This window comes from Psychrobacter sp. PSi21 (assembly GCF_054960615.1).
In genome coordinates this window covers 1-57,671 of sequence record NZ_JBHNYR010000006.1, presented here as the reverse complement: position 1 = coordinate 57,671, position 57,671 = coordinate 1, and the positions used below count along the sequence as shown (strand labels likewise).

At 44.7% G+C, this 57,671-nt stretch carries 46 protein-coding genes (1 of these 46 running past the window's edge); 26 read left to right on the top strand and 20 right to left on the bottom strand.

Going from position 1 to position 57,671, the window contains the following annotated elements:
- The 7 genes from ACFI32_RS05675 to ACFI32_RS05645 form a co-directional block, all read right to left on the bottom strand.
- Positions 1–499, bottom strand: the 5' portion of a protein-coding gene (locus ACFI32_RS05675) for a hypothetical protein (protein WP_462625539.1). The gene continues 221 nt to the left of window position 1, outside the view; the window shows 499 of its 720 coding nt (coding positions 1–499); the start codon lies at positions 497–499; its stop codon lies beyond the left edge, outside the window.
- 2 nt (positions 500–501) lie between these two features.
- Positions 502–1,626 (bottom strand): hypothetical protein, encoded by a 1,125-nt coding sequence (locus tag ACFI32_RS05670; RefSeq protein ID WP_462625538.1) that lies wholly within the window; start codon positions 1,624–1,626, stop codon positions 502–504.
- Positions 1,619–3,922 carry an ATP-binding protein gene (locus tag ACFI32_RS05665; RefSeq protein ID WP_462625537.1) on the bottom strand — a complete coding sequence of 768 codons (2,304 nt, stop codon included), beginning with the start codon at positions 3,920–3,922 and terminating at the stop codon, positions 1,619–1,621. Before ACFI32_RS05665 ends, ACFI32_RS05670 begins: the two co-directional genes overlap by 8 nt.
- Positions 3,923–4,457: 535 nt before the next feature.
- Positions 4,458–6,188: a DNA (cytosine-5-)-methyltransferase gene (gene dcm / locus ACFI32_RS05660; protein WP_462625535.1), complete on the bottom strand. Its 1,731-nt coding sequence runs from the start codon at positions 6,186–6,188 to the stop codon at positions 4,458–4,460.
- Positions 6,189–6,295: 107 nt separating this feature from the next.
- Positions 6,296–6,781 (bottom strand): type I restriction endonuclease subunit R, EcoR124 family, encoded by a 486-nt coding sequence (locus ACFI32_RS05655; protein WP_462625638.1) that lies wholly within the window; start codon positions 6,779–6,781, stop codon positions 6,296–6,298.
- 61 nt (positions 6,782–6,842) lie between these two features.
- On the bottom strand, positions 6,843–7,865 hold the full coding sequence (locus ACFI32_RS05650; protein ID WP_462625534.1) for a Tn7-like element transposition protein TnsE: 1,023 nt from the start codon (positions 7,863–7,865) through the stop codon (positions 6,843–6,845).
- A gap of 505 nt (positions 7,866–8,370) precedes the next feature.
- Entirely contained in the window at positions 8,371–9,123 is a 753-nt protein-coding gene (locus ACFI32_RS05645; protein WP_462625533.1) for an IS5 family transposase, read from the bottom strand.
- 153 nt (positions 9,124–9,276) lie between these two features.
- Between ACFI32_RS05645 and ACFI32_RS05640 the strand changes: the two genes are divergently transcribed.
- The 12 genes from ACFI32_RS05640 (at position 9,277) to ACFI32_RS05585 (ending at position 25,587) form a co-directional block, all read left to right on the top strand.
- Positions 9,277–12,009, top strand: a complete 2,733-nt coding sequence (locus ACFI32_RS05640) for a DNA methyltransferase (RefSeq protein ID WP_462625532.1) — start codon at positions 9,277–9,279, stop codon at positions 12,007–12,009.
- Positions 12,002–13,933, top strand: a complete 1,932-nt coding sequence (locus tag ACFI32_RS05635; protein ID WP_462625531.1) for a DEAD/DEAH box helicase — start codon at positions 12,002–12,004, stop codon at positions 13,931–13,933. The genes ACFI32_RS05640 and ACFI32_RS05635 overlap by 8 nt, the downstream gene beginning before the upstream one ends.
- Positions 13,930–15,174 carry a GIY-YIG nuclease family protein gene (locus ACFI32_RS05630; protein ID WP_462625530.1) on the top strand — a complete coding sequence of 415 codons (1,245 nt, stop codon included), beginning with the start codon at positions 13,930–13,932 and terminating at the stop codon, positions 15,172–15,174. The genes ACFI32_RS05635 and ACFI32_RS05630 overlap by 4 nt, the downstream gene beginning before the upstream one ends.
- A gap of 777 nt (positions 15,175–15,951) precedes the next feature.
- A complete protein-coding gene (locus tag ACFI32_RS05625) occupies positions 15,952–16,269 on the top strand; it encodes an H-NS histone family protein (protein ID WP_462625529.1) in 318 nt (105 codons plus the stop codon).
- 171 nt (positions 16,270–16,440) lie between these two features.
- Positions 16,441–17,247: a type II secretion system protein N gene (gene gspN / locus ACFI32_RS05620; protein ID WP_462625528.1), complete on the top strand. Its 807-nt coding sequence runs from the start codon at positions 16,441–16,443 to the stop codon at positions 17,245–17,247.
- Positions 17,244–18,167 carry a PDZ domain-containing protein gene (locus ACFI32_RS05615; protein ID WP_462625527.1) on the top strand — a complete coding sequence of 308 codons (924 nt, stop codon included), beginning with the start codon at positions 17,244–17,246 and terminating at the stop codon, positions 18,165–18,167. Before gspN ends, ACFI32_RS05615 begins: the two co-directional genes overlap by 4 nt.
- A gap of 114 nt (positions 18,168–18,281) precedes the next feature.
- A complete protein-coding gene (gene gspD / locus ACFI32_RS05610) occupies positions 18,282–20,528 on the top strand; it encodes a type II secretion system secretin GspD (RefSeq protein ID WP_462625637.1) in 2,247 nt (748 codons plus the stop codon).
- A gap of 51 nt (positions 20,529–20,579) precedes the next feature.
- Entirely contained in the window at positions 20,580–20,789 is a 210-nt protein-coding gene (locus ACFI32_RS05605; RefSeq protein WP_462625526.1) for a hypothetical protein, read from the top strand.
- A 109-nt stretch (positions 20,790–20,898) separates the two neighbouring features.
- Positions 20,899–21,897 carry a hypothetical protein gene (locus ACFI32_RS05600; protein ID WP_462625525.1) on the top strand — a complete coding sequence of 333 codons (999 nt, stop codon included), beginning with the start codon at positions 20,899–20,901 and terminating at the stop codon, positions 21,895–21,897.
- Between the two features lie 90 nt (positions 21,898–21,987).
- A complete protein-coding gene (locus ACFI32_RS05595; RefSeq protein WP_462625636.1) occupies positions 21,988–22,917 on the top strand; it encodes a TatD family hydrolase in 930 nt (309 codons plus the stop codon).
- A gap of 78 nt (positions 22,918–22,995) precedes the next feature.
- Positions 22,996–23,844 carry a tRNA threonylcarbamoyladenosine dehydratase gene (locus ACFI32_RS05590; RefSeq protein ID WP_462625524.1) on the top strand — a complete coding sequence of 283 codons (849 nt, stop codon included), beginning with the start codon at positions 22,996–22,998 and terminating at the stop codon, positions 23,842–23,844.
- 15 nt (positions 23,845–23,859) lie between these two features.
- The gene (locus ACFI32_RS05585) at positions 23,860–25,587 is read left to right on the top strand and encodes a GAF domain-containing hybrid sensor histidine kinase/response regulator (RefSeq protein ID WP_462625523.1); all 1,728 of its coding nucleotides are present in this window, start codon (positions 23,860–23,862) and stop codon (positions 25,585–25,587) included.
- A 151-nt stretch (positions 25,588–25,738) separates the two neighbouring features.
- Here the strand turns inward: ACFI32_RS05585 and efp are convergent, their stop codons facing one another.
- Positions 25,739–26,311: an elongation factor P gene (gene efp, locus ACFI32_RS05580; protein WP_462625522.1), complete on the bottom strand. Its 573-nt coding sequence runs from the start codon at positions 26,309–26,311 to the stop codon at positions 25,739–25,741.
- Between the two features lie 147 nt (positions 26,312–26,458).
- On the opposite strand from efp, the gene epmB reads away from it, so the two are divergent.
- The 9 genes from epmB to ACFI32_RS05535 all read left to right on the top strand — a co-directional run bounded on the left by epmB (position 26,459) and on the right by ACFI32_RS05535 (position 37,994).
- Positions 26,459–27,466, top strand: coding sequence for an EF-P beta-lysylation protein EpmB (gene epmB / locus ACFI32_RS05575; RefSeq protein WP_462625521.1), 1,008 nt, complete (start codon positions 26,459–26,461; stop codon positions 27,464–27,466).
- 241 nt (positions 27,467–27,707) lie between these two features.
- On the top strand, positions 27,708–29,573 hold the full coding sequence (locus tag ACFI32_RS05570; protein ID WP_462625520.1) for a hypothetical protein: 1,866 nt from the start codon (positions 27,708–27,710) through the stop codon (positions 29,571–29,573).
- Between the two features lie 290 nt (positions 29,574–29,863).
- Positions 29,864–31,957: an EAL domain-containing protein gene (locus ACFI32_RS05565; RefSeq protein ID WP_462625519.1), complete on the top strand. Its 2,094-nt coding sequence runs from the start codon at positions 29,864–29,866 to the stop codon at positions 31,955–31,957.
- A 61-nt stretch (positions 31,958–32,018) separates the two neighbouring features.
- Entirely contained in the window at positions 32,019–32,486 is a 468-nt protein-coding gene (locus ACFI32_RS05560) for a c-type cytochrome (RefSeq protein ID WP_462625518.1), read from the top strand.
- 86 nt (positions 32,487–32,572) lie between these two features.
- Positions 32,573–33,574, top strand: coding sequence for an AAA family ATPase (locus ACFI32_RS05555; RefSeq protein ID WP_462625635.1), 1,002 nt, complete (start codon positions 32,573–32,575; stop codon positions 33,572–33,574).
- Positions 33,575–33,621: 47 nt separating this feature from the next.
- Positions 33,622–34,683, top strand: a complete 1,062-nt coding sequence (locus tag ACFI32_RS05550) for a DUF58 domain-containing protein (RefSeq protein WP_462625517.1) — start codon at positions 33,622–33,624, stop codon at positions 34,681–34,683.
- Positions 34,680–36,896, top strand: a complete 2,217-nt coding sequence (locus ACFI32_RS05545; RefSeq protein ID WP_462625516.1) for a transglutaminase TgpA family protein — start codon at positions 34,680–34,682, stop codon at positions 36,894–36,896. The genes ACFI32_RS05550 and ACFI32_RS05545 overlap by 4 nt, the downstream gene beginning before the upstream one ends.
- 126 nt (positions 36,897–37,022) lie before the next feature.
- Positions 37,023–37,409 (top strand): tautomerase family protein, encoded by a 387-nt coding sequence (locus ACFI32_RS05540; RefSeq protein ID WP_462625515.1) that lies wholly within the window; start codon positions 37,023–37,025, stop codon positions 37,407–37,409.
- 3 nt (positions 37,410–37,412) lie between these two features.
- Entirely contained in the window at positions 37,413–37,994 is a 582-nt protein-coding gene (locus tag ACFI32_RS05535; protein WP_462625514.1) for a GNAT family N-acetyltransferase, read from the top strand.
- Here the strand turns inward: ACFI32_RS05535 and ACFI32_RS05530 are convergent.
- From ACFI32_RS05530 to ACFI32_RS05505, 6 genes are all read right to left on the bottom strand, one after another.
- A complete protein-coding gene (locus tag ACFI32_RS05530; protein ID WP_462625513.1) occupies positions 37,991–38,677 on the bottom strand; it encodes a class I SAM-dependent methyltransferase in 687 nt (228 codons plus the stop codon). The genes ACFI32_RS05535 and ACFI32_RS05530 overlap by 4 nt on opposite strands.
- A gap of 356 nt (positions 38,678–39,033) precedes the next feature.
- Entirely contained in the window at positions 39,034–39,648 is a 615-nt protein-coding gene (locus tag ACFI32_RS05525; protein WP_462625512.1) for a hypothetical protein, read from the bottom strand.
- 147 nt (positions 39,649–39,795) lie between these two features.
- Entirely contained in the window at positions 39,796–40,443 is a 648-nt protein-coding gene (locus ACFI32_RS05520) for a hypothetical protein (RefSeq protein ID WP_462625511.1), read from the bottom strand.
- A 264-nt stretch (positions 40,444–40,707) separates the two neighbouring features.
- Positions 40,708–41,463 carry a PhnD/SsuA/transferrin family substrate-binding protein gene (locus tag ACFI32_RS05515; RefSeq protein WP_462625510.1) on the bottom strand — a complete coding sequence of 252 codons (756 nt, stop codon included), beginning with the start codon at positions 41,461–41,463 and terminating at the stop codon, positions 40,708–40,710.
- A 3-nt stretch (positions 41,464–41,466) separates the two neighbouring features.
- Complete coding sequence (locus tag ACFI32_RS05510; RefSeq protein ID WP_462625509.1) at positions 41,467–41,961, bottom strand: PAS domain-containing protein; 495 nt, start codon at positions 41,959–41,961, stop codon at positions 41,467–41,469.
- 137 nt (positions 41,962–42,098) lie between these two features.
- Positions 42,099–42,461 (bottom strand): roadblock/LC7 domain-containing protein, encoded by a 363-nt coding sequence (locus ACFI32_RS05505; RefSeq protein WP_462625508.1) that lies wholly within the window; start codon positions 42,459–42,461, stop codon positions 42,099–42,101.
- A gap of 670 nt (positions 42,462–43,131) precedes the next feature.
- Here ACFI32_RS05505 and ACFI32_RS05500 point away from each other — a divergent pair.
- Positions 43,132–44,442 (top strand): uroporphyrinogen decarboxylase/cobalamine-independent methonine synthase family protein, encoded by a 1,311-nt coding sequence (locus ACFI32_RS05500; RefSeq protein ID WP_462625507.1) that lies wholly within the window; start codon positions 43,132–43,134, stop codon positions 44,440–44,442.
- Positions 44,443–44,581: 139 nt separating this feature from the next.
- Here the strand turns inward: ACFI32_RS05500 and hutI are convergent, their stop codons facing one another.
- The 5 genes from hutI to hutU all read right to left on the bottom strand — a co-directional run bounded on the left by hutI (position 44,582) and on the right by hutU (position 52,085).
- Entirely contained in the window at positions 44,582–45,913 is a 1,332-nt protein-coding gene (gene hutI, locus ACFI32_RS05495; RefSeq protein WP_462625506.1) for an imidazolonepropionase, read from the bottom strand.
- 12 nt (positions 45,914–45,925) lie between these two features.
- A complete protein-coding gene (gene hutG, locus ACFI32_RS05490; RefSeq protein ID WP_462625505.1) occupies positions 45,926–46,957 on the bottom strand; it encodes a formimidoylglutamase in 1,032 nt (343 codons plus the stop codon).
- Between the two features lie 96 nt (positions 46,958–47,053).
- A complete protein-coding gene (gene hutH, locus ACFI32_RS05485) occupies positions 47,054–48,637 on the bottom strand; it encodes a histidine ammonia-lyase (protein ID WP_462625504.1) in 1,584 nt (527 codons plus the stop codon).
- Positions 48,638–48,825: 188 nt separating this feature from the next.
- Positions 48,826–50,190: a YjiH family protein gene (locus ACFI32_RS05480; RefSeq protein WP_462625503.1), complete on the bottom strand. Its 1,365-nt coding sequence runs from the start codon at positions 50,188–50,190 to the stop codon at positions 48,826–48,828.
- A 191-nt stretch (positions 50,191–50,381) separates the two neighbouring features.
- Positions 50,382–52,085, bottom strand: a complete 1,704-nt coding sequence (gene hutU / locus ACFI32_RS05475; protein ID WP_462625502.1) for a urocanate hydratase — start codon at positions 52,083–52,085, stop codon at positions 50,382–50,384.
- Positions 52,086–52,319: 234 nt separating this feature from the next.
- Here hutU and ACFI32_RS05470 point away from each other — a divergent pair, with 234 nt between their 5' ends.
- The 4 genes from ACFI32_RS05470 to ACFI32_RS05455 all read left to right on the top strand — a co-directional run bounded on the left by ACFI32_RS05470 (position 52,320) and on the right by ACFI32_RS05455 (position 55,715).
- Positions 52,320–53,081 (top strand): UTRA domain-containing protein, encoded by a 762-nt coding sequence (locus ACFI32_RS05470; protein ID WP_462625634.1) that lies wholly within the window; start codon positions 52,320–52,322, stop codon positions 53,079–53,081.
- 307 nt (positions 53,082–53,388) lie between these two features.
- Positions 53,389–54,213 carry a transporter substrate-binding domain-containing protein gene (locus ACFI32_RS05465; RefSeq protein WP_462625501.1) on the top strand — a complete coding sequence of 275 codons (825 nt, stop codon included), beginning with the start codon at positions 53,389–53,391 and terminating at the stop codon, positions 54,211–54,213.
- Positions 54,213–54,935 (top strand): amino acid ABC transporter permease, encoded by a 723-nt coding sequence (locus ACFI32_RS05460; protein WP_462625500.1) that lies wholly within the window; start codon positions 54,213–54,215, stop codon positions 54,933–54,935. Before ACFI32_RS05465 ends, ACFI32_RS05460 begins: the two co-directional genes overlap by 1 nt.
- 36 nt (positions 54,936–54,971) lie before the next feature.
- Positions 54,972–55,715, top strand: a complete 744-nt coding sequence (locus tag ACFI32_RS05455; protein WP_462625499.1) for an amino acid ABC transporter ATP-binding protein — start codon at positions 54,972–54,974, stop codon at positions 55,713–55,715.
- Between the two features lie 134 nt (positions 55,716–55,849).
- On the opposite strand, the gene ACFI32_RS05450 is transcribed toward ACFI32_RS05455, so the two are convergent.
- A complete protein-coding gene (locus ACFI32_RS05450; protein WP_462625498.1) occupies positions 55,850–56,794 on the bottom strand; it encodes a DMT family transporter in 945 nt (314 codons plus the stop codon).
- Between the last annotated feature and the right edge of the window lie 877 nt (positions 56,795–57,671).

Here is a 57,671-nt window from a genome sequence, read left to right as displayed (position 1 = left end):
AGTGTGTAAATCTTGGTATGTCTAACTGTAAGGCATCTCCATAAGTGAATGTATCAATTTCTTGTGGATTTATTAGAAACTGGCAATGATACTTAGGATGTAGCTGATGTTGTTCAGAACTAGGCTTGTCTAAATCAAAGTGAAATCCCTTATAGTTAATGCCATTCTTTCCGACTGACCTAACAGTAATTTTCAAGTTTGAAGATATTGTACTACTATATAAATTATCGTATTCGAAAGTATCATAAACTACTCTAAAATTGATGAGTATTTCAATGTTTCTTATATTTTTCGGTCTACTATGCTTCAGAGCTACATTTTCAGCTGAGATTGTTAGTGGTTGTTGCAACTCGATACTGATTTTATTGGAATCAATGTTTTGGCATTTGAAGCCAGCGAAATTGCAATCTATGAATGATTGAACTGCTGTAAAAAAGCGTTCATAGTCTTGTTTAAAAAATTGTATGTTTTTGATAGATTCATCTGAGATAGTGTCCATGTTTATATACCCAACTCTTCTCTGACACTTTTTATTTTATCTATTTCTAAAGGATGAGGTCGGATTTCATCAGCTCTCTCTCGTTCCAAAAAAGCGAATAAAGATAAGTATTTATAACTTTGCCACGGTAAATAGTCGTGTGAAGTTTTGACTCTAAATCCTTCTAGATGATCTATGGGCTTTTTAGTTGCTTCACAGATTGTGGAGTACTCTGTACTAGAATTAAATTTCAGCCCTTCAAAGGGTTTTAAGTTTAACCCCAATTTTTCATTGAGTATATTTACTCTATTTTCTGCAGATATAAAGCTGAAATTAGTTTGAAAGCTCTCTTTGAGAACTGTTTCAATATCAACTTCCCACCACCTATCCCAGCCTTCTGCAAAAACTCCAGTATATTTAGCATCTAGAAATAGGTCTAATATGGAGGTGATATTATCATCTGATAAATCATCAATGTATAAGCCTAATCTTGCAAATAAAATCCTTTTATTAACTAGTGGGCCAGTGAAATGAAAGAACTGCTTAATAATGAAGTTTATGAAATGATGTTTGTCGCTTTGATCCATTAACTCCACTAACTTCTCTACTACTCTTGTATCTCTTATGTCTGAGAGTTTTTTACCTAGTAATTTATACAATTTAGAGTCGGAGGATACACCATTAAATGAAGTATTATCAATTATCTTGTAGCCATTAGCTAATGATATAAGCTTCTTACTCCGCTTCTCCCAGTTTTCACTACTTTTGTGCATTTTATAGTCGAATAGGTCATGGCTGGACTTATCAGTATTGTAAGTTTCTTTAATTTTTTCTTCAGTGGAGGTTAATATAATAGGATAAATAGAAGTTATTTTCATTGAAGATACTGACCTAAGTTCTTGTGCCAAAGCAGTTGCATTAAAGGCAGTAGGATAATCACCTTGACCATCTAGCCTAAGGTCAAGAATAAGCCCCCCAAAGTCTTCTTTGATTAAATCTATAATTCTGTTTTTCAAATCTCCGAAGTCTCTAAAATTTTTGAGACTTAATTGTTCAGCTTTTATACCTGTAGAGTTGAGCGTTCTAATTGTAGTTGCTTCGGGAGAACCTTCTTCATCATCAATGTACCAGTATTTTAAGTTACTCATCGTCTTCTTGACCTTTTGGCAGTTCTATACGTATAGTTGTAGAAAAGTTGTTCTTTGGCGTAGAAATAAATATTTCTCCATCGTAATCCTCAATAATATCTTTGACTATTTTAAGTCCCAAGCCTGTTCCTGTTAGAGAGTTTATCTCGTCTTCTGAGTCAATTGCAGATGAAGTAGTAAAGAAAGCATCAAAAACATAGTCTTCCTTATCCATAGCTATGCCATCACCATTATCAGAAAACTCTAGATAGACTTTGTTTTCTAACTTTCCACAGGTGATATCAATAGCTCCTAAAGTTGGCCTTTCTCTTCTGATAGCCTTTTTGGAGTTTGAATATAAATTAAATAGGATCGAAGCCCATTCGGAAGGATGCATTGGTATCGTAAATAAGTCATATCCTATAAAATCGGAAGCTATATGTATATTAGATTTGACAGTATCAGCTTCTATTAATTCTTCAAAATTTCGGACCACATCTCGTAATTCAATACATTCAAGCTCTCTGATAGTGTTACGAGTAACAGCGGTATCAAAAAATGAGGTATAAGTTTTAAAAGAACTTAGACTTTCTCGAAGATATTTAATATTTCCTAATGCTATTGAATCATTATTTAAGTGTTGTTGTAAAAGATAGATTTCGTTTTCGAAACTTGGTACAAAGCGTTTAATTTCATGCACAAATTCACCAATAACTAGTCCCAGCCCTGCCAATATTCGTAACATACTATTTTCATTGACGAGTAGTTGATAGTTTTTCTGCTCTATTTCTATAATTCTTTCTAAATTCTCGAAATCAGAGTTACTTTTTTCTTTACCTGATGAATCTTCACTTTGCTTTTTTAGAGATTCCACTGCATCTTTTATTTTAGAAATAGGATCTTGATTTTGATCTTGATCTTGATCTTTTTTATTTGGTATAAAGTCTTTCTGACCAGCTGTCGCCTTTCTTCCTCTAAGATGAGCAATTTTTTGCACAGCATTAATTAAACACTTATACACAAATCTGGTTAATTCTTCGAAAGTATAATTCTCGATTAATCCTTCTCGACTAGCAGTTTCTTCAAAATTACCACTTTTATCGCTAATTTGAACAAAACCAAAGAAGTTATGATTTCTATGTGAAGAAAGAATAGTTTGACGAGTAGTCGACTTATCAAGACCTAACCAATCATCCTTTAGCTCTCCATAGGGAAGTACCCTGAATCCATTACGGTAAAGTCTAATTCCTCCTTTTTCATGAGATAACTCTCTAATAAAATTGAGTTTACTTTTAGGAAGTAACTTTGGGTCATATAAGAAGTAATAAACTTTAAACTCTAAACCTTTAATCAAATTAAAGGGCGTATCATTATTTTCTTTATCTTTACTATCACCAATTAAAAACAAGTCTTCTTTAAAATCGAGCTTGTCACTCTCTAATGTCCAATATCCCTGACCTTCATCATCAACATAACCGTTTATTTCAGCTAAAGCATATTGAAGTATCTCTTCATTATCATCAGCAATAATATTTTCATCTTTACCAGTTTCTCTGTAATATATTGTTTTAAATCCAGGATCTAACTTAGAAGTTCCTTTGGGTTCATTACTCTCATTTTTAGCTAAAGGAAAGGGCTGGAGTAGTTCGGCCGTATATCGATACACCCTTTTAATTGTCGCATCAGACCAAGACTCATGAAGATCATCAATAATTAATGTGGTTCCTGTTCCAGACTCCCATTCCATATCTAATATTTTCAAGTCATGTTGAATAAGGTATAGATTTTGATTAATTACATATTCGCCCCAATCAATCGAGAGTTCTATCGTACCATCACTATCTTTAGATTTAGTGAGAATAGTTAGCTTAGAGCCTAGCCTTTGAGTAGCAAACCGCCCAATTCCTTTTTTACCTGCTTTCTTTCGCTCATATATTTCGGAGACTGGATTGTTTACTTTTTCCGTAGAAGCTAATCTCATAAATCCATTGATTAGCTGTTCACGAGTCATACCAATACCGTTATCAGTAATTTTCAGTGAACCACCTACATCGTAAGAATTCTTAAATATTAGCTCAACTTTTGTTGCATCGGCATCATATGCATTCTTTACCAGTTCAGAAACAGCAGTTTCTCTTTTAGAAACAAGCTCTTTACCAAGGCGGTCAATGATACCTGCATCAACTGAAAAACGAGCTTTAGATGAGTCTAATGACGCAATATCATGACTTAATGATAGAATTGTAGAGACATCGAACTGATCGCTATCTAGCTCTTCAAGAAGACTTTTCTTTAGCATCTCCAGTTTATTTACCATTTTGAATAGACCCTTCCATATATGGAAAATTGTATTTAATTATAAGAAACAATTGTTAAGATATAAACAGTGTAATTGCACGATTACAGTGTAATAATGTGGTATATAGCTTGTCTATTATTATGTATTAGCCTAATGACTCAGGATAAATGCATAATTTAATATATTTTTTAAAGTCAGAAAGTTATAAATTTAGATCTTACTATTGTTTATTGTAAATTATTAATGATGTTAATTTTTTAAAAGTGTGCGTTTGCACTGTTTAATAATTTAAATTAGCAAACAATAGGTCATATTTTACTAATAGTTATTGAGAGTCTATATCCACCTCAATGTTATGAAGAGCGTAATTTGCTAAATTAACCTTGTTAACTTAGCATGATTTTATCCACTATCTGACACTAAATAATTATCTCCATTCGATAGTCCCTAATCATCAAATAACTTCTAAAATCTATATCTAAAACCACAAACACGCGTTTTAAAGATATTATCAGAAAATATTTTGGCAACATCTGATTCAAGTAGATTATTATCATGATTGAACGCATAGGTCACTGCTTGATTCATTATTGAACATCCTAACAATCGCTTTCCCTATAGCCGATGCTAAGTTTACCGGAACCGCATTACCAATTTGCTTATAAACTTGACTATCAGAGCCTTGGAACTTCCAATCGTCAGGGAAAGTTTGAATTCTAGCATATTCACGAGTCGTTAATGGTCTGTCTTCACTTGGGTGGCAACTTTCTAGTATTCTATAGGTGGGGCTGCAAAGCAGGTGTAAGCTTGGTTCATCCCAAGACAGTCTTCTTGCTATTCCTGTTTTACTACCTGTTAGATAAAATCTTCTTCCCATGTACTCTTCTTGCAGATCCATAGGTAGGTCTTGCCAATGACCTCCTTCTGGAACAAATGACATTATTTCTGCTTTTCGTCTCGGATATTTTTGCCCCGATGATTCTGGAACGTCACTATCGTAAAGCTCACCAGCTTTGAGAGCATCCTTTACGGTTAACTTTCGATAATAATATGGTGGTTTTTTAAAGGTGAGTTTATCGTACAGATCGGATCGAACTGCTATAGTGATAAACCGTTTACGCTTTTGAGGAACTTTATAAAACAGGGCTTCGTAAGTTTCGCTTTCGATAATTGTGTAGCCAAGATTTTCTAACATTTTGTTAATAGTGTTCAGCACCTTTCCATTATCGATTTTTGTTAAACCGATAGGGCTTTCTGCTAAAAATACTTTAGGCTGAATTTCTTTAATGGCTCTTTTCGTCTCAAAAAGAGTAGTTCCTTGAAGGATCTCAAATTCCGAGAGATTGCGAGAAAGGTAGAACGGCGGTACACGTAATTCGCCAGTCAATAAATCAACTTTGGCCTTTAAATGGGTAAAATCTACATTTTTAATATCATCTTCGATTACATTCCAATCTGAACGATTAGTGCGAAGGGTATGACAAGCATATTTATCTGCTTCATTTAGCAAAATTGGTTTAAAGCCTGCTTGTTCCAGACCAAGTGCTAAACCGCCAGCGCCTGCAAATAGTTCTACAAGCGTATAATCACGACTTGGTTTAATGGCCATTTCTTCATTCCAGCACATTTTAGATGTGTTGGGGAAATGATGAAAATATTCAATATTTGCTTTCGAACGCGGCTTCTCATGTATATACTCTTCTCCTTTATCTATAATCGACATCTCTTTAATAGTTGGTTTGTTTTGAGAAGGTGTCGTTATATACTTCTCGCTTAATAAATAGCGTATTATACGCTCAATTTCAGTGCTAAACTTAAGGTCTATATATTTCAAATTTTGATCAAGAGTTTTATTTATAGCATCTATAGACTGGCTTAAGAGGTTCCGAGATATTCCTTCTAGAACATTAGTTACATAATCGCTATTTTGAAAAGTCTTTCCTAATTCACTTAAGGCTTTTTCTTCGGCTTTACTTTTCCAGTCACGTAAGACCTCTGCTGGATAGGCATTAATATCTCTATCAATTTTAGTTGAGCAGTTATAACATAACCAAATACCGTTATCTACAGAACTCCTTTCTTTTTTACTCATATTAGCATCATAACGAGGTCCGTTTTCTGCAGCAGCATGAATGTGGGCAGCTTGTCCAATATTATTTACTTTGTCTTTACCTGAAGGTCCCTGAGTAACTAATCTACAGTCTGGGTTAGAACACCTACCTGCTACTCTATCTTTTAACTTTGTTTTTACAGATTGAGAGAAGTTGTCTCTTTTTTTTGACATAAAAATTTCCAGTATAAGTAATTGAGCTATGCTCAACAAATTGTAGACTTAAACCTGGTAAGCTAAGAATTATAATAAAATTCTATTATATCACTCAGATAAGTTGACTATATCTTCCCACCCACACCTTTAAACTTCTCAACAAGAGCTGCAATTTTCTGAAAAACTGTTTGCTTCTGCGTTCGATACTGTGGGTTTAACGGACTGAGCTTAGGTAATGCTTCATTGAGCGCAGTACCATTTTCAGAGGCGTACTCTCGCTTAAGTGACATAACAGCTACGTCTTTGTTTAAATTATGGGTGTTAGCTGCCACATTGCTGAATAATTGGCTTGGTAAAATAAAATAGCCTTTGGTACGAATAGCATCATCTTTTGCTGCTTTGATATTTTCATTATCTTCTGACATTGCAGCATAGTTAACACTCGCGTCGCCACCGGTAATGTAGGCGTCAAAGTTCTCACTTATAAAGCGGTAGAACAATGTTCCAAGTACGTACTGCTTAAAGTCCCATCCATCAACTGAGCCACGTACATCGTTGGCAATGGACCATATTTGGCTGTGAAGCTCAGCACGTTGTTGATTACTCGTTATAATAAAAAACGCTATAAAATAAAAAGGTATAAATAGAAAGAGTTGGTTTAGCTACATGGAATCATGCTCCTAAGATATCAGTTAGTCGTTTTAGCCATCCGTTGAACTCAATACTGGAGTCAGTCAGTTGAAGTAATCTTGACGGATGTTTCATTCTTTTTACTATTCCAAAAGTCTCTAAATATTCATTGGTAGGCCAACTGATTGAATGTTGGACCACTAACTGCAATATATCTTCAAGTTGCTGAGTCCATCGATCAGTATCCTCTAATTTAATTATTAGTGTTGATAGCATTCTATCATTGTCACTCATGTCAACTTCTAAAATAATGAAATCAGCTTTATCTGTTTTTATGTGTACTTCAAGTAAAGATCGCTTATTACCGTCAGTCGTTCTATGCAAACTCGATCGTCCCATAGCTGGTGAAAAGTACAATTCTTCATGGCATTCAATATTATGTTGCTCTGATAGTTTTTTAATTAGTAGCTTAAATGCTTCAAATCGCTGCATATAAAGCTCTAATACCTCACTTTCATCATCAAGTCCTGAGAAATCAGCTTGGCACGCAGTATCGTCAATTGTGGCTTCATCTGCACTAAGATCAAGCTCTACGAGACCTTCATACTCTTCAGATTCTAGCCCGTTTGAACTTGGAACTCTTTTTTTAACGACCTTTCGAGTTTCTATTGCGTTTGCAAAACTAAAAGATGTGGTTGGAATATCTAACGTTTTTAATTTAGTATCAATATCGGTATCTTGCTGATCATCAATAGTATTGCTATCTGCTGAACTAGCTGATTTAGCTCCACTACTTTTAGTGCTACCTTTTATACCAGTTTTGAATTTCTCGCTATAAAACCTCACTGTTTGAGGCAAAGAAGAAGAAATGTTGCTAATGCCTAAAATTTCATGAACATAGTAATTGCCAGTGTCTTTATCCATCCAACCTCTGGTCTCTAGTGAGATGTTGTCAAGCTGTGGCGGACTAAATCCAAAGCGCCAGGTTTTCTTGTCTTCAGTTTCCTGAACTTCTTCAATAAAATTTTTTGCAATACTTTCATAGGAAGAACGCGCCTTTGGCATGCTGATAGAAGCGTCGAGCGACTGTCCCTATACATGGTCGGCCATTCAAGCCATAGCATCAAAGATTGGCTGCACGCCTGAAACGCTACTATCCTGGTATAAAAAATACGTAGACCAAACCATTCTCGCCTCAGTGCAGGCTCAAAGTGACAAAGTACGCATCCAGTTCGCCTTTGATGTACCTCCTGTTTTGTACTGCTCATTATCTATCTCAACTCTGTATTCATCAAAAAAAATCACCAAAGGTGCGATCTGAGAAATTCAGAACATATCTACTTCCCATACCAAATAGCTTTTTCAGTTTGCGACGTTCACTTCCGCTAAGATCAAACATTTTCTCACTCTCAGTTAATATTTTAAGTATTGTAGTATAGTATTAATCTAACAAAAGTTAGATAGTATTTTGAGGTGCAGCTATAATAGCTTTGCAGAACGAACTGACAAGCATAAATCTACTAAAATTCTTATAAGCTTAACGTCTAATTCGTTAGGGCGTGTTGAACATTCATAATTTAAGCCAGATAAAGGCACAAGCTAGCGCCACTGTATTCTCATAGCTTTGTTTAAGCTTATCGTATCTAGTGGCTATTGCTCGGAATCGTTTTAAGTGAGCAAATGCATTTTCAACTAAGTGTCGAACTTTGTACAAGTCCCAGTCCATATGGTTATTATCCAATTTTGTATTCTGCTTTCTAGGAATATTATCGAAACTTCCTGCTCGTTTAATATGTTCTCGCAGCGCATCAGAGTCATAGCCTTTATCAGCACATAGAATATCTGTATCACTCAGATCGATATTATCAACTAAATCTGGTGCTACCTTAACATCGTGAGTTGTACCATCTGATACGATAAAACTGATCGGGTTACCGTGAGCATCCACTGCTAAGTGAATCTTAGTAGCGCGGCCTGCCACACTTTTACTAATAGCTTGCGCAGTCTCATTAGCACCACTACTGTGCTGATGCGCTTTTATATGAGTACCGTCTATGAACACCCATTCAAGGTCTGCGTCTTTGATTAATAAAGCAAACAGTTGAATCAACTTATTGCTGCGAAACCAACGCTGATATGCCTTGTAGACGGTGTTGGGCTTGCCAAAGTAAGCGGGCAGATCACGCCAAGGACAACCAACACGCATCCGATAAAGGATGCCTTCAACGGTTAGTCTAAGATTTCCTTTGTCATAGATGTTAAGTTCTAGTAGTATAAGTCTTAGTCTTGTCCAGTTCTCATTCTTGAGCATTGTCCGAGGCATAGCGAACGGTATCTTTTTTGTGTGAGAACTTAAAGATTACTGCTTCGCTATTTTTTTTGCCATCAATTTATTCCCAATGTTCAACAGACCCTAATAGTGTATTAAAAAAACAGATTACCAAAATAGCTTTGAAGCTATTACAAAGGAAATGAAGTGAACGTAACCCAAATAGAAGAAACCGTTAAGAAGTTAGCTTCAGATGTCCTTAATTGCTCAGTTGAAAAGGATCAATTCATATACGAGTTAATGGCAGCTTATGGGCATAGAAGGACGACAGTAAGCCGTATCAAGTCAGGTGAGCGTAACCTAGCTAAGGTTGCAGGGGAAGTTAGAGCCAAGCGGCATATCTATTTTAAGCACAGTGATAGCAATAAAGTGTTCTCAGATATCGACGATATGAAGAAGGAACCTTCTGTCACACGAGAGAAGATACGCTTTATTATCGCAACAGATTTTAGTCAGTTTGTAGCTGTAGATACGCGTACTCATGACACACTTGATATTGAGTTTAGCGAACTTGGTAAGTACTTTGACTTCTTCTTACCTTGGGCTGGTATGGAAAAAGCGGTATATCAAGGCGATAATCCAGCTGATGTAAAGGCAGCTGAGAAGATGGCCAAGCTGTTTGATTTGATTAAAGCAGATAATTTCAGTGAAGAAAATAAGAATGATACTGCCGCACTTCATGGTCTGAACGTATTTTTAACTCGTTTACTCTTTTGTTTTTTTGCAGAAGATACGGGTATATTTACAGACAACCAGTTCAGTGGTGAGCTTGAGTCTCATACCAAAGCAGATGGCTCTGATGTAGACAGTTACCTCAACCGTTTATTTGAGGTTTTAAATACTTGCAAAGAAAATCGTCATGATTTACCAGATTATTTGGCCAAATTTGAATACGTTAACGGTGGCCTATTTGCTGACTCTATCGCTTCACCAAAGTTTTCTACCAAGTCTCGCAGAATGCTCATTGAATGCGGTAGTGAGCTAGATTGGTCAGGTATCAATCCTGATATCTTTGGCTCTATGATTCAAGCGGTTGTGCATCCCGATCAACGTGGTGGTATGGGGATGCATTATACGTCTGTCATCAACATCATGAAGGTCATTGAACCACTGTTCTTGGATGATTTGTATGCAGAGCTAGAAAATATTGCAGAGAATATTGATCCAAAATTAAAACCTAGCCGTTTAAGAAAGCTTCATGATCGCATCGCTAACATTAAAATATTTGACCCAGCTTGTGGTTCAGGTAACTTTTTGATTATTGCTTTTAAAGAGCTGCGTAAGCTTGAAATGGAAGTTATTAAGCAACTTCAAGAGTTTAAAAAAGATGAATATCAAGATGACTTTTTTGATGAAGTCGGTTTAGACTCATCATTTTCACGTATCAAGCTTTCTCAGTTCTATGGAATTGAGCTTGATGATTTTGCTCATGAAGTAGCCATACTTTCTCTTTGGTTAGCTGAGCATCAGATGAATGTTGAATTTAAAGCTGAGTTTGGAGAATGTGAACCTACTTTACCATTACAAAGTGGAGGTCATATAGTATGCGGAAATGCAACGAGGATAAGTTGGTTTGACGTTTGCCCCAACAAAAAAGAAGAAGAGGTATATGTTTTAGGAAACCCTCCTTACCTTGGACAAAAAATGCAGTCGAAAACTCAAAAAGAAGATCTGCAACTAGTATTTTCAGGAATAAAATCATTTAAAACTTTAGATTATATCGCCTGCTGGTTTTTAAAGGCATCAAGATATATTAATGCAGAAAGTGCATTTTCTTTTGTGACGACTAACTCATTGTGTCAGGGGATGCAGGTTCCTCTTCTTTGGCCTCACATATTTAATTTGGGTCTAGAGATATTTGTAGGCTACAAGGATTTTCATTGGACAAATAATGCTAAAAATAAGGCGAGTGTAACTTGCACTATTGTTGGTGTAAGGCATAGGTCGAATAAGCCAAAATTCTTATTTGATTCTAATACTATAAAGAAAGTTAAGAACATAAATGCCTATCTAGTCGATGGAGATTCAATAATTGTCGAAAAAAGTAAAGCTCCAATTTCTAAATTACCAACGATGGTATATGGAAATATGGCACTAGATGGCGGACATTTGTTATTGTCGAATGAAGAAAAAATAAATTTTATAGAACAACATCCTAATTTTGACCGTTTTGTTTTAAAGACAACGGGGTCTAATGAATTTATCAAAGGCATTGATAGGTGGTGCCTGTGGATTGAAGACGACGAATTGGAGTTTGCAAATCAGTGTTTATTCATTCGTAGACGAATTGATGCGTGTCGGAGCTTTAGAGAAAATGGTGGAGATGTAGCAAGAACACTTTCTTCAAGGCCCCACCAATTTAGATATCGAAGAAGAGCAAACTCTTCTCAAATACTAATACCTTTAGTGTCATCTGAAAGACGAAAGTATATACCTATAGGTTACGTCGATAAAGCTACTGTAATCCAACAAACAGCGCAAGTCGTTTACGACCCTGAAATTTTTATTTTTGCTATATTAACTTCGCAAATGCATATGGTCTGGGTAAAAACAGTATGCGGTCGAACTAGAACTGACCTCCAATATTCCAATGCCTTATGCTACAACACTTTTCCGCTCCCAGACCTAAATCAATCAGAAAAATCGGAGTTAGAAAGATTAGCTATAGGCATTTTAACTGTTCGAGAATACTTTCCTGATAGAACATTGGCTGAATTATACGACCCATTAAAAATGCCAAGTGATTTAATTAAAGCACACAATGAACTTGATAGGTTTGTAGAGTCTCTCTATCAAGAAAAAGAATTTGATTCAGACGAAAGCAGACTATCATGCATGCTAGAGCTTTATAAAGAAATGATAGGAGGTCAGGATGCCTAATTTAATGCACTTTGAATATGCGCAAACTGGTGCTAGCTCAAACGAAAATGAGATGGGCATGCGAGCAATGCAAGCACGTGCCTATGCTGCTCGTAATAGTCAGTACCTATTGCTAAAAGCGCCTCCTGCATCAGGTAAATCTCGCGCCCTAATGTTCCTAGCATTGGATAAGCTACATAATCAAGGTATCAAAAAAGCGATTGTAGCGGTGCCAGAGCGATCTATTGGTGGTTCGTTCAGTTCAACCGAGTTAAGTAAGTACGGTTTCTTTTGTGATTGGGATATTGACGATAACAATAACCTATGTATTCCTGGTGGTGAGAGTAGTAAGACCAAAGCGTTTAAGCGTTTTATGATAGGCGAAGACAGGATATTAATTTGTACTCACGCTACACTACGTTTTGCCTTTCAGGAAATAGAAGACAGCGTATTTAATGACTGCTTGATCGCTATTGATGAATTTCATCACGTGTCTGCTGATGGTGACAACGTCTTAGGCGGTGTATTACGTAGCATCATGGCAAATACCAATGCTCATATTGTCGCTATGACAGGCTCGTATTTCCGTGGCGATAGTATCCCTGTACTGACACCTGAAGATGAAGCTCAGTTTGATAAGGTTTCTTTTAACTATTATGAGCAGCTCAATGGTTATAACTATTTAAAGTCACTTGGTATTGGCTATCACTTCTATCAAGGTCGCTACACTGATGTCATTCATGAAGTACTTAACTCAGAAGAGAATTATGGTAAGAAAACCATTATTCATATACCAAACGTGAATTCGGGTGAGTCAACCAAAGAAAAATATGATGAAGTAGATGCTATTCTCGAAGTGCTGGGTGAAGCAGGTAAGAGAGATCCTGTAACAGGCGTTATTCCTGTTACGCGACCTGATGGTACAGTTATTAAGGTTGCAGATTTGGTTGAAGAGAACGAGCGAGATATTATCCAAAACTATTTACGTAATATGAATCACGTAGATGATATGGACATCATTATTGCTTTGGGTATGGCAAAAGAGGGTTTTGACTGGGAGTGGTGTGAACACGCACTTACTGTTGGATATAGAAGCTCACTAACTGAAATCATTCAAATTATTGGTCGTTGTACTCGAGATAGTGCAAATAAAAGCCATGCCCAATTTACCAACCTTATCGCGCAACCTGATGCTGCAAACGAGAACGTGACTATTGCAGTAAACAACATGCTTAAAGCTATTACTGGCTCATTGTTAATGGAACAAGTGCTTGCCCCTAATTTTAAATTCAAAACAAAAAAGGATGGCGACTTCGAACCGACACCACCGGGCACTATGAAAATAGGTGGTTTTAAAGAACCAAGTACTAAGCGCACTAAAGCTATCATAGAGTCTGATTTGGCTGATCTAAAAGCTGCTATCTTGCAAGATGATAAGGTTATTGCAGCCTCAGCAGGTAAGGTCGATCCTGAGGTAGTCAATAAAATTCTTATACCGAAAATAATTCAGCGGAAATACCCTGACTTGACTGAAGCTGAAGTTGAAGAAGTAAGACAGCAAGTCGTAGTCGATTGTGCAATAAGCTCAGCAGAAGTAACTGAGCAAGGCGGTAAGAAGTTTATTCGTATGGCTGACAAGTTTATCAATATTGATGAGCTACATATTGACTTGATTGATCAGATCAACCCTTTCCAAAAGGCATTTGAAATTCTGTCAAAATCCATCACTACAGATGTGCTCAAGTTAATTCAAGAATCTATCGAAACCACTCGTATTCAAATGGACTTTGATGAGGCTAAGTTGCTATGGCCCAAAGTTAAGCAGTTTGTGAATGAAAAGGGTCGTGAGCCTGACTTAAATAGCTCAGATTTTACTGAAAAGAGACTGGCTGAGTGTGTCATTTATATTAAGCAACAGAAACGCAAGAGAGTACCTGCACAATGAAAAATGAAGAGTGGCAAGCTTTAAAGTCTATGGAATTAGATGACTGGCTAAGCTTCATTGATAGCGATGACGACTTAGGGCTTACAACGATTAAAGTGAAGTCGCGAGCACCTACGGCAGATGAACACTTAGTCGCTAAGTTCCAAGAGATAAGTGACTTTTACAGAACCAATAAGCGCTTACCTGAAAACAATATGGCGAATATTAGTGAGCTTATGCTGTTTAAGCGATTGGATTCCATCAAAAATAACAATGAACAGTGCCTAGCTTTAGTCGATTTTGATGAATTTAATCTGTTGCCACTTACTCATGAAGTCGCTGCACCAGAACCTGAAATTGTTGAAAAAGAAATCACCTCATTTGAAGATATCTTTGCAGATGATGATTTTGGCTTACTCGGTGACTCTGATCAGAGTATTTTCAATATCAAGCATATTAAAGCAGATAAACGAGCCGAAACTGACTTTGTTGCACGACGTAAGTCATGCAAGGATTTTGATAAATACAAAGACCTATTTCCTGTTGTTCAGCAACAGCTAAACAGTGGTCAACGTAAGATTGTGGAGTTTGATGATAAAGGCGAAAACTTAGCAGTTGGTGAGTTTTACATATTGAGTGGCGTACTACTTTATCTAGAGGAAGTAGAGTTTAGTAGTGATGCAAAAACAGTAGATGGTAAGCGGTTCAGAAAAGACGGAAGAACCCGCTGTATATTTGAAAATGGTACAGAATCAAATATGCTTTACCGCTCTCTAGCCAAGGCTCTTTATGCTGATGGTAAAATAGTCTCTCCTGTTGGTGAATATTTTGCTGATATCAAAAATATCAACGAGGATGATGAGTCGGCTGGTTTTATTTATATTCTATCAAGTCAAAGCCAAGACTCTCGCATCCAAGCCATACCAAATCTATTTAAAATAGGCTATTCACGCACACCTATTAAGAAACGCATCGCAAATGCAGCCAATGAACCTACTTATTTAATGGCACCAGTAGAGCTTGTTGCTAGCTATGAATGCTATAACATGAATACTCAAAAGTTTGAAAACTTAGTACATACCGTATTTAGAGATGTTTGCATTGATGTGGAGATTGCAGATTTACAAGGTAATATGTGCAAACCTAGAGAATGGTTCAGTGTGCCTTTAGAGCAGATAAACACAGCGATAGACTTGATAGTGACCGGGCAGATTGTAAACTATAGGTATAACTCCACTACCAAGAAGATAGGGCTGAAGTAAAGTGTGAGCAATATTTAGCGAATTTCAAGCCTAAAGCTATCAAATTATAGAGAGTTGTTAAGTTGACACTATATCTTAATGTATTAGAAGCTAAGCTTTACACTCGCTGTTGAATAGTTGGATAAAGCAGTATAAGAAAATAGTAGATTTCACATGAATATTGACGAAATTAAGATTTATCTTATTAATTTTTAATGATATCATGATGTTAGATGTATTTTTAGTGTCTTTATAAGAACTACCTTTCTAAATCTTATAATCCTTAAAACAAAGGATCAATATAAAGACCCAGCCTAGTGCTGGGTTTTGTGTCTCTAACAATGATTTAACGATAGAAAATGGAAAAATAATAAGTCAGGCGACTGTGTATTCAAATAGTGCTGATGATTAGAAAAATGAAATCAAATATAAGCGTTATTTAGTGGAATAATGTCTGTTAATAACAATATTTTTTATTGGTAATAAATATATTTGGCGAAAAACAATGGTTAAAATTATTCTTTTGTTTAATATGTTAGTTATTAAAAGGAGTGGTTAAAAATAATCACTACCATTTAAATATTCATTATTATAAAAAATTATGCTAATCTGCCTAACCTGTAGTGTTTATAATGCAATATTGAAGTGGTTAGACAATGTCTGATGATAAATTTTTATCATGATGTGTCGGTCATGTGATATTTCTAACAAATAAACGTACTGTCTGTATGGTTTGGCAAGTCGCCAAAAACCATCACACCATTTTTAAAATCCTACCCAATAAAAAAAGAGGTTACTATGAGTAATGCAATCGATCTAGACAGCTTGAATGTAGACGAGCTACGCGCCATCACTGAAAATGCTCAGCAATTGATTGAGCAAAAACAGCACCAGCGTTTGCATGAAGCCTACATTCAATTTGAGCAAATCGCTGAAAATGCCAACAGCACGATTGAAGACATCTTAAAGGCGGGTGAGAGCCTTGAGAAAAAACGCAATATCAAATATCGCAACACTGAAAACAGTGAAGAAACATGGACAGGTCGTGGCCGTAAACCAACTTGGTTGGTTGAAGCACTTGAAGCCGGTCATGATATCGAAGATTTTGCGGTATAATAATTATACTTAGGACTGGGTCGAGAGTTGATAGGCCAGTTCTGATATATCGCTGATTGATTGAACAAAAGCCAGTATCTAAGTATGAGATACTGGCTTTTTTACTGTCATCTTGAGGTCATTGTTTGTTATGATAATGGCGTTTTTATCTGATAAAAGAGTGATAATGCTGTGACCCAAACGTCTGCTGCGTCTCATAAGCGCCCGCGCAAGCGGTGGTGGCTCGTTGGGCTGCTGCTGTTTTCGTTGTTTACCTTGTTGCAAATGCCAGCCGCGTGGGTGGTAGAAAAGTACGCACCGCAGTCTCCTTATGTGCAGCATGTGTCTGGTAACGTCTGGCAAGGCGCTGCCATTTGGCAGCTGCCTATATCCCAAGCCTCGTTGACAGGCGCGGCAAATTGGTCATGGCGACCGTGGCAACTATTCCTCGGTAAACTGGGCGCGGATGTTGATATCAGTACAGGCCAGACGCGTCTGGATGGGCAGGTCAATATCGGCCGCAACAGTTGGCAAGTCGATGAACTGCACGGCAAAGTTGCCCCTGAGACGCTGACCAATATAGTCAATTGGCAGCTGCCGAGCGCTCCTATTCAGGTCAACGGGGTATCGCTTGAACACCACTCTGCTACAGAATCAGCCGCTGCTGGCTTTGTGGCTGCGGATGGTCAACTCACTTGGGTTGGCGGCGAGCTTGGCTATCCAAGTGGCGGTAAGGTTTTTTATCTCACCATGCCGCCACTGCGTGCTGAGCTGAGCGCGGAGCAGAAAAATAATTTGAACCTGCTGCATATCAATTTACTCAACAATCAAGACAAACGACTGGGCGATCTATATATTGATGGTGATAACATGCTCGATGTGAGTTTAACCCAGCGCTTATTAGAAAATATGCCTGAATATAAAGGCCAAGCCCCGCAAGATACGCCAGTGGTTAGTGTCCGTCAGCCGCTGCTATCAGGGCTAGGGCGCACGCCATGACAACAGTGGTCAATAGTCTCAAACCAGCTATCGATATGGTCAATCGCTGTGCAGCGTGGCTGCTACTGGCCGCCACCATCTGGCTATGCTGGACAGCAGCACGACTGCTTTGGTTGCTACTTGCGCCGCCTTTGCCGCCTGCATTACCTGTAGTGCCGTTACAAAACAGCAGTGCTCAAATGGGTGATAGTAGCGGTCTGTTTACTATCTTTGCTGATGCTGTGCCTGACGCCGCCTCTATCGCGCCGCCGCCCAATGTGTTGCTTAAAGGGGTGATGCTGGCTGTGCCAGAGTCGCTGTCCTCTGCTTTATTAGACGTTAATGGTGAGGTGAAAAACTACCGTATTGGTGATCCATTAAGAGACAGCGGCTACACGCTGGTTGCTGTTGACTGGAATGAAGCCATTATTGCCGATGCCGCCGATCAGCAAACGGTAATCAGTATGGCAGATGCGATGATGCTGGATCAGCGCGGCGGCGTAGGCAATCAAGTCGCCAATCAGCGCCTGCCAAACACCCCAAAAAATCTCAATATGATGAATCCCTCTACGTTGCCCACGCCATCGCTGCCCAATGGCGGCACAGGCGGTGAGAACCGTGATGCATTATCTAACAGTTCCCCTAACTCAGCGATTGAAGAGGCAGTGACCGCGCTGCAGGACAACCCTGCCAGCTATCTGAGCCGAATGGGGGTGATGGCATCGGGAGAGGGGTATCAGGTCACCGCCGCGATGCCATCAGGACTGCGTAGTCGTCTAGGGCTTGAAGCAGGCGACCGTGTTTTGAGTGTCAATGGACAAAATGTGGGCAGCAACCCTACTCAAGACGCCTCGTTATTACAACAAATACAGCAATCAGGTGAAGCGCAGATTGAAGTTCAGCGTGGTGATCAAGTCATCACTGTTCGCCAGCAGTTTTAGCATACTGCCGCAACCCTGTTAACGCGCTATTTGATGCGACCTATATGGCTACCATCAATAGCGCAATACGATTTTATATCGCAATGAGCGACATCACAGTGGGTAACTATGACCATGGTAAGTTTGCATAAATTTTCAGTACGCCCGTTACAACAGATCGTGCCGCGCCTGATGCGCTTGTGCCGTCCGCTATGCTTGGCATTGCCATTATGGGCAGCGGCAGCGGGACTGGCACATGCTGAGAGCTGGAAAGTCAATTTACAAGACGCTGATATCAAGGCGTTTATCAATGAAGTTGCCACCATCACTGATCAAAACTTTGTCCTTGATCCGCGTATCAATGGTAATGTGACCGTCATTTCAAACCGTGCGTTGTCTCGCGATGAAATTTACCAGTTGTTTTTAAGTGTGATGCAGGTCAATGGCATTGCCGCGATTGAGTCAGGTACGACCATTAAACTGGTGCCAGATAACGTGGCAAAGCAATCGGGTGTTGACGTGGATCTACGCGGCGATACCGTGGGTGAAGCACTGGCCACGCGAGTGATTTATCTGACCAACACCCAAGCCGCAGAGGTGCTGGGTGTGATTCGACCGCTGATGCCGCAGTCGGCTCATGCTGCTGCTGTATCAGGTGTCAATGCTTTGGTATTGTCAGACCGCGCCGATAGCCTGAACCAGCTGACGGCTTTGATTCGTGACCTCGATAGCAATGTGAATGATAGCCTGCGTGTGATTACGCTACGTCACGTTGATGCTGAGCGCATGATGGATCTGATCAGTGCGCTGGTCAGCAGTGCAGGAACGGGTTCAGGGGCAGGTTCAAATAACAACCAATTGAAAGTCATTGCTGATAGTGCCAGTGACCGTCTGTTGGTGAAAGGCAGTCCTGAGATGATTGCCAAAGTCCAAGAGATGGTCAATCAGCTCGATACCACGCCAACACGGCGCCTGAGTGGTCTGCGCGTGTTTCGTCTCAAATATGCCAGCGCCAGCCATATTGCCGATATGTTACGCGGCCTACTGGCCAACCAGTCTATTAATAGTACAGGTGCGACATCGACCTTAGAGTCGGCCTCGCTGGAGAGCGGTAGCAATACTACTGCAGCGCTAACCAATAACCCCAGTGCCGCTTCAGGTATCGCCGCCAACACATCGACCAGTAGTGCAGGCGGGTCGGGTACAGGTATTGGAGGTCGACCTTTTAGTATCATCGCTGATGAAACGCAAAATTCGGTCATTGTGAATGCCGCGCCTGAGCTGATGGTCGAAATAGAAGAGGCGGTCAACCAGCTTGATAATCGCCGCGCTCAAGTGCTCATTCAGGCGGCAATCGTCGAAGTCTCAGGCAATGATGCCAAGCAGCTGGGCGTTCAATGGGCGCTTGGTAATGCCAATAGTGGCTACGGTGTGGTCAATTTTAATAACGTAGGCGCCAGCGCCACCAGTCTGGCCGCGGCAGCCCTTAGTGGCAGCCCTCTTGCCATCAGTGATGCGGCAACCTCTATTGCAGGCGCACTGATTGGTATTGGTGATAGCCGCAAAGACAGCAGCGGTAACGAGCAGTTTTATGGTGCCATCTTGCAGGCCCTTGACTCGACTACCAGTGCCAACTTGTTATCTATGCCATCTATCCTGACGCTGGATAATGAAAAAGCCAGCATCTTAGTTGGACAAAATGTGCCCTTTGTCACTGGTTCTTATACCACCAGTGGTAACTCTTCAAATAATCCATTTCAGACCATTGATCGTAAAGATGTGGGTATTAACTTAAATGTCATTCCGCATATTGGTGACAATGGCACCGTACGTTTAGAAGTGTCGCAAGAAGTGTCCACCGTCGTGCCCAGCAGTATTGGTAATTCAAATGGCCTGATTACCAATAAAAGCCTGATCAACACCACTATCTTGGCCGATGATCAGCAGACCATCGCCCTTGGTGGCTTAATGCGTGATAACACCACCACGCGCCAACAAAGAGTCCCCGGTCTGGGCAATGTGCCCGTGATTGGTCGGTTGTTTCGATCCGATGATGATAGTAAAGAAAAAAGCAATCTCATTATCTTTTTGCAGCCGACAATCTTGCGTGATGGCGGTGCCGTCGCCAGTATCACTGAGCGCAAATACAACCAAATGCGCGTGATGCAATTGGTTATTGATAAAAATGGCACTATCAAACAGTTGCCGCTGAGCGGTACAGAAGGCTGGGACGGTGACGTCAGTCAAGATTACGAGCTGATGCCGCTGAATCCATTGGTGCCCAAACGCGATCAAGCAGCCAAGCCGACTACCAAACGCCCGAGCTTTACCAGAATCGACAATCCCACCAGTGGTATGAATACTTATCCGCTTGAGCCTTAATGCTGATGGGTTTTAGGTTTGATGAGCAAGTAATGTATGAAGGGCCAGTTGATGATGACATCTACCAGCAAATCTAGCACTTTGCCGCCGCCAGTTGGCGAGCAAGTGTCATCCAAGAAAAAGGCAGCTGCTAAAAAATGGCTGACCTTAAGCCTAGTGGGTGCTGCGCTGCTATTGATCCCCAGACGCAGTAGCTATCATCTATGTAATAGCGCTGGCGCAACGCCACAATCACGTAAAAACCACAAACAACCCTGCTAAATATACGACGGTGCGCTGATTTTGTGATAGTTTATCTATAAAGTATGCCAAGCGCCCAGCCATGAGTGGTGGGCGTGCTTATTTTACAAGGTATGTGATTATCACCACTATGAAAAAGCACTCAAGATACGTAGGTACAACATCGCGAGCCGCCAGCTATAGAGCCGTGCTGTTTATGCTGACGGCATTGGCTCTGGTTGCTTGTAAGCCGCAGCCAAGATCTATGTTTGAGCAGCAGGCGGACGCTGAAGCCAATCAGGCAGCTGAGTCAAGCGCTGAGTCTGAAGCGCTTGCCGCCATCGTCGCGCCAGTAGTAACGGCGCCTGCCTCTGAAACGGACACCCAGATCAATAGTCCGCGCCGCACCATTGATGTCTCTACCCATCAAGCCATTGCCAAGCAGCGTAGCTGTGAGGGCGACCAAGCCGATTGTCAGTATTTTGAGCTCAATGTTCTTGAGTTTGAGCCAGCACAGCCGTGGTTAAATAGCATCATGTGGCAAACCATCGCACGCGTCATGGCACCAGAAACCCCGCTGGCCAGTCAAGATGAAGTAGCCAAAAAAACTGTCTCAATGTTATTTAACCAAGTGGCGTATAGTGAACAGGCGGTGCCCACATTGCCCATGTATCAGCGCATCGACACTGACTTGATACTGAACGCTTCCAGCGATGCACAACAGCAGACAGACAAGGCGGATACTGGCTATCTGGTTGTCCACGCCACGCAGCAGCACGGCGGTCATCAGCGTCATTATCTCAGTTATGTCATGCTTGATATGCAAAAACAGTTGCAATTGACCATTCGTGATATTCTGTTACCTAACGTCGATACAGAAATGCTGCTAGACACATTTCAACATACTAAGAAAAAATGGCTCACTGAACAGGGCGTAGCAGCTGATCAAGTTAAAGACTGGCCACTGCAGTTGTCCTCGCAATGGTATTTGGACGAACAAGGACTGCATATGGTCTATCAAGCAGGTGAGCTGCTCGAGGTGCAAACAGAGGCGGTAGATCTAATGGTGCCTTATGGCTTACTTCAGCCACTGATCAAGCCGCGTTACATGGTCACAAGCCCAGAAAGCGCTGGTCATTCGGGAACCTGAGACTGTGTTAAATTGCAGAATATTGACTTGATTTATCTACCAATAACCATCGATAAACGCGAATCGATTGATTTTGGATATCCCATCATGATGACTGAGAATAGATCTGCTCATGACCTGACTGTATTGTCTGAGGTTATGCCATTGATTGACACCCACACCCATTTTGATGATGTTGTCTTTGATGATGATCGGCTATTACAAGCGGCGCAAGCACGTGCAAAAGGTGTCCATCATTTGGTGCTGGTTGGCTATGTCTATCAGCATATTGAGCGGCTGTATCACACTCAGCAGACGCTACAATCCGATACCATGTATGCACCCCAGAGTCATATTGCGCTAGGTTTGCATCCTTTTTATATTGAGCAGCATACAGAAAAAAATCTTGCACAGCTTGAGCAATTGATAACTGACAGGCGTCCGCTTGCTATTGGCGAGATTGGGCTAGATACTTATACCCCAGCCATGAAACAGCCCGAGGTCTTTGCCAAGCAGCAACAATTTTTTGTCGCACAACTTGATCTGGCAGTGCAGTACCAATTACCAGTGATGCTGCATATTCGTAAGGCTCATGCTGAAGCACTAGCCATTTTAAAAGCGCACGCTTACGATGCTCAAAAGCTTGGCGGCATCGCGCATAGCTTTAGTGGCGGTGTGCAAGAAGCCAAAGCCTTTGTCAAATTGGGATTCAAACTGGGCATTACAGGTCAAGTCACCAACCCAAACGCCAAAAAGCTGCGCAAGGCCATCCAAGCAGCCGTGGAAACGTACGGCATAGAGTGTCTTGTGATTGAAACGGACTGTCCTGATATGATGCCGATGGCGTGTCAAAATGCAGCGCCCACCGAGTCTAGGCCCCAGCGCAATGTCCCTGCCAATCTGCCTTGGGTCTTAGCGAGTTTAAGTGAGTTATTAGCTCTGCCAGCAGCTGACCTCGCGTTGCAGTTGTGGCATAATAGTTGCTGTGCATTACAGATGGCATGGCCTTATCCATCAGCCAAAATCAGCGATAAAGCATAAGTATGTTCCACAACCAAGAGCAATGATACTAGGCTAAGGCAGTATCATTATTTCCGACTATAAGAGCCAGCCATTTCTATGACCCATCAACCCAATATTGCCGTGTCATCCGCCGTGAGTGCCGTAGCTGATGACGACCAGTACCAGCGCCGCTTTCAAGGGACACAGACCTTATATGGCGAAGCCACCTGTGAACTATTTGCTGCCGCACATGTCTATGTTATTGGCGTGGGTGGCGTCGGCTCTTGGGTCGCAGAGGCGCTGGCACGTACTGCAGTCGGTACAGTGACACTGATTGATTTGGACGTTTTGGTTGCTTCCAACGTTAACCGTCAACTGCCTGCTCTTGATAGCAATTTTGGTCAAAGTAAAATTGCGGCTATGTCAGATAGGATGACCCAAATCAATCCACGTATAAAGGTCAACTTGGTCGATGACTTTTTGACACCTGATAATGTGGCGACGCTATTGCCCAGTCGCGAGATGGCAAAGACAGCGGCGCGTGCCAATCGGCCCATGATCATCTTAGATTGTGTTGATGACATGCAGGCAAAGGTTGCTATTGCGCTCCATTGTCGATTTAATAAACTAAAATTGATTTGTGCTGGCGGCGCAGGTGGTAAGATAGATCCATTACAAATCACCACCAGTGATTTAAAAGACTGCTATCAAGACCCACTATTGGCGAGACTACGCAATAAACTGCGTCACGAAAAAGGCATCAATAGTGCCTTAAAAGAAAAGTTTGGTATCCGATGTGTATATTCGACAGAACCGCCAAAAGTGAATAAAAGTTGTCAAAGCGGTGGGCTGCATTGTGGTGGATATGGGTCTGCGGTGACGGTCACTTCAGTTGTGGCAATGATAATGGTGAGTGAAACACTGCAGCTGCTGACATCGCATGCTGCCAACACGAGCTTACGGTGATTGAGGGAGAACCACATGCCGAATTATTCTTACCCTATAGCGATGGATGAAAAAGCTCGTATCGCTAAACTACGGGAATACAATGTGCTCAACAATGACAATGAGCTTGCCTTTTCGCGCTTAACTGAGATGGTCAAGTTGTTTTTTGATGTGCCGATTGTGACCATTACTTTTATGGATGAGGAAACTCAGTATCTCAAGTCTCCTCATGGGCTGGATGATATTTGCACGACACCGCGTGAGATGGCGATTTGTAACTATACGGTGCTATCCAATGAGGTGTTTACCGTACCAGACTTGACACTTGATGCGCGCTTTAAACACAATCCTTTAGTTACTGAACATCCCTTCTTTCGCTTTTATGCTGGCGCACCGATTATCTTGCGCGAGGAGCATCAAACATATCGTCTAGGCTCGCTGTGCGTCATTGATACCAAGCCCAATCATGATTTTACCGATCAGCAAAAGCAGTTGCTCGAACAGTTTGGTGCCATGGCAGGGGATGCGCTGCAATTACAAAAACAGCAGCGCCAAGCCAAAAAAGACAGTGACATGAAGTCTGAATTTTTGGCCAATATGAGCCATGAAATACGCACACCGATGAATGGCATCATGGGCATGGTCGATATGCTGGATGAAACGCCGCTTAGCCGTGAGCAGCAAGAGTATGTGGAGAATATCAAAGTCTCAACCGAGCATTTATTGGTCATTATCAATGGCATCTTAGACCTCTCTAAGGTCGAAGCAGGCAAGATGACGATTGATAGTGTCCCCATGGATTTGTCTGAGTTGTGCAATGAAGTGATCAATTTGTTTGCGGCAAAATCGCGTCAGCGCGGCGTGACGCTGGATTATCATTATACTGAAGAGCTGTCCTCTTATGTCAAAGGCGATCCTGTTCGCCTCAAACAAATTTTGGCCAATCTGGTCAACAATGCCATTAAATTTACCCGCGAGGGCGGGCGCGTTAGTATTACGGTCAATCATGCCTTGTATTGCAAATGGGCTTATTGCACGCTAGGTAGCGACGATCATGACTTAAACGAATGCGAAGAGATGATTTCTATTTCCGTTTCGGATACGGGTGTGGGTATCAAACCTGAATCCCTCGATGCCATCTTTGATGCTTATAGCCAAGCTGACAAATCTACCCATCGTCTTTATGGCGGCACAGGTTTGGGTCTGTCGGTCTGCAAATCATTGGTTGAACTGATGGGCGGTGATATTCGGGTCAAAAGCAAAGTCAGCTTTGGCACCACTTTTGAGGTGCTATTGCCATTGCCTACGATTGAGCAATCACAGTTTGACGTGACGCAATATTCTGATCGTATTGACCCTGAGCCTATTGCCCAAGATGTTGGACATATTTTATTGGTCGAAGACGACAGTGTGAATGCCATGATTGCCAAAAAGGCTTTACACAGCTGCGGTCATACCGTGACACATGTCACGGATGGACAAAAAGCCATTGAAGCTTTTGCCGAGAATCCTGAGACTTATGATGTGATTCTCATGGATCATCATATGCCCATCATGGATGGGATGCAGGCGACGATTAAGCTGCACGAAACCTACGATCCGAGCATCTTGCCGCCGATTATTGCACTGACGGCCAATGCGATGGACGGAGAACGTGAAAAATACCTAGATGCAGGCATGCAGGATTACTGTACCAAACCTTTCAAAAAAGAGCAGCTCAATGCGTTGGTACAGTACTGGCTGATGCACAAGCGTTCAATGTGATTGTTTTTAGATAAAAGATTTAGCCAGTTTAAGACCGCTAAATGATTTAATGGGCTAATTAATGACACGCCCTAAATAGCACCCAAAAAAAAGCGCAGTCACCATCAACGAGACTGCGCTTTTTTGTGCAGGATAATGAGTGTAATCTGGGTTAGTTAACACGCGTCTGATAATCGCCAGTACGGGTATCTACACGGACTACTTCACCTTGCTGGACGAATAATGGCACCCGTACTACTGCACCAGTCTCTAATACGGCAGGTTTTCCGCCGCCGCCTGACGTGTCACCACGGACACCTGGATCGGTCTCAGTGATTTTCAATTCAACAAAATTTGGCGCGGTGACAGACAATGGCACACCGTTAAACAAAGTGATGACACATAGGGCATTGCTGTCGTCTTTTAACCACTTGCCCGCATCACCAAGCGCCGCTTTATCTGCTTGCAACTGCTCATAGCTTTCAGGATGCATAAAGTGCCAGAACTCACCATCATTGTATAAATAGTTCATTTCTGTGTCCATCACATCAGCTGCTTCTAAGCTGTCACCTGATTTGAAGGTTTGCTCAAGCACTTTACCGCTACGTAGGTTACGCAGTTTGACACGGTTAAACGCTTGCCCTTTACCAGGTTTGACAAACTCATTTTCAATGATGGCGCAAGGATTGCCATCCAGCATTACTTTTAATCCAGCTTTAAACTCATTGGTAGAAAAACTTGCCACAAAAGACTCCTAGGGGTTGTCAAGGAAGGTAATAGTGCACCATATGATCTGATGTCATCAGCTATGGCGATGTTTGGTGGGCATACTTTGATAGCACGGCATATAACGGCGTATAATGTCGTTTTTAGGCGCACGTATTAGGCTGTCATGATAAACCATTTAATCACACAAAAAAACTGGCAAACGCAATTATCCGAGGCCATCACCTCGGTGGATGAGTTGCTACAAATACTCGATCTTGAAGCACTAAAACCCACTCTTTACTTGCCAACTCACTTTGAGCTGCGAGTACCACGCGCTTTTGTGCGTAAAATGACAGCTGGAGATGCCGAAGACCCGCTTTTAAAGCAAGTGTTGCCAGATAAGCGTGAGCAAATAGCAGTGACCGGATATGTGGCAGATCCACTGGCTGAACATGCGCACAATCCAACCAAAGGCTTGTTGCACAAATATGAGTCGCGCGTTCTACTAACGCTAACGGGTGCTTGTGCGGTACATTGTCGTTATTGCTTTCGCCAGCATTTTGACTATCACAGCAATATGCCAACGGCCAGTGCTCAGGCTGAGATTATCGATTATATTACTGCTCATCCTGAAATTAACGAGGTGATTTTAAGTGGTGGTGACCCGTTAAGCGTGACCAATCGGCGTTTATTTGCTTGGCTTGATACCTTAGAAAAAATTGAACAGCTCAGTACCATTCGGCTACATACTCGCTTGCCTGTGGTTATTCCAGCACGTCTTGATGATGAGCTACTTGACCGACTGGCGAGAAGCCGCTGCCAGATCGTGATGGTCATCCACTGCAACCATGCCAATGAAATTGATGTACAAACTGCCGAGTCGCTCCAGCGTGTGCGAAAAGCAGATGTGATGCTATTGAATCAAACGGTATTGCTTGCAGGCGTGAATGATAGTGTGACGGCACAAGTGGCGCTCAGTCAGCGGCTCTTTTCTACAGGAGTATTGCCGTATTATCTGCATTTATTGGATAAAGTCGCAGGCGCCGCCCATTTTGACATCGATGAAAATACGGCTATTGACCTATATTGGTCGCTTTTAGCCTCGTTACCAGGATATTTGATACCAAAACTGGTCAGAGAATTACCAAATAAGCCATTTAAAGTGCCCGTTGACATTTATAATATACGATAATTTATAAATTTTGATAAACTTAGTATGGTAACATATCTCAGTTTATTAGTAAGCATTTGTTTCTTAGTTGTGATTAATCCTAATCTGACAATTTTTGCCAGATGTATTATTGGGGGGTCGTTAGTGCAAGACATAACGACCATATATCGAGTATCACGTGGTATGAAGGAGCTCGGCATACTAAACGTTCACTCATTGTATGGGGTTGTTAGGCTATTTTAAATTGCTAACGGGGAGTCTTATGATTACTTTATCGTCATTTCAGTCTTATTTATCATCCGAGCCACCTGCCAATGAGCGCTCGGCTCTGCACACGATGGATATAGGCAATGTAGAAGATGCACAGCTACTCAAATGGACGGCCAATTTGCCCATGCAGGCAGAGTCTGAGCAGATTAAGCAATTAGAAACCATACTGACCAAGCTGAGCATTAGCGACATAGATGATAAAAAAAGATTGCGCTTGATGAGCATCGTGATGGGTACAGCTGATCGACTGATAGTTAATTTGCGTAAGCGCTATATTTATGAGGTCGAATCGCTGAGTGATGACCAGCTACATGATATGGATCAGGTCAAATCCTTATATTATTTGATTATCATGGTTTACGATGGGGTGATAAGACGGGAGCGTGCGGCGCTTGATTATCAACAGCATGCACCCAGCACCCGTGTGTGGCAGCGCTTTATACGCTCAGAGCCAGTATTGCCAGTGACTTTGGCCGCTGCGATCTATCATTCACTACTTGCATACCAAAAATTACTGTTTGAAAGTGCCATTTGTTATCAGCGCCCCCCTGTATATATATGGTCAGCGCTCAATCGCTTATATCGTCTGGCCTCCTTGCACCAGTTGACCCATGCTGATTTGACCTTAGAAGTGATGAATAGGCAGGCAACCTGTATTCATGATCTTTATAGCCAAGCTTGCTTGCATAGTCTGCTCAATGTGGTTGCCATGCGCCGCGCCAATATCTTGCTGGCTCAGCGTCTGTTACCCGAATGGTCAGCACATGTCCGTGCCACGCTAGAGCCACAAACGCGTACGCGCTTATTTGTCGATTTAGAAAGCGATAATCAGCCTGAATATCTGACCACGGCCACACGGATCAATCCTTACAAAGCCGATACGTATTGTTTGTTTATTGAACTTGAGCCACTGACCACCTATTTACGCCAGCACCAAGAAACGTTAATGAATAACCATGAAAAGGCGAATGAGTATCGCTTGGTTGTAGAGGTGCTTATGGCGCTGACACATCGCTATATTTCACGACAAGTGACTGCGTTATCTAGTACCAAGATCAAGCAGCGGGCAACGGTCATCACTGGGTTTAGCAATATTCACTACCGTGTGGCGGGTGATCGTAGCTTAATGAATTTAATTGCGCCGCAAAGCTTGCCCGCTGAGCATCTGCCCATTTACGATACGGCGCCGCAGCAAAAAAGCAAGCAGACCATATTAGAAATAGAGCTGCCGGACCATCCTGATGCCGCCGCCTCACTTAAAACGCTGCGTTTGCTGACGGCGCAGGACATAGCCGCGCAGCCAAGCATAGCCCATATGTCTGATTGTGATGAAGTTAATGACAAGTACAGTACGCCTACCAAGGACTTATCGGTTAAGCCACCAAAATTAACAGACATCTTTGAAGCGGTGACGGCTCCAGAAGATGAGGATAATAGTCGGTACCCCAAAACAAACCTATTGGACACAGCGCCGCCACGACTAAAGAGTATGAGCTTGTTTCTATTGAGTCCGCACCCAGAAGATATCAAAAAGAATTGGGCGCTTGGTGTGGTACGCTGGCTTAATATCGATGAGCAACTGGTTGAAGCGGAAGCTCAAATACTTGGTCATGCACCAACTGCCTGTGCGCTGCGCTTAGTTGATAGAGACAATCGCAGCCTGCGTTTCGTACCAGCTCTGTTGCTTGCTCGTGAAGACACCCTGCAAACAACGTGTAGTCTTTTGGTACCGTCTTATCAGTTTAAAGCTAATGACCGAGTGTTGGTACGTTTAAACGACAAGCAAAAACCGCTCAGATTACAGCGTAGACTGCTGTCCACAGAGCGGTTTACACAATATGAAGTGGTACAACTATAAGGTCTTGTAGAAACGCTATCATATGCGCTGATGACTTATATCAGCTATTTATCATCATCTGTTGCTTTTATGCTCAGCAGGATGATTGTGCTATTGTGTGATATCAGTAGCAAATGTTGATAAAATTAAGTACTCTGTGGCACCATGCCATTGGTTATTAATTCATTGTGTAAAAAATATGACGCGTTACTCATGGTTGTATTGAACTGTGGGACGGTGCTATCTAACACATTATGTTACTTAAATCACGCTTATCTTATATTGCAAGCGAAATCTAAAAAAGGCCTGCCATGCAAAAGAAAACATTGCTTAATTTGTTGGTTATTGATGAAGATCAACTATATGCCGAACGCTTGGTCAGCTTACTGTCTGCTTATTATGATCAGGTCAACTTAGGTTTTTTAGATGATGAAGAGGAATTATTAAAAACTCTGCGCCATCAGTGGGATGTACTGATATTCGGCAAAGCCTATGATATGGGGTTTACTGATGTGGTAGCTATCGTACAAGAACAGAAGCTTGACCTCCCCATGATTTGCTTGATGAATGATGATATGGCCCATACTGGCCGTAATGAAGACGGCTTACCTGCCGTAATTGATGGCACCATGGTCAAAGCATTGCTGGCAGAAAAAGAAACCCAAGTGATAATGGCGATTTGTCTGCAGCATGCCAACTTGCGTGCACGTCGTCAATTAAAAACCCTGCGCTACGTGTTGTCAGAAGCAGAGCAGCGCGCCAATATCCTCATCAAAAACTCCAAAAGTGCAGTTGCATATCTGGATCAGGGTATTCATATTTTCGCCAACGATCCGTACTTGCAGTTGTTTGGTTTTAAAACGATGAGTGAGATTATTGGCGTGCCTGTTATCGATTTGATTGCAGGCGGTGATAATGTGAAGGCTTTTAAACAGTTCTTACGTAAGTTTGACAAAGGCAGCCGCGATCAGGTGGAATTTAATTTTGAGAGCCGCCGTACTGATGACACTACGTTTGAGGCCAAACTACAATTGGCCGCTGCGACCTTAGAGGGTGAGCCTGTCACGCAAATTATTATTCAGCAAAATACCAATAGTAGCGCTGAGATTGCTAAAAAACTGGCCCAAGCTGAGCGTCAAGACAGCTTAACGGGGCTCAATAATCGTCGCGGTTTTGAAGAATACTTTGAGCGCTTATATCAGCAGATACAGCAAGGAGAAACCAGTGCCGGTTTATTTTATATTCAACTGGATAATATTGGTAAAATTAGCAGTAGTTTAGGTTTACAAGGCGTTGATGCTACCATTAAACAAGTGGGTTACTTGCTTGATGAGATGATTGAAGAGGGGCACGTCAGCCGCTTTAGTGACACGGCATTTACCATTTTGGTTGAAAACCTAACCACTCAAGCACTAAAAGATACGGCTGAGCGTATCCGTGAACGTATTGGAAGTATGTTGATTGAGGTTGATAAGCGCACCACCTCAACCACAGCCAGTATTGGTATTGTCAAAGTTGAAACCAACGCTGCCGAACCGCAAGTGCTGCTTGAGCGCGCCATTGATGCGATTAATAGTATTCGGATTGAAACAAAAAATACAGGTGACGCTTATCATCTATACGATCCTCATGAGCATGCCAATAGTGATGATGCAGCGCTTGCCGAAGCATTAGCCAATGCCATTACTCACAATCAATTTGAGCTACAGTTCCAGCCCATATATGACATCGATACTGACAGTAGTGATTTCTTTGAAGTATATCTGCGTCTGCCGCTATCAGATACTGATAAGACCGTTTTGACTCCTGATCATTTCATGGCGGTCGCGAAAACCCATAATTTACGTGAAAAAATTGATCGCTGGGTACTGATCCATGCGTGTAAGCGATTAAACGAAGTACGAAAATCTCAGCCTACCGCGCGTATATTGGTGCAATTGACCAGTGCATCACTAACTGACAAGCAGCTACCAGCGGTGGCCAGTCAGTTGATTAATGCCATCGGAGGCGAGGCAGGTGCCCTGATGTTACAGTTTAATGAGCAAGATGTGTCCAACCATATGACAATGGCCAAATCACAATTTGCGGCGCTAAATAATATCAACTGTCGAATGAGCATTCATCATTTTGGTAATTCGGCCAAATCCATTGAAATTGCCGATTTTGTCAAACCGGATATGGTCAGACTGTCTAGAAATTATGTGGAAGGGATTAATAACGCGGATAACTTAGATACTGTCAAAGCGCTGATCACACGCGCTAACGAGCTCAAGATTGATGTACTCATGCCTTATATCGAAGATGCAGCGACCATGTCAGTATCTTGGAGTGTTGGCGCGCGCTACCTACAAGGGTATTATCTTGAAGAACCCAGCAGTACCATGCATGTCGTTTCTGACAAGTAACTGACTTGATGCGCATATCAACCATTATACCGATATATTACTAACCCATAAGTCAAAAACCATGTTCCAAAAGTATGCATTAAGATATAGCAGTGTGTTATTGGCGTTAACCATATTAAGCGGCTGTGAGCATACCCCACCTGACAGCCGCGCCGCCGTCAGCTTGCCGCCTTATACCCAAGGTGACGCCGATCGTGGCTCTCTCATCTATAAGGATGCTTGTGGCCAGTGCCATCAACTCAACCCTGGTCACAACAAAAAAGGTCCGCAGCTGATGAATGTATACGGAGCCCCTGCTGCTAGTCTCAAAGATTATGACTATAGCGAAGCGCTGATAGCTTCAGAATGGATATGGGATGCCCAAACGCTAGACCCTTATATTGCGGATGCGACAAAAGTATTGCCGAATTCAAAAATGCTATCAGACCCTATGCCAGATGCACAAGAGCGCGCGGATGTGATTGCTTATTTGTCGACGCTACGAGCCATACCAGAACCCCAGCCGTCAGCTGAAAATACAGATAAATAGTGCCTATACGATCAATAGCTGATCATGAGCGTCTGGCACTATTTGACAACATCATTAGATAATAATAAAAAGAGTTCGTATTTATGATGCCCTCAAGCCACAATCGAAGCACACCAGTAACCTCCACTGGCGAGACTAACAGTACCGCCTCTACGCTGAGCAACCAGCAGCAAGTTGCTACGCTACTCGCGCAGCTCAACCGTATCGTACTGGATAAATCGCAGGTGGTGAAACTGGCGCTCAGCTGTGTGCTGGCAGGTGGGCATTTACTGTTACAGGACTTACCGGGCATGGGTAAAACCACACTGGCACAAGGTCTGGCGCAGCTTTTGGGTTTGTCGTTTAACCGAGTGCAGTTTACCAATGATATGTTGCCTGCAGATATTTTGGGCATGAGTATTTACAACCAAGCTAAGCTTGATTTTGAGTTCCGTAAAGGCCCTATCTTTACTCAACTGCTTTTGGCAGATGAAATCAATCGCTCCAGTCCCAAAACCCAAAGCGCGCTACTTGAGGCGATGGAAGAGGAGCAGGTGACCCAAGATGGTACGTTGTATCGTCTGCCCAAGCCATTTTTTGTGATTGCCACTCAAAACCCAATGCAGCAAGCAGGCGTCTATCCGTTACCAGAGTCGCAGCTGGATCGCTTTTTGATGTGTCTGTCGTTGGGTTATCCTTCGCCTGCTGCTGAGCGTGCGCTACTGCAAGGGCAAGACCGCCGTGAGCTGCTGAATAGTTTAGATGCCATACTAGATACCGATGCAGTACAGCAGGCGCAGCACAATGTCAGACAGGTGTATGTGGCTGACGTGGTGCTCGACTATCTACAGCGCTTGGTTGCCAAAACCAGAATCAGCCAAGAGCACCATGGTCTATCACCACGCGGAGTGCTATCACTGCAGCGTGCCGCCCAAGCTTACGCCTATGTGTCAGGACACCAAGAAGTGACACCAGAGGACGTGCAAGCAGTGTTTGCAGCGGTGACTGATCACCGCGTTGGTCAGCGCTTTTTGCCTGCTCATGTAGGCAAAAAGCAGTCACCGCCAACCATTGCTCAGCGTATTATGGCTGACGTGGCGGTAATATAAGATGAGCATGTTGGCTGTCACAGGTGGACTGAGGGGGTGATGGGGTTATGACTGTATTTACGCGCCGCGTATCACAACCATCGAAGGACATGCTCGCACGTTGGTTTGCCAAGCGCGCGCCAAAAAGCGATCAGGCCACGCTTAACCTGCGTAATGTTTATATCTTTTTTAGTCGCGAAGGTGGCTTGTTTGCGCTGCTCTTGATGATTACCTTTATTGCTGGTGTTAATTATGGCAATAACTTAGTTCTCGGTTTGTGCTTTTATTTGGCCAGTGTTTGGCTTATCAGCTTTCATGTGACGTTTGCCCATATATCAGGGTTACAAGTAGAACTGCTTGAGGTGACGATGGCGGAAGTGGGTGCACCTGTTTGGGTGACCTTGCAAGTACGCAGTAGTAGCCGTCAGCCACGTCGTCAGTTGCGCTTTAGCTTCGATCAGCCCAGCCGCTTGGTGGGCGATACAGATGCCGACTCCACTCATAAAAATAAAAAAGCAGTCAGCACCAAACAAGATAATGATCAGACCGACATGCAAGTTTTGCTACCACGCCTTGATGATGAGCACGTCATTCGCCTGCCGATTTATACCAATCAACGCGGTGAGCTTGAACTGCCGCGTCTTCAAATCAAAACGGTTTATCCCCTTGGTATCATGCGCGCTTGGTCATATGTTTATTTTGCACGTACGGCTTGGGTTTACCCCAAACCGGTAGCCTTTGATTGGCAGCCGCAATATCTTGCGGCACGCAATGATGATCTGCCAACAGGAGGACAGTATGCTCAGGGACAAGACGATTTTGACCGCCTTGATCATTATATCGAAGGTGAGTCATTAGCGCGAGTCTCATGGGCGCATGTCGCACGCGGGCAGGGAATGTTCACCAAACATTTTGTTGATCCTATCGGTCATGAACAATACCTTGCCTATGAGAATATGCCGGCCGCGCATCATGAGCAAAAGCTGTCTGAAATGGCTTATGGCGTCATGATGTTGGGTCAATCACAAGTGCCCTTTCAGATGCAACTGCCAGCGGATAATGCCATGACCACAGGGCAAGGGGAGCCATTCGTGCAAGCTTGTCTGCTTAGATTGGCGAAAGCGCCATGACGATACTTTCAAAATCTGCCAAAAATACCGATCAACGCCCATCTGTATCAGGCCTGAATACAGAAGCTTATGTGCCTTTTGAAAAGCTGGCAGTAGGGCGTGTCCAGCCCAGCAATGCTCAGAAAAATAACCCGCGCAAGGCATGGTATCGAGCCTTATTGTCACTACCAGCATATTACTGGGTGCTGCTGGCACAGGTGGTGGTCATTACGCCGCATGCCGCGCACTTACCATTATGGCTGATCGGATTTGCCATCATCAGTATGATGGCGCAGCTGCCACGTATTAAAGCCACATTCAAAAATGTACGCACGCTAAAACGCTTGTATCAGGGCGTACAGATGACAGGGTTTTTACTGGGACTGGCAGGACTGTGGTTTACTTATGGTACCGCTTTTGGGCTGGATATGGGCGTGGCATTTTTATTGCTGTGCCTGATTAGCAAACTTTGGGAATTATACAAGCGCCGTGATGCTTATGTGGTGCTCAACTTGTCATTGTTTGTCCTTGCTGCTTTATTTTTGATGGATCAAGGACTACTGACAACGCTTGAAGTGGTCATTGGGACCGTGATTGTGCTACTGTCATTTATTGCACTCAATGATGATGGCAACACAGAGGGTGATGGTCGTTTGCGCACCTTGGGGGTGCTTGGCGTGTCAGCACTGCCACTTTTGGTGGTGCTGTTCTTGTTTTTTCCGCGACTGCCGCCGCTTTGGTCGGTACAGCTGTCAGGGCAACAAGCGACCACAGGCGTTTCAGACAGTATGTCACCTGGCGACTTTGCCAGTTTGAGCCAGTCAACAGCGCTGGCTTTCCGAGTTGAGTTTACGGGTCAGCGGCCATCACAGAGTGAACTGTATTGGCGCGGTTTGGTGTTTAGTGATTTTGATGGGGTGACGTGGCGGCCAAATCGCAGCGCCATGCAGCTATGGACCGCAGGGCGTACGGCACCTGCTTGGATTAAGCAGGCATTTGCAACAGTGCCAGAAGCCGTGCAGCGCGAACCTGAGAGATATCAAGTTATTTTGGAACCAACGCAGCAGCGCTGGCTATACGGGCTAGACTATCCATTCACTGATCGCCAAGATGTGTCGGTTACTTCCAACTTTACGTTACTAAAGCAGCAGCCTATTACGCAGCAGCTACGCTATGATGGGTTGCGTTTTTTGCCCATGCGTATTGATAACGAACTGGATGTAGAGACACGGCGCATTAATTTATCCTTGCCCAGTGAGGGCAATACGCAAGCGCGTGCACTTGCCAAGCAGCTTTTTGCTCAGTCAGAGTCAGATCCCGTACGCTATATTCAAGCGCTTGAGCGCTGGATCAATCAGACAGAGTTTCGCTATACCTTGTCACCACCACGATTGGGCGCCGACCGTATTGATGACTTTTTATTCAATACCAAAGCAGGGTTTTGTGAGCATTATTCATCCAGCTTTACCTTTATGATGCGCGCTGCAGGTATTCCAGCGCGCGTGGTGGCAGGTTATCAAGGCGGTGAGCTTGGCCGTGGCGGATCGGTATGGGAAGTGCGGCAAATGGATGCGCACGCTTGGTCTGAGGTATGGCTTGAGGGTCGGGGCTGGGTACGCGTTGACCCGACGTCATTTGTTGCGCCAAGCCGCGTCGAACAAGGTATGAACGCACTCACTCAAGCCCAAGGCGCTGCTATGTTTGGTGATGGGGCTGGTGCTCAGCTTAGTTATCAGCAGTATCAAATGCTACAAACCTTACGCCGACTATCCGACCAAGCCAGCTACTACTGGCAAAAAGACGTCGTTGGCTATGACCAAGACAAACAATCAGGTTCGCTACTAAAATGGCTCAACATCAGCTCCATCATGCAGCAAATTGCATGGATGGCTGGATTGTTTATTACGGTGGTGGCCATCATTGCATTCATGATTTGGTACCGTCGCCGCCAGCGTTGGCATCCTGCTGATCAGCCATTAATCCGCCTGTCTAAGCGTTTAGGCAAGCGTGATACCAGCCTCAGTCGTCGTACTGATGAAGGACAATTGGCATGGCTTGAGCGTCTCACTCAGCAGTTTGATGATAGTGGTAATGACATACAGCAACACATCAGCATCATCAAACAAGATTATCGTCAGCTGAGTTATGGCAGACTTAGCCAATTACCCGTGCGCGCACCGCAGTATCAACGTGTACTTAAACAGCTCAAGAACAATATCAAGCTATTGTATTAGGGATATGCCCTAACTATTAGAGTGCTATTGCTGACTATTGGTAAAGTATATGCCCAATAGGTGATGGCAATGGACAACCCAGATCATCCTCTAGCCATAGAGGATTTTTTTATTTAGGAGACAGGTATGATTGTGGTTTATGGTATTGCCGAGCGGCTCAATCCGATCAAGCCAGCGCTGTCTGACGTGATTCATAGTTGTATGCAGCAAGTGCTGGGGCTACCTGAAGACAAAAAAGCCCAGCGTTTTGTACCGTTACAAGCAGACGATTTTTATTATCCCAGTGATCGAAGTGATGCTTATACAGTGATTGAAATCAACATGATGCAAGGGCGGACAGCACAGACCCAAAAAGCGCTGATCAAATCCTTATTTGAACAGATTGACACCAAACTGGGTATTGCGCCTATTGATGTTGAAATCACCATCAAAGAGCAACCCGCACATTGCTGGGGCTTTCGTGGTATGACAGGTGATGATGTTTATGATCTGAAATATAAGGTGAACATATAACCCATGACCACATCTATAGTAGAGAGCCAGCGTTTGTATCTACGCCAGTGGCAGGCAAGCGATTTTGCCATTTTTGCTGCCATGAATGCTGATGCAGATGTGATGCGCTATTTCCCCAATCCTTTATCCGCTACGGTAAGTGATAAAATTGCTAAAAAATGCCAAACGCTGATTGAGCAAAATGGCTGGGGTTTTTGGGCAGTCAGTCGAAAAAATGGTTCAGAAAAAAATAATGACTTTATCGGTATGGTGGGTCTGAATACGGTACATGCTGACATGCCATTTGCTCCTGCTGTTGAGATTGCTTGGCGGCTGCATAAGGACTATTGGGGACTTGGATATGCGACTGAGGCAGCGCGCACGGCGCTCAAGTTTGCGTTTAATGAGCTTGCGCTTGATGAGGTAGTGGCCTTTACTGCAGTGATCAACCAGCGCTCACAACTGATCATGCAGAGCATCGGCATGACAGATACGCAGGAGAATTTTTATCACCACATGCTTGATGCTGATCATCGGCTGGCGCAGCATGTACTTTACAAAATAACTCGGCAGCAGTGGCAGGGGCTTACTGCTCAGAGTGGTTAATCTGTGCGGGTTTCAGACGACGAGGTTCTAGAGAAGGTGAGAATATGGCCTTTAAACGGTAAATCCAGATAAGAGGTATCAATTGGTCTGACGTGCTCACTACTAAAGCCAAAATCTGTCATTTTACTGGTCAGCTTATTTTTGCGTCCGCGACCAGGGTCGACCACGATGATCTCACAGGTTGGGTTAGCGTGGCGTTCGATAAACGCCGCTAAAATAGCCACATGCTGATCCTCATACAGCAAATCGCTGCCAATAATCATATCAAAACGGCCAAGATGACTGTTGTCTTCAGCCCAGTCTAAACGCTCAAAATGAATGTCTTTATTATTATTAAGTGACGTATTTCGATCTAAAAAATACTCGACTGTCGGATGGTAGTCGGTAGCGGTGATGTCGGCATGACGATGGTTGAGCAGTAAGCTTGATAATGCCATGCCGCAACCCACCTCCAAAATGCGCTTACCTGCAATATCGTAATCAAGCATATGATTGGCCAATACCAAACTCGATGGCCACACCACACCAAACAGCGGCCAAGAGGCAGAGCAAATACCCAGTTTTAATGCCTCGTCATCAGGGTCGCTAAATTGTTGGTTGTCCCGTAAAGTACAAAGGTGAATGTCGGTATCACCAATCTCAATCGTTTGGTAGCGCACACGTACAGTGGTCAGCGAAGTCATAACCTATCCTAAAAATGGGCAAAGATGCAAAATTTGGCACTATGCCACAATCAAGAATAGTACTGTCAGTGCTACGGTGCCAGCAATGGCGCACAAGTACAGAGCATATAGACACAGCCAGTATGCCGCAGTTGTGCAGCCAGTATTGTTATTTTGCACGCGTTTCTACTTACGCGGGTAGCAACATAGAATAGAGCCGCCCAAAAGGAGTAGGAGACAGTGGTGAACATAGGAGAAAAGAAGGGAGGTATGATGGTCAGTAGCCAATAAAAACAGTGTCAGGCGGCTACGGCTAAGTCATAGCTGGCGCATCAGCACAATCGCTGTCTACGCCATATAGATATCAGAAAATATGATTAACTGGCAAACTTGAGTCCTGAGGTCTTGATGCCCCAAATCAGCTCCACAAAGGCGCGGTTGTTGGTCAATGGCTCACCATCAATCACCACCGCATAGCCAGCGTCATCAATCCACAAAAACACAAAGCTGGTTTCAGGAACCAATAAATCGACTTGTTCAAAAAAGGAAATAGCGCGGCTACCCACTGACCAGCCGCGCTGCTTTTGGCGCTGCATAAAGCCTGAAAAATCTGCTGCTGCCACGCTCAAGGTGTCGGCCTCTTCTTGGCTATAGCCAATCCGTGCCAGACAAAATCCATCATCTGAGGCAATAGCCGCACGGCGTTTGCCTGACAAGCTGGCAACCACATAGGGCAAAAACTGATCCAGAGGCAAGTTGGGTGCTGGTAAAAAGGTGGATAGTTTTTCAATGAAACCTTGCTCAACAAAGCCATCGAGCCACAGTTCGGGATATTCTTCAAGCCACGTCGATACCAGCATGGTTTCACGATAGGACAACAGCGCTTGCAAAGACAGCTGCATCGCGGTTGGCTCACTTTGTGAAAACGCTTCAAATACACCTTCTGGAGTGAGGGTGATATAGGTTTTGTCAGCATGATCAAAAATAGACATAAAGGCTACCTTTTAAAAATCCTCAAGCATCAGTGATTGTGAGTAGCAAAAAGGCTCTTATACTAATCTGGCGGCACTGTCGAGGTATGTTAGGGTGTATGTATATTTACCGTTATTACATTTGCGATTTATCAAGGTTGCGACTTATCAAGGTTTACTTATATCATCATCCGTACTTGCATGAGCATGGGTTTGTTCCAACTGTTCTTGGCACTCATACCAGCGGTCATCAAACTGCCAATCACTTTTACCCAGTCGAAACCAGACGATGGAGAAGGCCAAGCGATCATTACAAGCCAAGCAGTGTGCAAAAAACTCATTTTCAATCTGTCTGATATTATGGATATCTTCTTGCTCACGCGCAGTCATCAGCTCGGTAGTGATATTTTTGGCAATTTCTTTGGCATCGTCACTACTGATGCGTAAACGGTGTGTCTCGACATTAAATGACGGCGTGACCAATACGCTCCAGCGCGTGGCAAAAACGCTACTGTGTTTGATGTAATCGAGCTTATGAATACAGTTGCGAAACGCCTGTTCAATTTGTGGATGCAAGCGCCCTTCAATAAGCAAAAATATATCCTCGATATCATAAGGGATATCATACCAGCAACCATAAAAAAAGTCAGCAACCGCGCCTTGCAGTGGTTCTTTTTCATTTAATAATAAAGCGGCGTTGATGCGCTTTTTGTGGTAATAATGATTGTCAGGCGCGGCAAAAATTTTGCGCGAATAGTAGCGAAAAGCGTGACGTGCCGCCAATTCGCTTTCTCCAAGGGTCGGTAGGTCAGCCATAATAAGCTCCTCGATCTTAAAAGTGATACTACAGATCATTGAAATAATCGCAGCTATCAGCGGCTGTGATTATCAATTCAGCCTTATATGCACCGTGAATACGGCCGTTATAAGGTCTATACCATTTTAATCAACAGTCAGTCACCAGTGATATCGATTTGCCTTTTCTGTTACCGCAGAGCAGTGATAAGGGGCGTTGCACAATCGTGTTTTTGGTGCAAACATAACCGCAGTCATGCTTGCCTGTACTGTGATAGTAAGCGTCTAATCGAGCAGAGTTTCCATCAGGTCGATCATAAATTCAGCGTCTTCTTCGCTCATGGCTTCAAAACCCTCTGGCATACCAAGCTCAGTAAGCGTGTCTTTGCCATCTGCGTCATCACCGAAGCTGAGTACCGTATCGGTCAGTTGCTGAGCGTCAGCCAGATCATCTTTGATGAGTAAGACGTGACTGATGTCAGCAAGGTCACTTTCAATCAATACGGTAAGCTGCGCTTTGGTTAAGCGAGAAAAGCTATGAAAGATTTCTGATAGGAAAAATGCCACTTGCGCGTCGCCTTTAATCACATGCCGCGCGGCTGCTTGATAGGTTTCAGTGATCTGCCAGTTGAGGTCGGTATCGGTCAAATCCACCGCCTCTAGCAATCGCAAGCCGATCAGTTTGACATCGCGATTGTTGGCCATAGCGACGGTAGCCCCTGCTGCCACATCCTCTAGGCTGTTGATATCACTTCCTGCTGCTGCAGCAATGACCATTTCATCCGCTTTGCCAATAGGTCTGGCAATCGCGCGATAGCCTTTTTCACGAATCAATGTGGTGGCATCAAACGGATTGGCATAAATAACGTCGATATTGCCTGCTGCGATAAGCGCTTCTTGCTCAGCATAAGAGCTTGGCATATTTAAATGCATGTGCAAATTTGCCCGCTTTTGCACCAAAGTGTTGAACATGTGCCAGCCAGAAAAACGCTCAGGGGAAAAATCAGGGGCGATTAACATGTTATACGTTTTATCGGTCATGATTTAATCTTCCTCTTTTTGTTTCATGTCAGCATATTGGGCAATCGCCGCTTCAATCTTGCTGCGTGAGGGTTTACGGCGAACTGAGGTATAGCCAACGGTTTTGCCGTGACGGACATTTGGCACGACAGTGGCGTAGACCCAGTAATGGCTGCCATCTTTGCATAGGTTTTTGACATAACCGTGCCACTTTTGCCCCGACTCAGCCGTCTGCCAGAGGTCAACATAGGCCGCTTTTGGCATGTCAGGATGGCGTAAAATGTAGTGTTGTTTGCCGATAAGCTCGTCGACATCATAGCCACTGATTTCGACAAAGGCATCGTTCACATGGGTGAGAACACCGTCCAAATCGGTACGCGAAACAATCAATTTACCATCAGGGTAGGGCCGTTCAACACCAGAGTCATAAACCGTTCTTGAGGTTCCATCATGATAGGTCAACGTGATTTGCTCAGCAGGCACATCAGGTTTTTTGGCATCAGGAAGTGGAGAACCCATAATAATCTCCTTATTTATCGTTATCATCATTGGTCAGGTGGTGGCTGTCTTTGAGCATGCTACCTACTTATTTATTGCAATATCTGCGCCATACTGCCGAGTCACCAAAGGGTATCAGTATCGGTCGCTATACTCAATCAAATGAGTTTTGCAAGGGCTTGTGATGCGCGTTTAATGTCTAGGAAAATCAAACCAAGCTTGGCATTGGGTTTTGCCATAACGGTCAACACGGCTTCGTCGCCAGATGAGGTCATGATCACGTAGCCTTTTTCACCCTGAATCATGATGCGATCAATACTACCACGAGCAAGCTCATGACCTGCACGATCTCCTAATGATAGCAGTGCCGCTGACATCGCGCCGACACGATCTTCGTCAACCCCCAAAGGCAGTGCCGAGGCAATCATCAAACCATCGTTTGAAATGAGGGCGGACGCTTCTACGTCTGCTGAGGAGCTGTTTAGATCTTCTAGAATCTGCTGAAAGGAATCTGTACGCATATGAATAATCTCTATGACTGATTGTTGAATGGATACAAACCATCTGTTGATAACACTCAAAAATAGTTTTGTGCCAAGAACTTTTATTATAATGCCTTACTAATTATATTGATATCACATTATTAGATTTAAAGCCATTAGTCATCAAATTTAACCATTGAATAAGATTATATTACCTTTCACTCAGATAATTTTATTCATTTTTCATATGAAAGTTTGTTTTATATATCAATAAAAAGGTTTTAAGCGTAAAAATCGACTATCCTGAGTAAAACAGTGGGGTATCTGTTATAAAAGATATCTGTTGAGTCTCTTGGCTAAGCGATGGCTACTCCTTGCGGCGCTATAATAATCAGTCGATAAGCAGGAATGATTGCAAGCGGTCTATGATAAAATCAATCGTTAGTAGCCGTTCGAATTTTTGGGTCATATATGCACCGTTCACATATATAGAAAAAATTGGATATAAATCGATAAATACGTTTAAAATCAATAGATAACAAATATATAAAATCGTTTTTTTGGTTATCTGTTAATAATAAATAGTGAATAATTTTCAATTTAGATTAAATAAATTGATTTTTATTCATAAAGGTAGCGGGTTATGATTATGCCATCATATACCTGGATTCAGGTTGTTCAACACTGAGCTTTATCAATGGAGTCGGTCATGACCACAACTGCGCTATCAACTACTGTGCCAAGCCATATTTTGGGCTATCCACACACTGATACCACCTGCGAAACCACGCTTGCTTTAGAGCCGTATTGGGCTGGTATTACAGACAAGACTGAGACCCAAGTGGCACTACTCGAAGCGTTTAATCGCCGTATCCAAGATCAAATCGATGCAGGATTGGATATCATTACCACAGGTGATTTTGGCCATTATGATGTGCTGTTTAGTCAAGCAGTTGCTTTTGGGGTGCAGCCGCCGCGCTTTCAAGGTAGCGCGGCATTAGATACTTTTGATCGTCAGTTTTATTTTGCCTATGGCCATGATCGTACTGGTCAGTGTCAGGATGCTGCTGCATGGCAAATGGCCAAATGGTTTGATACTGATGGTCACTATCTTGTGCCTGAACTTGAAGCAGATGAGAGCTTTAGCAACACTGACTTTACGCCTATTCTTCAGCAAGTCGCTGATGCTAAGGCAGTTATCACACAAAGTGGGCAAACTGATACAGCACTTAAGGTGGTATTGATTGGTCCTGTGAGTTTCTTATATTTAGCGGTTTCAAAGCATGATGATAAGCTGGCACATTTAGATGCTTTATTGCCTGTTTATGCAGATTTGCTCAATCAACTTGATCAGCAAGGGGTGGAATGGGTACAGATGGATGAGCCGATTCTGTCACTGGATTTAGATGGCTCATGGCAACAAGCATTTGAGCGCGCATATAACGGCTTACAGCAGACGCCGCCGAAGTTAATCGTTGCCAGCTATTTTGGTACATTAGGCAACAACTGCCACACGGTTTGTAACTTGCCTGTCAGCGGTATCCATATTGATATCACACGTCTTGCTCAGCCCAAGCAGTATGTGACGCAGGTGATTGATCATTTGCCCAGTCACAAGTTATTGTCTATCGGTATTGTCGATGGCTATGGCGCCTGTACCGCTGATCATTCGCGCGTACAAGATATCTTATATGAGGCCAACGAGCGTTTGAATATTTATCCTAATCAGTCAGCAGATGGGCGCAACAAACAGCGCTTATGGGTCGGGACAGGCGCGTCACGACTGCATTTGTCCGTTGATTCACAGATGGCGCAAGCAGCGCATACCGTTGTCCAGCAAAAACTGAGCGACGTGGTGATGTGTGCTCATATTGCGGCAGGTACGCGAGAGGTAGCGCATTTGGCAACGAGCAATGAGTTAAGCACAAATGAGCCAGCCATAAACGAAGCAGTCATAAATGAATCAGCCACAAGCACGCTGACTGTACCAAGCGTTGATAGTGCTACTGTGCCAGCCTGAGAGGAGACATAAACCATCTTGAGTAACAGGCTGTGTGGGTACGGTTTGAAGTGATTGATCACGCGATATAAAAAAGCCCCGACGATTTGCTCGGGGCTTTTTAGTGGTTTTTATTGTGCATTGACGGCACCTGTGCGAGTTATTGCCAGCACCCGCCACGCATGATCGCTTGAATCGGGTTGATACCGATCTGATAACACAAGTCGGCGGGGCGGGTAATGTCCCACAGTACCAAGTCAGCAGCACAGCCCGTTTCTATTCTGCCTTGGTGTGTCAGCCCCAGCGCTTCTGCCGCATGTACGGTGGTGCCAGCAAGGGCTTCTTCAGTAGTGAGATAAAACAGTGTACAGCTCATGTTCATCGCCAGTAGCAGTGAGGTGAGAGGCGAGGTGCCGGGGTTGGAGTCGGTCGAGACGGCCATTTTTACTTGATGCTGGCGCAGCGTTGCAATCGGCGGTAACGTAGTATCGCGCAGCGTGTAGTACGCGCCGGGCAGCAGCACGGCGACCGTATTACTGGCGGCCATTTTTGCGATATCATTAGCGGACAAATGCTCTAAGTGATCGCTGGATAGCCCTTGGTATTCTGCAACCAAGGCGCTGCCACCCATGTTTGAGAGTTGCTCGGCATGCAGCTTGACGGGGAGCCCAAGCGCGCGTGCAGTATCAAACACGCGCCGCATTTGCTCGGTGCTAAAGCCGATATTTTCACAAAAGCCATCGACGGCATCGACCAAGCCTTCTGCATGCAGAATCGGCAGCCACGCGCACACTTGCTCAATGTAGTCATCTGATCGCCCTTGATATTCAGGCGGCAAGGCGTGAGCAGCAAGATACGTGGTGCTGATATGGACATTGTATTTTTTGCCCAGTGCTTTGGCCACGCTGAGCATTTTGCGCTCGCTATCAAGGTCTAGGCCGTAGCCTGACTTGATTTCAATGCTGGTCACGCCTTCTTTGAGTAGCGCTACAAGTCTTTTTTCACTTTGCGTCAGCAGTACATCAAAACTGGCGGCGCGTGTGGCATTGACGGTTGAGAGAATACCGCCGCCTTGTTCGGCGATCGCTTTATAACTGATGCCCTCTAGGCGCGCTTCAAACTCATTGCTGCGATTGCCAGCATAAACCAAATGTGTGTGACAATCGATCAGCCCCGGTGTTATCCAACTGCCATTGGCATCGGTGATTTGTGTGGCTGTATAGTGCGGCAAATACGGCGTCATCTCTGCGGTACTGCCAATCCACGCAATGTGGCCGTCTTTGATCCCAATGGCGGCCTCAAAAAGTTGTCCATAAGGCGTTGCTTGGGCATCCTCTAATGCTTTTGATGCATATAAGTCAAAGCCATACTGCGGTGAGAAAGTAGCCAGATTGGCATTGATAATGACGCGGTCAAAAGCGCGCCTCACATCAAGGCTAGCGGGTGTGCTGGCCTGTGCATCGGGTGTTGGGTGCACGATGTTGCTCGTCATAATAGACTCCTGCTACTGGGTCAGTAGGTGCTGTTCAGTGATGGTGGCAAGTAGGCGCGCGGCCACTTTGACACTGCGCTGGTCGATATCAAAGTTGGGGTTGATCTCGGCGATATCGGCGATCTTGACTTTACCAGTCGCCATAATGTGCTTGATGCTGCGTTCAACCAGTGGCAAAGCGATGCCATGAGCGGCTGGGGCGCTGACACCTGGGACGATCGCCGCTGGAAAGCAGTCCATATCAATGGTGACATACACCACATCGACTGCATTGATAAAGTCATCTAACCGCGCTGATAGGTCTTCCCATGGCAACTGCTCGCAGTCTTCATCACTGATAACGGTTACGCCCAGCTCAGCGGCGCGGTCAAAGAGGGCGGCAGTGTTAGAAAAACGGCTGGCCCCAATACAGCAGTAATGAAAAGGCTGATCGTTGGCCGCTACATGCTCGGCGATTTGTCGAAATGGCGTACCTGAGGTGGCTACGGGCGCTTGACGTACATCAAGGTGCGCATCAAAGTTAATCACGCCAATCGTTGGCAACGTGGTGTCTGTATTTTTATCAGTCTGAAACGCCTGCCATAATCCCAAAAAACTGCCATAGGCAATCGCATGACCGCCGCCCAGTCCAATGGCAAGACCGCCTTGGTTTACAACCGCTGTGATGGCATCGGCATACTGCTGCTGCGCTTGCTCAAGCACATCATCTGCCAGCTGATCGCCATCAACACATGCAATATCTCCAGCATCGCCTAACAAATGGCTTAAGCGGTCATCATGGTCTTCATAACGGCGTTGTAGCGCCCCTGTGATGGGCAGTTTGGCAAATGCTTGGCGTAGCAAAGGTGGTGCCGCGCGAGCACCCACGCGGCCTTGGTTGCGCCGCACCCCTTGATCGCAAGCAAACCCCACCAGTCCAACGGCCTGCTTGTCGTAAGGCTGCGCTATTTGATACCAGTAGCGAGCGCGGTCAGTCTCAAACGGCTCGGCACGTCCTGTCCAAAGGGTGGTGTCCGCTGGCATGTGATGTACGGTGGTCGTCATTACAAAGCTCCTTATCAACGGCGATGACACGAGTAGACAAGACTGGCTACTCGTGCCTGAATGGTTATCAAACGATCTGAGCTCAATGGGGACGCATCACTCTGCGTGGTACCAGTCAGCACGCAGTTCTTGCCAATGCTGGGTGAGCGTACCGTCCATAATCAGCTGCTTGGCGGCTTCGATATCAGGGGCGAGGTAGCGGTCTTTGTCATAAAAGCTGACTTGTTCGCGTAAGTACTGATGGGCGGCCTGTAGCTTTTCAGAGGTTTCAAGCTCACGATGGAAATCGATACCTTGCCCTGCGGCAAGCAGCTCAATACCAATGATGGTGGCCGTGTTGTGTGCCATCTCATGAAGGCGGCGCGCGCAGTATGTCGCCATTGATACATGGTCTTCTTGGTTTGCTGAGGTGGGGATGCTGTCCACACTGCCAGGGTGAGCGATAGATTTGTTTTCTGAGGCGAGTGCAGCAGCAGTCACATGCGCAATCATAAAGCCTGAGTTAACCCCAGCATTTTCGACCAAGAATGGCGGCAGACCCCCAGACAATGTGGCATCGATCAGCAAGGCCACACGGCGCTCAGACATTGAGCCAATCTCTGCAATCGCCAAGGCCAAAGTGTCGGCAGCAAAGGCGACAGGCTCGGCGTGGAAGTTGCCGCCTGAGATGGCAACAGGGCCATCTTCGTTGTTAAAAATGAGCGGGTTATCGGTTACGGCATTGGCCTCGATCAACAAGGTTTTGCCTGCTTGATTGATGATATCAAGGCACGCACCCATCACCTGCGGCTGACAGCGTAAGCAGTAAGGGTCTTGGACGCGGTCGTCTTGCTCGCCTTGGTGTGAGGCGCGGATTTGGCTGCCTTCGATCAGATGACGATGGGCTTGGGCGATCTGAATCTGACCATGATGACCGCGCACTTCATGGATACGCGCATCAAATGGGGCATCTGAGCCTTTTGCCGCATCAATCGAGAGTGAGCCGACGATGGTGGCGGATTCTAGCAAATCACGCGCTAAGAAATAGCCGCGTAGTGCTAGAGCGGTCGAGACTTGGGTGCCATTAATCAAGGCCAGACCTTCTTTTGCCGCAAGGGTGATCGGCTCTAAATCGTGAGCGGCAAGGGCCTTGGCAGCCTCTACCCGCTCACCATTCACATACACGTCGCCTTCACCCATCAGGGCAAGGGTCATGTGTGAGAGCGGCGCAAGGTCACCTGACGCGCCCACTGATCCCTTGGCTGGAATATTAGGGATGATGTTGTGATTGATCAGAGCCAACAAGCCATCAATGACCAAGCGGCGTACACCTGAGACACCTTGGGCAAGGCTGGCCACTTTCATCACCATGATGAGGCGTACCACACCATCAGGCAGGCGCTCGCCTGTACCGACAGAATGCGAGATGATGAGGTTGCGCTGGAGCAGCTCAAGCTGGTCATCACTGATACGGGTTTTGGCCAGCAAACCAAAGCCTGTGTTGATACCATAAGCGCTTTTGTCACGCTCGATGATGGTTTTGACATTGTTGTGTGAGGCGTCAATATCAGCGTAGGCGCTGGCGGGTAGCGTTACGTGGACTGTGTGATCATAAATACTACGCAGCTGAGCAAAGCTTAATTGGCGCGGTATCAGATCAAAGGTAGTGCTCTGAGTGTTGGTGCGGTGTGAGGTGGTCATGACCAAATTCCTATTGTTAATATGGGCTATTGATGTTTTTCAGCGTCATCATAAAGCAATAAAGGGGATAATCAGTTGTGTATTATTCATAACAATGCTGTATTTAAGCTATGTTTACTGTACTTTTATCCAGCGAAAATGGCAGCAGCAGTACGCCATGCCATTTGATAATTTACAGGGTTAATATGTCAGCCGATCCAGTTGAAGTGCAGTGCCAACTGGCCAAATGCGCCCGCCAGCAAAATACTAAGTACCACGCGCTGCAACCAAATGATCATCATCTTGCCAACTGATAGCGGTATTTTTGTCGCCAACACGCAGGGGATCATGGCGGAGAAAAACAGTACGCTGCTGATGGAAATCACGCCTGCCACGTAGCGTACCAAAATATCCGCATCACTCAGTAGCAGTGCAGGCAAAAACATCTCAGCCAAGCCAGCTGACATGCCTTTGGCAGCCGCTAACGGCTCAGGCAAACCGCTGACCCATGTAAAGGGGTAGAGCAGTAGACCCAGCGCATCAAACACAGGCGTATATTTTGCCAGTATCAGCCCTGTTAATCCCACGGCGATGATGGAGGGCACGATAGCGGCAGCCATGGTCAGGCCATCTCTAAAATTTGACCACAAGATATGTTTTAAATCTGTGGCGCGGCGTGAGGTCGCCAGCCCCAAATCCAACGCCGCAGCCAGCCGTTTGCCGCGCTGATGATCCAGCGCTGGGCGCTCAGCATGGTTATCAAATTGGCTGATCGGTGGAATACGCGCCGTAATGGCGGTGACGATAAAGGTAATCACCAGCGTCGACCAAAAAAACAGATTCCAAAAGGCCATCAACTCTAATGTTTTGGCCACAATCACCATAAACGCCGCCGATACGGTCGAAAACCCAGTGGCGATAATCACCGCTTCACGCGCTGAATATTGCTTTTGCAGATAGACGCGATTGGTAATCAGCAGGCCAATAGAATAGCTACCGACAAAGGAAGCCACCGCATCAATCGCTGAAGACCCAGGCGTTTTCCAAATCGGCTTCATGATAGGCTGCATCAGTACGCCAAACATCTCAAGTAGGCCAAAGCCGACCAAAAAGGCCAAAATCAACGCACCCAGCGGGACGATCATACCCACAGGGAGCGCCAACTTTTCAAACAGAAACGGCAGCATATCCGCTTCCATCATAAAGGCGGGCGCGGTGCCTGTCAGATATAAAATCGCCAGCGCTAACCCCAGAACTTTAAACACCGTCAATACCATCGAGGTGATGTTGTCGCGCCATGAGCCATCAAAAAAGGGCTTGCCCACGCCATAGAGCATGAGCAGCATCAGCAAAATAACCGCTAATGTATGCTGCTGTTTGACCAAATAGGTTGCGCCGTGGTCAAACAAAATGGTGCTCTTGTCACCAATGGTAAAGGGCACAAAAAACATTACCAGACCGATGGTGCTAAACACAATCAACTGAATCAGCCCCCGCGTCTTCGACAGTAACGGTGTATCAGTCTCAGCGTTACCGCCCGCCTCACTGGTCAACGTGTCGTTGGTATCGCTCATCTTATCCTCCTTGATCGTTACGGATACCGCAATGAGTGCGTCTGCTGGCAGTCATTGCGGCCTGTCCTTACCGTCTGGCTGTGCGCTTAATACTGACCCTTGATGATGCGATGCTTGCGAGCTGATCGGTGACCGCTGGGCGGTGGCATATGCGGCGGTAATGTGGCATTCATATGACAATGGCTCAATGGCTATTTGATCATTGGTAGATTGAGGCCATAATCTTTGGCGGTCTTAATCGCCAGCTCGTAACCTGCATCGGCGTGACGCATGACGCCTGAGCCGCAGTCATTGACCAGTACTCGCGACAAGCGTTTGGCGGCCGCATCTGTACCGTCGGCAACGATGACCATGCCTGAATGCTGCGAGTAACCCATGCCGACGCCTCCGCCGTGATGCAGTGAGACCCACGTTGCACCGCCTGCGACATTGAGCATACCGTTTAGTAGCGCCCAATCTGAGACCGCATCCGAGCCATCTTGCATGCTTTCAGTTTCGCGGTTGGGACTGGCAACAGAGCCAGTATCTAGGTGATCACGACCAATGACGATCGGCCCTTTAAGCTCGCCATTTTTGACCATTTCATTAAAGGCGAGACCTGCTTTGTCGCGCTCACCAAGACCTAACCAGCAGATACGGGCAGGCAAGCCTTGGAACTGAATACGGTCTTTTGCCATATCGAGCCAGCGATGGACGTGGGTGTTTTCTGGGAACAGCTCTTTGATTTTTTGATCGGTCTTGTAGATGTCTTCTGGATCGCCTGAGAGCGCCACCCAGCGGAATGGGCCTTTACCTTGGCAAAACAATGGGCGGATATAGGCGGGTACAAAACCTGGAAAATTAAAGGCATCTTTCACCCCTTCATCAAAGGCCACCTGACGGATGTTGTTGCCGTAATCGGTCGCTGGGATGTCCATCGCTTGCAGATCCAAGATTGCTTGGACGTGTACCGCACAAGAGGCGGCGGCGGCTTTGGTTAGCGCGGCATGTTGCTCTGGGTCTTCTTGCGCGGCTTTCCATTCCTCTACCGTCCAGCCGCTTGGTAGGTAGCCATTGATCAAATCATGCGCTGAGGTTTGGTCGGTGACCAAGTCAGGTTTGATCTCACCTGCACGCGCGCGCTTGACCATCTCAGGCAAGATATCGGCGGCATTACCGAGTAGGGCGATTGAGACCGCTTCGCCAGCTTTGGTATGTTGTTTGATTAACTCATAGGCGTGGTCAAGATCATCAGCTTGTTTATCGACATAGCCTGTACGCAAGCGGAAATCGATGCTGGACTGCTGACATTCGATGTTCAATGACGTTGCGCCTGCAAAAGTGGCTGCTAGTGGCTGCGCGCCGCCCATGCCGCCTAGACCTGCGGTTAATATCCAACGACCTTCCCAGCTGCCGTCATAATGCTGATTGCCTGCTTCGGCAAAGGTCTCATAAGTGCCTTGGACGATGCCTTGGGTGCCGATATAGATCCAGCTTCCGGCGGTCATCTGACCATACATAAATAAGTCTTTACGATCGAGCTCGTTAAAGTGTTCCCACGTTGCCCAGCGGGGTACTAGGTTTGAGTTGGCGATCAATACACGCGGTGCGTTTTCATGCGTTTGGAAGACGCCGACGGGTTTACCAGATTGCACCAGCAATGTCTCGTCATCTTCTAATGTTGTCAGTGACTCTAGGATTTGGTCATAACTTTCCCAGTTACGCGCAGCGCGGCCAATACCACCGTAGACCACGAGGCTTTTTGGGTTTTCGGCGACATCAGGATGTAGGTTGTTTTGTAGCATGCGATAGGGCGCTTCGGTCAACCAGCTCTTGCAGTGCAAGGTGCTACCAGTAGGCGCGGCGATATTGCGCGATTCATCACGGCGGGTATAAGTGGCGGTCTGTTTGGTCATCATCATTCCTTAATGGGATTTGGTAAACAAATGAGGTAGCAAGTGGGGCTACATGAGCCATGTCTCTATTTGTATATACAAATTATCAAGAATGTATCGGGGTTGCAAGTATTTTTTTATGGCTGTGCCGTTTTTGGCATGGTCTATTGCCCAAATAGTATAAGGTTGGGGCATTTGAGCGTGAGATAAGCATGTTATGATAAGGGGATTTTTCGACCACAGACAGCCATGACGATGACCAAAATGAAAACGAAAACCATTCCTGCATACTTGCGTATCAAAAACGCCATATTGGACAACATACATCAGGGCAAATGGGTTGCTGGGGCAGCAATTTCGACTGAGCTGGCGCTGGCTGAGGAGTTTGGTGTCTCAAGGATGACGGTAAACCGCGCGCTCAAAGAGCTGAGTGAGGAGCGGGTATTGGAGCGGCGCCAAGGCTCAGGCACTTTTGTGGCACAGCAGCAGTTCAATCATACGTTTGTCGAGGTGCGCAACATCGCCGAAGACCTCAAATCGGCCAATCGCAATTATCAGGCCAGAGTTATCCATAAGCGCGCCATCAGCATGGACATGCTTGATGAGCAAATGCGCCGCAAATTTGACATTGCCCCATCAAGCACGGCAAACAATAGCGCCGAAAGTGATGATGACGCGCCAGTGTTATATGAGGTCAAAATCATCCATATCGCTGACGGTGAGCCGATTCAGTTTGAAGAGCGCTGGGTCGATGCCAAAAAAGTCCCACATTTTATCGACCAAGATTTCACCATGGTCAACACCAGTGATTATCTGGTTGCCAAAATCCCGCTAGAGAGTGGCAGCTATACCATACGGGCCCTCGCGGCGCCCGTCGATGTGGCAGAAGCACTGCAAATCACGCCGCAGTCGCCGACCTTGGTTTTGAGTCGCCAAACCTACTCAGCAGGTCGTGCGTTGACGTTTGTTAAGATGTGGCATGCGGGCGATCGTTATCAGTTTTCAGGCGAGCTATAGCCCAGTATGTTCTTTTGCTGGATGATGTTCACGGTTTAGCTACGTTATCAGTGCCGCAATCGCGGTATTATAGCCGCCTCTTGGTGCTATTGATTTTGACAGAGCTATTGAAAAATAAGCCTATTGTCCTCAAATCGTGCAACCAAATATATATAAACCTTCATTTTTTGATGGTGATGGATACCTCGCTTATCGGGCGCGGTATAATCATTGCTGTTTTTATACCCCGATCTTCCTACTCAAGCACCGTATTGGCTGCTCGTGGCGGGACGCGCGGTATGCTCACTCTTTCACATAAGGACACCTTATGAAACGTCGCAGTTTGTTAACCTTAATCGCCAGCACTATCTTACTGGCCGCTTGTAGCCAGTCGGAACCCACAGATACCACTGCTGCTGCCACTGACGGTAGCTCAGAGTTGTTACAGCGTATCAACAATGGCGGCACCATCAATGTCGGTACAGAAGGCACTTACCCGCCGTTTACCTATCATGACGAAAGCGGCAAATTGACCGGCTATGATGTGGAAGTCACGCGCGCGGTGGCAGACAAGCTTGGCGTCGATGTTGATTTTAAAGAAACCCAATGGGACGCGATGCTGGCAGGTTTGGACTCAGAGCGCTTTGATATGGTCGCCAACCAAGTCAGCCTCACCACCCCTGAGCGTAAAGCCAAATATGACAAAGCCACTGCGTATAGCTGGTCAGGTGCCGTGGTATTGGCCAAAAATGAGGACAACCGTTACAGCTCATGGGAAGCGTTAAAAGGCCTACGTTCAGCGCAGTCACTCAGCAGTAACTATGGTGAGTTGGCAGAAAAATATGGTGCAGAGGTTGTCGCTGTCGACGGTATGGCGCAGGCGGTACAGTTGGTCAAGCAAGACCGTGCTGACTTCACCATGAACGATCAGTTGGCCGTGCTTGACTATCTACAAAAGACCCCAAACAGCGGCCTTGAGATCAAATTAAAAGCGCCTGCGAGTGAAAAAACAGGCTCAGGTATCGTCTTCCGTAAAGGCGATGACGACGTGGTTGCTAAAGTAAATGAAGCTATGGCTGAGTTACAAGCGGATGGTACACTCACCAAGCTGAGTGAAGAGTTCTTTGGGTCTGATATAAGCCAACAAAACTAATGACGTGGTTTACTGATTTATTGGCGATACTGCCATTTATGACCCCCGAGCGCGCCCAAATCGTCATCACGTCGTTTTGGCCGATGCTCAAAGGTGGTATTTACTACTCAATACCACTGGCGCTGATATCGTTTGCGATCGGGATGTGCATTGCGCTGTGTGTGGCATTGATTCGTATTGTGCCACGGGCAGGCATTTGGCATGAGATTCTCTACCGCTTAGCTCGCGTGTACGTGTCTGCCATTCGCGGCACACCAATGCTGGTACAGCTGTTTATCATCTTCTACGGTCTGCCCAGCGTTGGCGTCAAGCTTGATCCGTTTCCGTCAGCGATTATTGCCTTTTCGCTCAATATCGGCGCGTATGCTTCAGAGACAGTACGCGCCTCGATTTTGTCGATACCAAAGGGCCAGTGGGAAGCGGGTACCACAGTGGGCATGACCTATTTGCAAACATTTCGTCATGTCATTTTGCCGCAGGCACTGCGCGTGTCGGTACCGCCACTGTCCAACACCTTTATTGGCTTGGTCAAAGAGACCTCGCTTGCCTCACTGGTATTGGTCACCGAGCTGTTTAAACAAGCGCAGATCATCACCGCACGTAACTATGAGTTTATGCTGGTATATACCGAAGCGGCGATTATTTACTGGGCGATTTGTCTGTTCTTAAGCTTTTTGCAAGGTAAACTTGAACACAGGCTCGATCGTTACGTGGCAAAATAAGCGATACGCCGCAATCGCATCACAATAGGAATGGCTATGATCCAAATCAAAAATATTCATAAAGCCTTTGGCAGCAATCAGGTACTAAAAGGTATTGATTTGACGATCAATAAAGGCAATGTGGTGGTGATACTGGGGCCGTCAGGCTCAGGTAAAACCACCTTTTTGCGCTGCTTAAATGCCCTTGAGATTCCTGATCAAGGGGTGATTGCTTTTGATGACAACAGCTTGAGTGTTGATTTTGGCAGTAAACCCAGCAAAAAAGAGCTGCTGGCATTGCAGCGTAAGTCAGGCATGGTCTTTCAGTCGTATAACTTGTTCCCGCACAAAACCGCGATTGAAAATCTGATGCTCGGCCCGACAGTGGTACAAGGTAAAAACAAGTTTGAAATGCGTAAAGATGCGTTGGTGCTGCTTGAAAAAGTAGGACTGGCAGACAAAGCGGAGCTGTATCCGTTTCAGCTCTCTGGTGGTCAGCAGCAGCGTATCGGTATTGCCCGCGCGCTGGCGATCGAGCCTGATTTGCTGTTATTTGATGAACCAACGTCCGCGCTTGATCCTGAGCTGGTACAAGATGTACTGGCGACCATGAAGCAGCTGGCCTCTGAAGGCTGGACGATGGTGGTGGTCACGCACGAGATTAACTTTGCTCGTGATGTGGCAGACCACGTGGTCTTGATCGAAGATGGTCATGTCGTCGAAGAGGGCAGCGCCAAGCAGCTGTTTGAAGACTCCGAGCACCCACGTACGCAAGCGTTTTTACAACGTATTAGTGAATAGTGATACTCAGATTAACGCTATTGATTGAGCGTTCACAGTATGAATAAAAAAAGCCCCAATCATGTGGTCATGGTTGGGGCTTTTTTTATTTAGATTTGGCCATCGTACAATATCAAACAGTCAAACTAGACCGTTTACCGTCTTTTAAGCCAACGAGGGACGCGCGTGGTTGTGCCATTAACCACTGCATTTAACAACGCCGCCAGCAAAATCAGCGTCACGCCCAGATATTGAATCCAAGACAGAGCTTGATGTAGCAGTATCATTGCCAGCGCAATCGCCGTCAACGGCTCAAAAATCGTAAAAACAGAAGCACGAGAGGCGGGCAGCTTCTCTAATGCTTTCATATAAAGGCCAAAGGGAACGACCGTACCCAAGAGCGACAGCCCTAACACATAACCCCAAGTTGATAATGGCAAGGTGAATAGCTGCGCGTACGTCTGGTACGTCTCAGGCAGTAGCAGCAGTCCGCACGCACTGATGACCACAGAAGTAAAAAACACCAATGGGGCAGGGTGTGCGTAATGCATCGCACGCTTACCGAGCACGCCGTATAAGGAATAACACATCCCTGCCGCCAAGCCAAGCAAAATGCCCCAATTGACTTGTGCCTGCTCGCCCAGCATCGTCAAACCAACCCCGAAAACCGCCATGAATGCCAGCGCGATAGATTTGCGCGTGATGGACTCGCTCAGTAAAAACCTTGAAAACAGCAAGCTAAACACAGGCGCGGTATACAGCAGCGCCACCGCAGGACCAGCGCCAACGTAACTGACGGCAAAAAAGTAGCACACCGACATCCCCAGCACGCCGATCAAAGACTGCATTGCCAGTCCAAGCCACTGCTTGGCTTGCAATTTGACCAGCTGTGGCCATAGGGTTGGTAACATGGCTAAGATAATCACTGCCGCCGTCACGATGCGTAATATCGTCACCTGCCACCCACTAAAGCCGATTTGATTGAGGTAGGTCGAGAATATCCCAAGCGTCCCCCAGCAGACCGCCGCGGTGATGATTTGAATGATGCCGATCCATGACTGATGCGCGGGTATCACCGCTGTGCTCTCGAGGTTTGCCATACTGGTTTCTTCTTGCGATCTAAATGATATTTGGCGTTGTCAGAGTGGCCGTGACGCAAGCGCGTCCAGTCATACTGCAATAAGAAAAGACAACCTGATTAAAGGCTGTCTTTTGTTGGTTATTTTAGTCTATCATTAAATAGCAATCGGTCGCTACTGGGCAGTGTCTTCAATTTAACTATAATCTTCTTATAATAGCGTGTTGTTAAAATGATGGCGTCCAGTACGTCATCATTTGAGCTGGAAATCATATGAAATATATAGCGATAGGCCTTTTAGTCGTTTTAGCTACTTTTTGCACCGTCATATATTTTATGTTTCATCCAAAATCTGTTGCACATTATTGTGTTGATAACACCTGCATTGACATTGTGATACAGAACAAAATAGGCGTAGGCGGCGGTAGTGACTATGTGACGATTTATAGAAGTAGAAAGTTTACAAGGATGTATTCTCAATACTGGCGACTATGCGCAGTTTCAACTTGAGACGTTGGTGCTCCTCTCTCGTTATACAGTCGATAACAAAATTGTGATTTCAGGCGGTCTACCCACGAATATACAAGGGGATCTCAGCGATATTTTGATATTTGAGGATTTCACGGTCTATAGGGAGGCTGATATGAATGAAATAAACGCATTTGATTTTGTCCGAAAAAACGGTAGAGCTATTTAGTTTAAGGACTCAATAATGAACAAAAATCTTTAAAATAAAAGGACATCGATAGATGAGGCTATGCAAAACGTATGAAATAGATAAAGACTTTTATTCCTACTCAATTCAAAGCATTATCTAAGCTATCTGGTTAGATCAAATACTGATCATTCAGTTGAAATAGATAAGGAGTTCTATTATGCAATTTACCTATCCTGGATAC

Excerpts from the sequence above, each read along its gene's own strand:
- ACFI32_RS05670 (WP_462625538.1), bottom strand. The coding sequence starts at position 1,626 with ATGAGTAACTTAAAATACTGGTACATTGATGATGAAGAAGGTTCTCCC.
- ACFI32_RS05665 (WP_462625537.1), bottom strand. The coding sequence starts at position 3,922 with ATGGTAAATAAACTGGAGATGCTAAAGAAAAGTCTTCTTGAAGAGCTA.
- dcm (WP_462625535.1), bottom strand. The coding sequence starts at position 6,188 with ATGTCAAAAAAAAGAGACAACTTCTCTCAATCTGTAAAAACAAAGTTA.
- ACFI32_RS05650 (WP_462625534.1), bottom strand. The coding sequence starts at position 7,865 with ATGCCAAAGGCGCGTTCTTCCTATGAAAGTATTGCAAAAAATTTTATT.
- ACFI32_RS05645 (WP_462625533.1), bottom strand. The coding sequence starts at position 9,123 with ATGCCTCGGACAATGCTCAAGAATGAGAACTGGACAAGACTAAGACTT.
- ACFI32_RS05635 (WP_462625531.1), top strand. The coding sequence starts at position 12,002 with ATGCCTAATTTAATGCACTTTGAATATGCGCAAACTGGTGCTAGCTCA.
- ACFI32_RS05630 (WP_462625530.1), top strand. The coding sequence starts at position 13,930 with ATGAAAAATGAAGAGTGGCAAGCTTTAAAGTCTATGGAATTAGATGAC.
- ACFI32_RS05625 (WP_462625529.1), top strand. The coding sequence starts at position 15,952 with ATGAGTAATGCAATCGATCTAGACAGCTTGAATGTAGACGAGCTACGC.
- ACFI32_RS05615 (WP_462625527.1), top strand. The coding sequence starts at position 17,244 with ATGACAACAGTGGTCAATAGTCTCAAACCAGCTATCGATATGGTCAAT.
- gspD (WP_462625637.1), top strand. The coding sequence starts at position 18,282 with ATGGTAAGTTTGCATAAATTTTCAGTACGCCCGTTACAACAGATCGTG.
- ACFI32_RS05605 (WP_462625526.1), top strand. The coding sequence starts at position 20,580 with ATGATGACATCTACCAGCAAATCTAGCACTTTGCCGCCGCCAGTTGGC.
- ACFI32_RS05600 (WP_462625525.1), top strand. The coding sequence starts at position 20,899 with ATGAAAAAGCACTCAAGATACGTAGGTACAACATCGCGAGCCGCCAGC.
- ACFI32_RS05595 (WP_462625636.1), top strand. The coding sequence starts at position 21,988 with ATGACTGAGAATAGATCTGCTCATGACCTGACTGTATTGTCTGAGGTT.
- ACFI32_RS05590 (WP_462625524.1), top strand. The coding sequence starts at position 22,996 with ATGACCCATCAACCCAATATTGCCGTGTCATCCGCCGTGAGTGCCGTA.
- ACFI32_RS05585 (WP_462625523.1), top strand. The coding sequence starts at position 23,860 with ATGCCGAATTATTCTTACCCTATAGCGATGGATGAAAAAGCTCGTATC.
- epmB (WP_462625521.1), top strand. The coding sequence starts at position 26,459 with ATGATAAACCATTTAATCACACAAAAAAACTGGCAAACGCAATTATCC.
- ACFI32_RS05570 (WP_462625520.1), top strand. The coding sequence starts at position 27,708 with ATGATTACTTTATCGTCATTTCAGTCTTATTTATCATCCGAGCCACCT.
- ACFI32_RS05565 (WP_462625519.1), top strand. The coding sequence starts at position 29,864 with ATGCAAAAGAAAACATTGCTTAATTTGTTGGTTATTGATGAAGATCAA.
- ACFI32_RS05560 (WP_462625518.1), top strand. The coding sequence starts at position 32,019 with ATGTTCCAAAAGTATGCATTAAGATATAGCAGTGTGTTATTGGCGTTA.
- ACFI32_RS05555 (WP_462625635.1), top strand. The coding sequence starts at position 32,573 with ATGCCCTCAAGCCACAATCGAAGCACACCAGTAACCTCCACTGGCGAG.
- ACFI32_RS05550 (WP_462625517.1), top strand. The coding sequence starts at position 33,622 with ATGACTGTATTTACGCGCCGCGTATCACAACCATCGAAGGACATGCTC.
- ACFI32_RS05545 (WP_462625516.1), top strand. The coding sequence starts at position 34,680 with ATGACGATACTTTCAAAATCTGCCAAAAATACCGATCAACGCCCATCT.
- ACFI32_RS05540 (WP_462625515.1), top strand. The coding sequence starts at position 37,023 with ATGATTGTGGTTTATGGTATTGCCGAGCGGCTCAATCCGATCAAGCCA.
- ACFI32_RS05535 (WP_462625514.1), top strand. The coding sequence starts at position 37,413 with ATGACCACATCTATAGTAGAGAGCCAGCGTTTGTATCTACGCCAGTGG.
- ACFI32_RS05530 (WP_462625513.1), bottom strand. The coding sequence starts at position 38,677 with ATGACTTCGCTGACCACTGTACGTGTGCGCTACCAAACGATTGAGATT.
- ACFI32_RS05525 (WP_462625512.1), bottom strand. The coding sequence starts at position 39,648 with ATGTCTATTTTTGATCATGCTGACAAAACCTATATCACCCTCACTCCA.
- ACFI32_RS05520 (WP_462625511.1), bottom strand. The coding sequence starts at position 40,443 with ATGGCTGACCTACCGACCCTTGGAGAAAGCGAATTGGCGGCACGTCAC.
- ACFI32_RS05515 (WP_462625510.1), bottom strand. The coding sequence starts at position 41,463 with ATGACCGATAAAACGTATAACATGTTAATCGCCCCTGATTTTTCCCCT.
- ACFI32_RS05510 (WP_462625509.1), bottom strand. The coding sequence starts at position 41,961 with ATGGGTTCTCCACTTCCTGATGCCAAAAAACCTGATGTGCCTGCTGAG.
- ACFI32_RS05505 (WP_462625508.1), bottom strand. The coding sequence starts at position 42,461 with ATGCGTACAGATTCCTTTCAGCAGATTCTAGAAGATCTAAACAGCTCC.
- ACFI32_RS05500 (WP_462625507.1), top strand. The coding sequence starts at position 43,132 with ATGACCACAACTGCGCTATCAACTACTGTGCCAAGCCATATTTTGGGC.
- hutI (WP_462625506.1), bottom strand. The coding sequence starts at position 45,913 with ATGACGAGCAACATCGTGCACCCAACACCCGATGCACAGGCCAGCACA.
- hutG (WP_462625505.1), bottom strand. The coding sequence starts at position 46,957 with ATGACGACCACCGTACATCACATGCCAGCGGACACCACCCTTTGGACA.
- hutH (WP_462625504.1), bottom strand. The coding sequence starts at position 48,637 with ATGACCACCTCACACCGCACCAACACTCAGAGCACTACCTTTGATCTG.
- ACFI32_RS05480 (WP_462625503.1), bottom strand. The coding sequence starts at position 50,190 with ATGAGCGATACCAACGACACGTTGACCAGTGAGGCGGGCGGTAACGCT.
- hutU (WP_462625502.1), bottom strand. The coding sequence starts at position 52,085 with ATGACCAAACAGACCGCCACTTATACCCGCCGTGATGAATCGCGCAAT.
- ACFI32_RS05470 (WP_462625634.1), top strand. The coding sequence starts at position 52,320 with ATGACCAAAATGAAAACGAAAACCATTCCTGCATACTTGCGTATCAAA.
- ACFI32_RS05465 (WP_462625501.1), top strand. The coding sequence starts at position 53,389 with ATGAAACGTCGCAGTTTGTTAACCTTAATCGCCAGCACTATCTTACTG.
- ACFI32_RS05460 (WP_462625500.1), top strand. The coding sequence starts at position 54,213 with ATGACGTGGTTTACTGATTTATTGGCGATACTGCCATTTATGACCCCC.
- ACFI32_RS05455 (WP_462625499.1), top strand. The coding sequence starts at position 54,972 with ATGATCCAAATCAAAAATATTCATAAAGCCTTTGGCAGCAATCAGGTA.
- ACFI32_RS05450 (WP_462625498.1), bottom strand. The coding sequence starts at position 56,794 with ATGGCAAACCTCGAGAGCACAGCGGTGATACCCGCGCATCAGTCATGG.